This window comes from Streptomyces sp. NPDC002884, assembly GCF_040295245.1.
Lineage (GTDB): Bacteria > Actinomycetota > Actinomycetes > Streptomycetales > Streptomycetaceae > Streptomyces.
Map to the genome: position 1 here is coordinate 1 of NZ_JBEOVB010000047.1, position 43,289 is coordinate 43,289.

Consider the following 43,289-nt stretch of genomic DNA (forward strand, 5'->3'; position numbering starts at 1 on the left):
GTGGCGTCCGCCTCAGCGGACGCCACCGCACACCATCGCGGCGTCCTCGCTCCGGCACCGCGGTCGCCGTGGCAGACAGCGGGGGCGACCCACGGCTTCCTGGCAGCACGCCCACGATGCGCATGGCATGACGTGGATCACATCGGCCGCCTGTCACGTCCGGGGCGGGTTGCTTGTCCCATGGGCGTCACCGACACAGAAGCCGGTGCCCGACCTTGGGAGATGCGATGAACAACGGACACCACATCGTCGTCCTCGGCGCCGGTTACACGGGCCTGTTCAGCGCCATCCGGCTGGCCCACCGCACCCGCCGGACCGACGTCAGGATCACCCTGGTCAACCCGTCGAGCCGGTTCGTCGAGCGGCTGCGGATGCACCAGATCGCCGCCGGTCAGGAGCTGGCCGACCACCAGATCCCCGACCTGCTCGCCGGAACCGGCGTCACGTTCGTCCAGGGCACCGCCACCGCCATCGCGCCCGACGCCCGGCAGATCACCGTCGACGGCGCCGTGACCCTCGGATACGACACGCTCGTCTACGCGCTGGGCAGCTCGACCGACACCGGCACGGTCCCCGGCGCCGACACCCATGCCTTCACGCTCAACAACCCGGAGATCGCCGGTCGGTTTGCCGCGCGCCTCACCGAGGTGGCCGCGTCCGGCGGCACGGTCACCGTCTGCGGCGGCGGCCTGACCGGCATCGAGGCGGCCACCGAGATCGCCGAGAGCCATCCCGGCCTGAACGTCACGCTGATCAGCCGGGACGAGCCCGGCGGCATGATGGGTCCCAAGGCCCGCACCTACCTCCACGGCGCGCTGCACCGCCTCGGCGTCACGCTCACGACCGGCTCCCGCGTCACCAAGGTGCTGCCCGACGCCGTCGAACTGGCCGACGGCCGGCTCGTCCGCTCCGACGCCTGCCTGTGGACCACCGGTGTCAAGGTGTCGCCGCTCGCCGCCGACGCCGGTATCGCCACCGACGACCGCGGCCTCGTCCTGGTCGACCCCACCCTGCGTTCGGTTTCCCACCCGGAGATCCACGCCATCGGAGACGCCGCCGCCGTACGTCTGGCCTGGGGACAGATCCACGGCACCTGCCAGAGCGGACTGCCCACCGCCCAGTACACCGCCGACACCGTCGCGCGACTCGTGCGCGGCAGGACCGTCAAGCCGTTCCGCTTCGGCTACTTCCACCAGCCGGTCAGCCTCGGCCGCCGTGACGCCGTCATCCAGTTCACCAAGGCCGACGAGACCCCCCGCCGCATGCACCTCACCGGCCGGAGCGCCGTCGCGTACAAGGAGACGGTCAGCGGCAGCCCGCTCACGACCTACCGGTTCAGCAAGCGCATGAACGTCACCACCGTCATCTCCAAGGGCGGCCGCGCCACCCGCAGGCCCGCGGCATGACGGGCGCCTCGGCTGCCGGCGCCCTGATCTCGGACCTTGCCGCCCCGCCACGGCGCTGGCAGCATGAACCGATGGTCGACGCCAGGGACGAACAGGACCCGTACATCGAACACCGCAGGCTCCTGTTCGCCACCGCCTACCGCATGCTGGGCAGCGTCACCGACGCCGAGGACATCCTCCAGGACACCTGGCTGAGCTGGAACGCCGTGGACCGCGACACGATCCGCCACCCCAAGGCCTACCTGGTGCGCACGGTCACCAACCTCTCGCTGAACCGGCTCACCTCCGCACAGGCGACCCGCGAGACCTACGTCGGGCCGTGGCTCCCCGAGCCCCTGCTGACCTCCCCCGACATCGCCGCGGAGACCGAACTGGCCGACAGCGTCTCCACCGCGATGCTGGTCGTCCTGGAAACGCTCAGCCCCGTCGAACGCGCCGTCTTCCTGCTCCGCGAGGTCTTCGGCTACTCGCACGCCGAGATCGCCGAGACCCTCGGACGTCCCGAGCCGACGGTCCGCCAGATCGCCCACCGCGCACGCGAGCATGTCCAGGCCCGCCGCCCCCGCTTCGACGCCGACCGGACCCGGCGCCGGCAGGTCACCACCCGCTTCATGGAGGCCTGTGCGGGCGGCGACCTGAACGCCGTCATGGAGCTGCTAGCCCCTGAGGTCACCGCCTGGTCCGACGGCGGCGGCAAGGTCACCGCCGCCCGCCGCCCCCTCCACGGCACTGATCACGTCGCGCGCTGGATCGTGGGTTTCCTGGCCAAGCCCGAACTGACCGCCCTGACGATGGAGGCGGCCGTCATCAACGGCGAGCTCGGTGTCCTGACCGTCCTCGGCGGACACACGGTCGGCGCCTTCTCGTTCGACCTCGTCGACGGCCGCATCCAGAACCTGCGCTTCCAGGCCAACCCCGAGAAGCTCAGCGGCCTGACCCCCGACAACAGCCTGACGCTGTCGCGAAGCGTTCCGTCCTGAAGCGTCACCGGCGGCACCCTCGAGGTCCGCCACGAGGCTATCGTCCTCGTCGCCGCCAACAGCGAGCGTTTGTGCCGTACTTACTGGTCCGACGACAACTCGAACACCCGCACTCGCCGGCCGCCGACGGGATTGACGGTCTCACGGACCGGATGCATCCCCAGTTTGGTCATGATCCGTTCGGAGGCGGCGTTGCCCACTTGAGTGATGCTGACGATCCGCTCCAGCCCCCGCTCTTCGAACCCGAACCGTACAGCGGCCGCAGCGGCCTCGGTGGCCAGGCCCTGACCCCAGTGGGAACGTCCCAGCCGCCAGCCGACCTCGACCGCCGGCAGTACCTCCGGCAAGTAGTCGGGCACCGACAGGCCGGTGAACCCGGCCAGCTCGCCGGTGGACCGGATCTCCACGGCGAACAGGCCGAAGCCCTGTGCGTCCCACTCGCTCTCCCATGCCTGGATCCCGCAGCGGGTCTGCTGTTCATCACGGACGCTGCCGTCACGGATCCACCGCATGACCTCGGGGTCGGCGTTGATGGCAGCCATGGGTGCAACGTCTTCCTCGCGCCAGCGACGCAGGACCAAACGGGGAGTCTCGAGCGTGACCATCCAGTCATTCTGGATCAGGAAACAGGCTCTCCGCCATCCTCACCAGGCACTGACGGGACAGGACAGCCCCGAGGCCGCAGCTGTCCGCAACCACGGTTTCGGGACAGCCCACAGCGTGTCTGTCGTCCGTGGCGCCATCCCACGTTTCGGTGAAGTCGGGGTGGAACAGGTCGATTTGGGGCACGATTCTGGGATGTCTCGGGGGAATCCAGGGCGCCGCGCGAGCATCGCGTCCGTCTGCGTCAGCGGCGTCATGTTCCTCATGTCGCTGGTCTGGGCTGTCAGCAACCTCAGGGGGCACAACTCGGCACCCGACACCTCGGCTGTCCTGGGGCTTCCGCTCAGCCTGGTGAGTCTCTTCGTCTCCCTTGTCAGCCTGTACGTCTCTCTCCGGGCGCTGGACCATCCCGCGGTCACCCTGGCCAACGCACGAGCGGCCTCCGAGACCCTCGCCAAAGAGATCGAGACGACGGAGAACAGACAGCTGGCCATCCTGGTGGGCAACGTCAACGGCGCACGCGTCAACCTGCGCTACTCCCTGCGCGACACCGGGCAGTCGGCAGCCACGACGGCCACGGAGGGACAGCTGTACGCCGACGAGGGGTCGGACACGACGATCATGGACATCGTCTCCTTCTATCGGAGCGTGCCGCACGGCCGGCTGGTCATCGTGGGCCCACCCGGTGCGGGGAAGACGGTTCTGGCGATGGAACTCGCCCTGAAACTGATCAAGTCCAGGACGGACCTCACCACCCGTGTCCCCCTGCGGCTTTCGCTCGCCGAGTGGGACCTGACGACCATGCCTCGGCTCGAGGACTTCATCGTCGCCCGAATCGTCTCCACCTTCGGCTGGTCGCGGGCGCTGGCCACGGATCTGTTCAAGTTCGGCCTCGTCCTTCCGGTCCTCGACGGCCTGGACGAGATGGATCCGCCTTTGAGAGACAGCGAAGGCACCCTCCGGGACGCCGCCGGTGTCCCCTGCCCTGACCCGAACGCCACGCGGGCCCTTGCCGCTCTGGAAGCACTCGACACGTACGCCCGGGACAGGCCCCCCGGACCACTGATCCTCACCTGCCGCGACACCCACTACGACGCGCTCCCGGCCGGGGCAAAACTACGTGACGTCGCCCTCGTGCTCGTCGACGGCGTCGCAAGGAGGCAGGCGGCGGCCTACCTGGACGCGCGCAGCACGCTGACGGCCGATGACTGGGAGCAGTTGCTCGGGACCTTGGCGCTGCGGTCGGCCGAACTGGAGCAGGCGCTGTCGACGCCGTGGCGGCTGTCACTGGTCGCCGCCGCCTACCGCGACCGGGGGAACCCGGCCGAACTGCTGACCCTGCCCTCCCCGGAAGCCGTGGAGCAGCATCTGCTGGCCCGCTACATTCCAGCGGCCACGGCGAGCAACGCCCGTGACGACGGCTGGTACGACGCGGTCAAGGTGCACCGCTGGCTGCACCACCTGGCCATGTCGCTCACCGGTCCGCGTCCGGGAAGTCGGCCCGACGCGCGGTCGGAGCCCGGGTCGGATCTGGTTCTTCACCGACTGTGGCCGTTGGGCGGAAGGACACGTGTACCGCTCGTCGATGGTGTGCTGACCTTCGTCGCCCTTGTCACGCTGTGGTCACCCGCCATGGGTGTGGCGCCTATCCCTGGTGCGCCGAACATCCTGGTCATCGGTCTGGCCGGGCTCCTCGGGGTCGTGAACGCTGTTGCCGAGATCCGGGAACCTCGGCCTTTGAGCCTGCCCACCCGTCGGCGGCGCCTCAGTCTGCGTCCACTGGAGGGGATCATGACCGCCTTCGACGAGGTGCGGCGGAGCGGCGCTCCGGAGGGTCTGACACGACTCGTCCCCAGGTTCGCCTTCGGATACATGGTGTTCTCCCTCCTCACGCACGTGTTCCACGTCGTGGAGTTCCCCTCCCGCACTCCTGCGGTTCTCCGGATGAACTTCCTGGACATGGAAGCCAACCCCGTGTTCCGCTTCATCACCACGACGGTGTTCGGCTTCGCGTTCGGTGCTCTCATCGGGTATCTCCTGGTGCTCCTCGTGTTCCTCGCCTTCCATGTGGCAGCCCTGCCTGCCGCGTTCGTCCGTGGTGTCACCGCCGCGATCACCGATCCCACGACCCGCCCCCGCCCGCCCGGCGCCGACATCCGGGACGACGTGCAGTCCGCTGTGGGCGTGGCCGTCGTGACAGCGGCCGCGGCCGAGGCCGCTGTCACGGTCGTCAGTGGTTGGCATGCCGCCCCCGGCGTCGGCTGGCTCGCCTTCACCGTGACCCTGCTGGCCCTCGGGCCCAACGCGTGGCGTCGCCATCTGGCGTTCCGACTGTGCACGTCGGGGGGCCGACGACTCCCGCTCAGGCTGCGGTCCTTCCTCGACTGGGCCAGCACGGCGGGACTGCTGCGACCGTCCGGCATCGCCTATCAGTTCCGCCATCAGGAGCTCCAGCAGTGGATTGCCGCCGGCCCCACGGCCCCGGACCCGAACGCGGCGCCGCAGCCCGTGGCCCAGCCGGATGCGAGCCACGGCTGAAGAGACGGCGCCGGACTTGGCAGGTTGTCAGCGCCGCCCGTGCGCTGGCCATCGAGGTTCGATCGCCCGTGGGACGGCGCTCGGCTTCTCCCACACACAGCAAGCGCCCCTGAGTGCGAGGCCGGGCGCCCCTCTCCCACAGGCTCATCGGGGCGGCTCGTATGCCCGATCGGACAGGAAACCGCTCGCTCTCAGCACCGGTCCGCACCCGTCCCTGGGCGCGGCGGCAGCGGCGCAGGTCCTTGCGGCGAGCGTTGTCGCCCCACTGCCGCCAGCCCCTTCTGTGCCCGCACGCGGTGGGTCTCGTCGAGCACAGGGTCTTCGCCAAGCCGGGTGAAGAGGCGGGCGACGCGGTCCCGCATCCCGTCCATTCGGGAGAGGGTCTCGACCGCCCGCAGTCGGTAGGCGCCGGGCAGGGCTGGATCCTCGGCAAGCCGCACGAGGGCCTGGACACTGCGCTGCTGCGACCTGTCCACCTCGGTCAGACTCCTGGCCGCGTGCACACGGTGAGTGGGGGCAAGCGCGGGGTCCTCGGCAAGCCGGGCGAGTGCCTGGACACTGCGGTCCTGCGTCCCGTCCACCCCGGCCAGCTTCACAGCCGCCTGCACACGGTAGGTCCCGGGCAGGAGGAGGTCTTCGGCGAGCCGGGTGAAGAGCCGGGCCGCGCGGTCACGCATCCCGTCCATGACCGCAAGAGCCTCGACCGCCTGCACACGGAAGGCACCGGACACAGCCGCATCTTCGGCGAGCCGGGTGAAGAGCCGGGCCGCACGGTCACGCATCCCGTCCATGACCGCAAGAGCCTCGACCGCCTGCACACGGAAGGCACCGGACACAGCCGCGTCCTCGGCAAGGGCAAGCAGCCGGCCGACACCCTCCTCATGGGATGCGTCTCTCCACGTCAGGTTCTCCGCTGCCTGCACCCGGTGACAGTCCTCGAGGGCGGGATCTTCGGCGAGCCGGATCATCACCTGCGCCGCGCGGTCGGGCATCCCGGCCAACCGGTCGGCCGCTGTCATCCGGTAGGTCCCCTCGAGGGCAGGATCTTCCGTAAGCCGCGTCAGAACCTGCACCGCGCAGTCCGACATCCCCTCCATCCCCGCCAACCGGTCAGCCGCTCCCAACCGGTGGGCCCCCACAAGGGCAGGATCATCTGCGAGTCGCGTCAGAACCTGCACCGCACGGTCCGACATCCCCTCCATCCCCGCCAACCGGTCAGCGGCACGCAACCGGCAGGCCCCGTCAAGGGCAGAATCGTCCGTAAGCCGCGTCAGAACCTGCACCGCACGGTCCGACATCCCTTCCATCCCCGCCAACCGGTCAGCCGCTCCCAACCGGTGGGCTCCTTCGATAGCGGGGTCGTCGGCAAGCAGGGTCATCACCTGCACCGCACGGTCCGACATCCCCTCCATCCCCGCCAACCGGTCCGCCGCTCCCAACCGGTAGGTCCCCTCGAGGGCGGGGTCTTCCGCAAGCCGGGACATCACCTGCACCGCACGGTCCGAATGCCCCTCGATTTCCGCCAACCGGTCGGCGGCTCTCAGCCGTTCGGCGCCGTCCCGGAGCACTCCCCCGGCAAGCCGGGCTATGAGCCGGGCTGCGCTGTCCCGCGTCGCATGCAGCCCGGCAAGGCCGACGGCCGCGTCCACGCGATGGCGGTCGGGGAAGTCCGGGCTCTCTGCAAGCCGGGTGAGAAGGCCCAGACCGTGGTCCTGTAACGCCTCAAGCCCGGCCAGGCACTTGGCCGCCTCCACACGGTCTTCACCGTCGAGGCTCTCGTTTTTGGTGAAGCGGGTGAGATAGACGGCGGTGATCTTCGTGGGGAGGTTCGTTCTCAACTGCACCTGGGTTGTGAGGAAGTCACAGCCCCCCTCCCCCAGCATCAGGAACGTCTCCAGTCTGTCGACGGTCTCGGCGGGGATACCTCCGGGAGAGGCCAGGAGCGCGTCAAGAAGGAAGCCCAGACGGGACGCCTCACCGGCTGGTGGCCGTTGGCGCTTCTTGCCGGGTGGGAACAACTCGTCGAGGAGTCTGGCGCAGGCGGCCTTGTCGCGCGTGGCGTATCGGGCTGCGTGATACTCGAGGAAGGTCTGGTGCAGGAAGTGAAAGTCGTCCGGGCCCTCGGTCAGTAGGCCGGTGGGCCGCAGGAGATCGCCCAGGAAAGCCCGCCAGAGATGCTTGTCGAGACGTTGCGGGCGGTTGACGTGCAGGTGCTTGGAGAGCACTTTGGTCGTTCGTCCAGCGTTGCCGGTGATGCGGGCGTGCGCCAGAAAGTCGATGGCCTCCGGCAGGTACTCGCGCACCTGTTGTGCCGCCCGCTCGGCGGCCAGGTTGTCCCGAGGGATTTGATGGCGGTCCTTCAAGCGGCGGATCACCTCGTCGTGGGTGGCCCTGATGTTCTTGTGCGCGTTCAGTTCGTACAGCAATTCCACGCATGCCCGGTACGCTCCGGTTCGCCCGCGTGGCAGAGGACGGTCGGGGTCGGCTCGGTAGAGCCTGCACAGCAGGAACGCAATCAGGGGTGTCCGGGCCAGCACATCCAAGTGGGAGCGCCGGAGGCCGGTCATGAATGCGCGGCTGTGCCGGGCAGGGTCGTCCAGGTCGCGGAACCAGCTTGTCGCGTACCGGTGGAGATCTTCGGGTGAGAACGGTTGGAGTTCGAAGCGCCGTACCTCCTCGCCGAGAGTGTCGAGTTCCTGTGCGGGCAGTGGCCGGGTGGCTACGACGAACCGGTAAGGCGCTGAGGTGTCTGCCGCGGTTGCGGCGAGCAACTGCACGATGGCGCGGCGGCTGGCGGTGTCAGGGATCTCGTCGAGACCGTCGACCAGCACCAGCCAGGTCGTCCGGGGGTGAGGAGCGTGACGGAAGAAGTCGGGTGTGAGGTCGTCCAGGAGACCGAAGCGGCGCAGTTCGGCGGTGGCCGCCTTGGCCATCGCGGCAGGCACCGTGTCAGCGCTGCTCAGAACCTCTGCGTTGACCAGGACGGGCACCGATGCACTCGGGTGGCCTTCGGACCAGCGTTCGGCGGACGAGGCTCGATGCGTGCGCAAGAGCGTGGACTTCCCGCTTCCCGCAGGCGCCAGCAGGACGCACATCCGCCCGGCACGGGTGAAGATGTTCTCCGCCGGCACCGCCGCCTCGTGAAGCGTTTCCCGATCTGCGGACGTCTGCAAGCGTGTCTGCTGACGCACATACACGTCGGCCAGGCCGGGCAGTCGGGCGTCGCCCCACACGTCGGGATAAGGGTGTTCTCCGGCAGTTCTGCGTACGGCCGCCAGATAGCCGTCTGTCAGTCGGGACTGCGCAGCCGTCCGGGGCTCAGGGATGGGCCGGGAGTCTTTGGCCTGCTGCCACCGGATCTGCCAGAGTTCCTTCGTGCTCGTCCACCGCGCCGCTGCCTTCCCGCGGGCGGCCGGCCCTTCGACGGTTTCCGGCCGGGGCAGCCCGGACCACTCCAGCAATACCTCGACGAGCGCCCACAGGGTCTCGAAGTCCCGGGCCGGGGTGCCCTCTTCGAACCAGCCGCCGACCGTGGTGGTCGACAGCTCCGGAAGGCTCTTGCTCCTGCGACGCTCGTTGGCCTGGTCGATCGCTCCACTGCGGTCCCTGCCCCGCAGCGCGTCGGTTTCCAGCTTGCGCAGTCTGTCGCGCAGCACCTGCCGCTCGGCGCCCAGCTTCGTCCTCGTGCCCACCGCATGCTCTCCCGCTGCTCCCCGGATCCGGCCGGGCCGCCGGACGGCCGTCGCATCACTGCGCTGACCTGGTCTTTTTGCGTGCTTGTCCGGCCGATCCGGCAAACCTTCATCGGCTCGGACCGGTGACGTTCGATGAGTGCGACGCGGTCCACGGTCGGCCGCGCGGATGAAAGGACCGACATGGACGTCATCGCCTGGGCCCTGGTACCGGTGGCCGGCACATGTGTTGCGGCCGCCGCGGCCGTGGTTATCGTAGTGGTCGCGTTGCGGGGCACCGCCGCGCGAGAACGCGCCACGGTGCTGAAGGCCATCGCCGATGTGATCCGAGCGATACGCGGTTCCCGGTCATGACAAGCCTGGGGCCCGCCGCCCGGCGTGAGGAGAGCGCGGCTGCCCTCTCGGCCCGCCCCCACGACAAGAGCTGCCCGGTCCAGGAGGAGCGAACCAGGACGGGAGATCCGAACCGTATTTCGCCTGCTTGGTCACTGAGTCTCAGCTCCCTGTCGAGCACTTGTCCCATGCCGACCGGCTGGTCCTCGCGTCGCCACCGCTGCACGAACACACATGGTGTCGAACAATTCGGGTTGATGCAGCCTGAAGTTCCAAATCTCCCGTGATAACACGACTGCGGGACACACGGATCAGTGGGGGACCGCGGCGCGCGACTGCGCCGCTTCGCCTGGCGCTCGTGTGCCGGTCGCTCTACAGCTCCGGAGGCAGGATGAGTGGTGCGGAGTCCACGGTGCCCCGGGGGATCCAGCGCATCCCCTCCCACGCTCGTGCGGTGGGGACGTCGACGGCGTAACGACCTTCGATGAGGACCGCAGGCTTGTTGAAGATCGCCCCGCGTGCTTCACCGCTCTGCCCTGTCAGCCAGTTCAGGTCGGCGTCCTCGAGCATGAGGTATTGCCTCTTGCCCGCGTCCCTCGCGTACCAGTTGGACTGGCTGTGGCCTGCTTGCACGATGGGCAGGTCGGGATTGGCCAGCGCATAGCGCCCGCGCATCGATCGCCCGGATTTGCTGACAAAGTCGGCGGACTGCCATTTCCCCTCGTCCGTGAGGAGGAAGTCGAGCACGGACGGCTTTCCGCTGTCTCGCTGGGCGAGTATCTGTTTGCGCGTCGCCTCCATGAAGGAAGGCTTCGAGGAGTAGTGCGGAAGTACATCAGGTTTGAGGACGGCTCTCCGGAACGGCGTTGCCGGCGAGCCTGTCCCGGCGACAGCACCCGTCTTGGGGCGGGTCGTGGCGTGTTGCGCCTCGCTCAAGCCGGGCTGTGTCCGGACCGTATCGAGGGCTCGCGCGTCTGCGCTCAGGTGCCGTTCGGTCGAGCCGACGGCATCCAGCGCGACAACGTCCTTGGGCAGGGAGCGCCCGTCGACCATGCCCCGAGGGGACGTCGGTTCGGGAACGGCTGCAACGGCTCGTGTTGCCGCACCTCCGCGTCGGCCCAGCGCCGCGATCGCACCTGGGAGGGCCGCCGCGGCAGCGAGGGTTGCCACTCCTTGGAAGGCGACGTCCAGGTAGCTGCCGCCGGCGGACAGTTTGCCGTCGTCCGGCGCGAAGGCCGAGGCGTAGCCTGCCTGGTCCTGCTCCACCTCGCGCAGGAACGACACCGCGGTGCCGACGACACCGAGCACGATGTCCAGAGCGGCTCCGATCAGCCGGCCCACGGGCCCCGCGAGGTCGAGGACGCACACGGCGTTGGCAGCCGTCTCCAGAGCCCGGTCCATGAAGGACCGGCCTTTCAGTACGGCCCAGGCAAGGGCGAATTCGACTGCTCCGGGATGTACCGCCAGGCCACTCTGGGCGACACCTGACGCGATGGCCGGTGGCAGCCGCCAGATCGCGAGGGGGTCGGCTTCGATGTGTCCGATGACAGCGGGTATCGCTTCCAGCGACTGCTGGAGCCGGGCCAGGGCATGAGCGCGGCCTTCGGCCGTCGATCGGGTATAGGCCTTGAGGATCGCCACGCCTGACGGATGAGCCATGAGTCGGCGCAGGTCCGGGTCGCCCCCGATCAGAACGGCTCGGGTGTACCGCACCCGTTCGAACCGGTCCACGGCGTTGCCGCCTGCTGAGCCCCCGGAGCCGCTCAGTGCCGCCGCCTCGTCGGGATGGGCCACTCTGCCCGATGCCGAGTCGATCCGCTGGCTCATCGAATACCGGACGGCCGCACAGGCCGCGCGCCTCAGTCGCTCGCTGTCGGTGTCGACGACTTGGACGAGGCCCCGCACAAGCGGTTCTTGTCGGTTCAGGAGTGCGGTGACGTACTGCACCGCCGCTGGACGGACCCTTTCGAGGAACGTGGATGTCAAAGCCACGTACAGACGCCGCGCCTCGTGGGCGGAGAGCCTGATACCCGTCATCTCGTGGTGGACTGCCCCCACGGCCTGGTCCCGAAGAGGCGAGACCCCCTCGGTGTCCACCCAGTGTTCGGGGGCCCTGCCGCCGGAAGTCGCTCTCCGGTACACGGCTCCCAGGAATCCTGCGGCCACGAAGGCCGAACGGTCGTCCTCCTGGCGGGCGGGCGTCGTCCGGGCGGTTGCCGCCGCGGCTTTCCGTCCGGCGGCGGCTCCCTTCGAGGTCTTGCTCGCGGAGTCCGCCATGGGCAGTTCCCCCTCCGCTGACGCCGTCAGGCGGTGTCCGTTTGGATGGTCACGGGTGCCGCTACGCCCTCCACCACGATCTTCCGATCGACGTCGGGGTCTTCGTCGTTGCCACGCAGGCTGCGTGCGGCCAGCCGGATGTTCTCGAGTTCGGTGCGCCGTACGTCCGATTGGACTCGTTTGACGTCGAGGGCGCGATGGATCAGCTTGAAGTCCTCCAGGAGGGGGTGGGTCCCCACCAGCGCCTCGATGTACAGCGAGGCGGTCGGCACGACGACCAGGTCGTCGTCCTTGCGGGCGGAGGCCAGCCGCTCCACCAGCAGTTGCTTGATCTGTTCGCGGTGTCGGCCGAACGCCTCCTCATCGGTGCGGTGCAGGCAGGCCGCGCGTTCCCGCAGTTCGTCGACGGTGTAGGTGTTCGCCTCGTCCGGATCACAGATGCGCAGGTCGTCGCCGACTTCGAGGTAGTCCTGCATCATGCGCAGCGTGAAGTAGTTGTTCTCCTTCAGGGCGAAGACCGAGTAGTTGCCCCGGTACGCGAGCACGGTGTCCAGGTCGGCCACCTCCACCAGCTTCTTCGTGCTGACGGTGACCTCCGGGACCGGCAGGTGCACCAGTGCGGTGTCGTGGCCGAGCAGCGCGCCGAGGGCACCGCGGTCCCGGCGCAGCGTCACTCGCCGGTCCTCGGTGTGCGCGGTGACCACGGGCACGTCGATGTTGTAGAGCCGGAAGAAGCGCTGGTCAGGCGGTTCCAGATCCCAGACGGCCTGCATGTAGTACAGGATGTTGTTCTTCACATGCATGCGCAGGCGGTCGATCTGGGCGACCTTGTCGTAGTGCTCGGTGACGGCTGCCGTCAGCCGGTCCACCGCCGCTTGCAGGGCGGAGACGGCAACTTCCAACTGGGAAGTGAGGCGGGCGCGTTCGCGGTCGGCGCGGTCCCTCGTCTCCTTGGCGTAGTCGACGATGGTCTCGGCGGCGTCCACCGCTCCGGTGTCGCTGTCACCAGTGATGCCGAGTGGATCGAAAATCTTGAGGATGCCGTCGAGCAGGCCTTCCTGACGGGTGCTCGACGCGAGATTCTGGGCAGCCGCCAGAACGTCGCGCTCGTTCGCGGCGAGGATCTGGTCCTGCGTGCGCAGCTGTTGGCGCAGGGTTTCGACGAGCTTCTTCTGAGCGACGGCGGTGTCCTCCAGGATTCGGATCTTGGCCTCGGCTCCGACGAAGCTCTCCGTCAGATAGCTCAGCGCCGGCCGAAAGGAGTCGTCGAGGACGACCCGGCGCAGGATCCAGTCGTGCTGTACGAGCCAGGCGTCATCGATCTCGTGCGGTGCAGGCACCTCGTTGGCGACGAGGACGACCGGAGTCAGGCCGTGGAGTCGCTCACTGATCCTGTAGGTGCGCTGAAGCTCGTAGAACAGGTAGGTGACCGTCAGCTCGTCGTTGGGATTCTGGATCTCGTGGAAGGCGGTCTCCTCCTGCTCCGAGCTGTCGCTGGTCTCCACCTCGATGCGGTGCTGCTCCTTGTACTCCTGCGCACTCTTCAGCACGCTCTCCCTGAACTCCCGCTTCACCCGCTCCGACTGCTTGCCCTGCTCGCCGCCGGCGCTCTGTGTGGACTCGACGGTGAAGCCCTCCCCGCCCAGCGCCTCCCGTGCTGTCAGGTTGAAGTTGGACTTCTCGTGCGCCCGGTCAACGATCTCGCTGCTCACCCTGGACGTGTCGGCGGCGTCGGTGCGGCGCGAGGTGAGGTTGTCCTCCAGTTCCTTGACCGCCCGGCTCTTCTTGGCCACCCGACGGGTCGTGTAGCGGCGTATCTCCTTGGGAGCCAGCGGAACGGTGGAGACAAGGTCGCCGACCTGGTAGTTCTGCGGGGTCCAGGTCTGGCGGTAGGTCGCGATGAATCCGAAGTTCACCGAATCACGGGCGAAGACATCGAAGGCGTACGGCTCGGCGAGCATCTTGTCGAGTCGGCTCAGCAGCCTGTGCAGGCGGCTTGTCGGATCGATGGCGGGAACGTCGCTCTGCGCCGCCTGCGGCTCGGCCTGCGTGGCACCTCCCGGGTCGAACAGACGTCGAGCCAGGTCTCCCAGCCCGAAGAAGTCGAAGATGGTTCCCTCCGGGACCGCGGGTGAGGAGCGCAGGTCCGTGGGAAGGTCGTCCTGAACCGTCCGGCCGAGCCCCCGGATGCGCTCCATCAGAGCGATGAGGTCGTCCAGTGTGCTGATGGTGGCGTCGTCGACGTCGACGCCTGAGAAGCCGTTGAGCTTCACGTACTCCTGATAGAGCTCCTCTCCCAACTGACGCAGCCGGCCGTCGAACACCTCCGTCCACACGTGCGGGAAGGCGATCTGAAGGGTGCGGAAGTCGTGGTAGGCCGTGACGTCGGACGGCCCGTCCCGCAGTTCGAACGTCTCCACCGCCTCGTTGCGAGTGGCCTGGTCGGACCGCTGGGGGACGTTGAACAGCAGCGGGCCCTCGGGTGGGCCGACTGTGCCCATCTGCCGGGCGACCTGATCGGAGACGAGATCGTCGGCCGCGTCGCCGACGGTGTGATCCCGTTCGCCGTCACCGCTCGGGCCGGCGGCGGACGGCGGGACATCGTGCCTTGCCGCCCCACCCTCGGATTCCTCGATGCACGCGAGGATCCGCTCGGCTTCGGCCGCGGCTTCGGTGACCGCGAGACAGGACGTACGGTCTGCTGCCGCCCCCGTACCGGGCCGCCCTGCGATGTACTCGTACAGCTGAGTCAGACCGACCGTACCGAGCGTGTCACCGGACTCGTCCGCGTTCAGAAGGGCACGAAGTTCGTCGGAGAGCGCCAGCCGGATGGCGGAGCCGGGTGACGGTGACTCGCGCAACTCGTCCAGGCGGTCGGTCACCGTCCTCTCGAGTACACGTGAAAGGTCGTCCCTCGGCGACAGGTAGGTGATCCGGCCCCGTTCGGAACTGGAAAGGCGGCTCGGGCTGAAGGAGTCGAACGCCGTGCGCGCACGCCGCACGACGTGATCCGACGTGGAGGACCGTGTCCTCAGCTGATCCGCGAGGGTCTCCCGTACGACATTGTCCGTATGGAAGATCTCCCTGATGACCCGGTCACGAGAGTCCTGTGCGCCATCGGCGCTCTCCACCATGCCCGACTCGGCGGGGTCCTGCTGCGGGGCGGCCGACCCCTCAGCGGCCTCCACGAGAACGGCCTTTCGATCCGGTGAGCCCCGAGAGCCTGAAGCGCCTCGAAAGCCCGAGCAGAGCGTCGGCCGTGCATGCCCTTGCTGTTTCCTCGTTCCGGAACATGGCCGTAGTCCCCCAGTCACGCACGCGTCGACTCTTACCGGTCCGGGCCCCAGCCTGACCCGGCATCCAGCGTCGCCTCACTCCGGTAACAGGTCAACACCCGGCAAAACGGACCATCCGTGCGACTGCTCCGCCGGTACTGACTCCGCCGTAGGGCAGTTGGTCACGGCGGAGCGAGGGCAGGGAATCAACGGCCGCGCGGACATTCCAGCTCCGCCGCACAGACACTCGAGCCGCCCGGCCACGCAGGCCCGGCCCGACATGGGCGGATCCGCGACGCCCGCCGGCGGGGGCTGTCATATGGCCCGAGTGAGCAGCCCGTTCGAGTCAGATCGCCCTGGGAGCCCCCGTCGACGCCGTCGTGCCACCGTCCACCGGGATCACCGCTCCGGTGATGTACCCGGCGTCGGGGCTGGTGAGGAAGAGGGCGGCGCGCGCGATGTCCTCCGGCTGGGCGACCCGGTCGAGCGCCAGACGGTCCTGGAGCCGTGCCGAGAAGTCCGGGTCGTCGAGCCGTTCCTGGGTGAGGCGGGTGGCCGTGAAGGCCGGCGCGATCGCGTTGACCCGTATCCCGTCCCGCCCCAGGTCCAGCGCCAGGCTCTGGACGAACGCGTTCACTGCGGCCTTGGTGGCGTTGTACGCGAACTGCTTCCAGTCGCCGCGCATTCCGGAGACCGAGGAGACCGCGAGGAAGTTGCCGCGGGTGGCCCGTAGATGGGGCACCACGAGATGCGCCAGCCGGATGACCGAGTCCAGGTTCACCGACCGCAGGCGCTCCCAGGCAGCGTCGTCGAAGGTGTCGATGACACTCGGTTCGCACGTGCCGGCGTTCGCGACGACCACATCGATGCGGCCGAAGCGTTCCAGGACCGCGGCCACGGCCGTGGCGAGCCGGTCGGGATCGGTCACGTCGGCTTCGAGCACCTGGTGGCGGTCGGGACCGAAGTCGGCCACGGCCTCCCGCAGCAGCTCCGGCCTGCGGCCGAGGACGGCGACCTGTGCTCCCTGTTCCAGGTACGCACGCGCCGTCGCCCGGCCGATTCCGGTGCCCGCTCCGGTGACGAGCACCACCTGTCCCCGGTAGGGGTAGTGCGCCCAGGCGATCACGCCTGGAGCGACTTCTGGAGAGCGGCGTCGGCCGACTTGAGGACCTCCGCGGCCACGGCGACGCCTTCGACCCGGCCCAGTTCGGTGTCCTCGTGCTCGATGTTGACCAGCATGTCCGGGTCGACCTCGTGCAGGGCCCGCAGGAACTCCGTCCAGTACGCGACGTCGTGGCCCTTGCCGAGGGCCACGAAGTCCCAGGCGGACTCCTTCGGCCACTCGTTGGCCCACTCGTCGCCACCGAGGTTGACGCGCGGCTCCTCGGGCGACAGGCGGCGGAAGCTGTTGTCGAGGACGCCGTTGAGCGCAGCGTGCTCCGGGTTGATCCGGACGTCCTTGGCGGCGGCGTGGAAGACCAGCTCACCGAGGTGCCGTACCACCTGGACCGGGTCCATCCGCTGCCAGAACAGGTGGGAGGCGTCCAGCTCGACACCTACGTGCGTGGCGCCGGTGAGGTCGACGAGCTGGTGCACGGTGGCGGAGTTGAACACGATGTTCTGCGGGTGCAGTTCCAGCGCGACCTTGACGTCGTGGTCGCGGGCGAGGCGGTCGGTCTCACGCCAGAAGTCCGCGGTGATCTTCCACTGGTGGTCCAGGACGTCGAGCGCGGCGGAGTTCCAGGCGTTGACGATCCAGTTGGGACGGGTCGCGCCGGCCTCTCCCCCGGGCAGACCGGACATGGTCACCAGGCGGTGCTGGCCCAGGCGCTCGGCGAGCCGGACGGACCGCCGGATGTCCTCGGCGTGCTTCTCGCCGATCACGGCGTCGGGGTGCAGCGGGTTGCCGTTGGCGTTGAGACCGGCGATGGAGACGCCGGTCCCCTCGAAGAGGCCGAGGAAGTCGTCCCGTGCGCTGTCGCTGACGAGGATGTCGTCGAAGGTCGGCACGTGCACGGCGGGCAGGAAGCCGCCCGTGTTCAGCTCGATGCCGGTCAGGCCCAGGTCGGCGATGACTTTGATCGCCTCGGGCAGCGGACGGTCGTGCAGGATCGCGTTGTAGAGTCCCAGCTTCATTCGAGTGCTTCTCTCAGTCTTGGTCGGGCGGGGAGAGGGCGAGGAGGGGATGGGGTGGGGAGGAGGCGGGGAGGCGGCGGGGCGGGAAAGCGGTCCGGAGGGCCTCCACCGCGCGGGGCGTCCCCGTCTGCGTCCCCGCGCGTCTGCGACCCCGTGGGTCCGCGTCTGCGTCTGCGTCTGCGGTGTCAGCGGGCCTGCGGTGTCAGCGGGCGGTGAGCGCCCCGGTGCCGAAGTGCCTGTCGATGAGCGCGGTCGCCTTCTCCCGTTGGCGGACGCTGATCTCCTCGGCGTACTCCTCCCAGCCGAAGACGCAGGAGGAGATCACACCGTCGAAGCCGACGGCGGCGAGCGCCGCGAAGACGGCGTCGAAGTCGACTTCGCCCTTGCCGATCTCGCTGTGCTGGTGCACGCGGACGGTGGAGCCGGGCGGGTTCACGATGTAGCGCAGGCCGCCGGACGCGGTGTGGTCGAGGGTGTCCGCGAGGTGCACGTAGGTGACCTTGTCGCCGGCGGCGGCGATGATGCCGGCCGGGTCGTTGCCCTGGTGGAACGTGTGCGGTGTGCAGTACAGGAAGGAGATCCAGTCACGGTTGAGCCCGCGGACCATCTCGACGGCCGCGTGTCCGTCCTCGATGAAGTCGTCGGGGTGCGGCTCCAGGACGAGTTTGATGCCCTCGCGCTCGAAGTCGGGGATGAGTTCCTCCATGGAGCGCAGGAACTGGCTCTCGGCGAACTCGGCTGCTTCCGGGCGGCCGTTGAACTCGGAGTTCATGGTGTCCACACCGAGGTCGGCCGTGATCTGGATGGCCCGACGCCAGGCGCGTACGGCGGCCTGGCGCTCCTCCTCCCCCGGGCCCGACCAGCGCAGGACCGGCAGGACGGAGGCGATGCCGACCCCCGCGTCGGCGGCTCGCTTGCGCAGCGCGGCCACGGTGGCGTCATCGGCACGCGGATGGCGGAAGAACGGGATGAAATCGCCCTTGGGGGACAGTTCCATCCAGGAGTAGCCGGCTCGGGCGACCACATCGGGCAGGTCGAGCACCGAGTGGGTGCCGTGGAACATCTGGGGATCCAGAGCGAGCTTCATGAGGAACTCCGGGGAGAGTACGGGTCGGTGCGGGTGGCGCCCCCGGACCCGCGCGGCGATCCGCGGGCCCGGGGGGCGGGAGGGGACGCGATGTCCGGCGGCGGGGACGACGACGGGACCGGCCACGCCGCGCGAGGCTGCTCGGCCTTCGCCGCCGTCCGTCGTCAGTCGTCAGTCGTCCGCTCAGGCGACGGGCGGCACCGCGACGACGGCGCCGCCGTTGCGCGAGGAGTCCACGACGGCCTGGATGATCTCCATGGTGCGCAGCGCGTCGGCGAAGGTGGCGCAGGCAGGCAGCGCGTCGGCGGAACCGGCGACCTGGTCGAGGAACGCCCGTGCCTGGTAAGTGAAGTTGTCGGCGTTGCTGGCGCCGACACCGGGGGCCTCCATCGGTACACCGCCCGCGAAGTACGGCATCTGCGGACCGGCGATGATCTGACGGGCACCGCGGGTACGGGCGTCGGGCTGGGCGTCGTCGAAGAGGTACTCGGCGGGCCGGTGCTGGTCGAAGGCGGCCCTGCCGCCCACGCCCAGGACGTCGAAGGCGAGTCCGTTGGGCAGGCCGAATCCGGTCCGGGTCATCGAGAACGTACCGACGAGACCGGACTCGAAGCGGGCGGTGAAGGACGCGGTGTCCTCGTTCTCGACCTCACCGAACTCGTCGGAGACGGGCGCGGCGTTGTGGCCGACGACCGCACCGAGCGGCAGCGGACGCTTGGTGATCTGCGTGGACAGGGAAGCGCCGGAGACGGAGACGATGGGGCCGGCCACGTACTCGGCGGCGTCGATGATGTGCGAGCCGACGTCACCGAGCGCACCGGAACCCGCTCCGCCCTTGAAGCGCCAGCTCAGCGGGCCGTGGGGGTCGGTGGCGTAGTCGCACCAGTAGCGGCCGCTGAAGAGCGTGAGGTCGCCCAGTTCGCCACGCTCGACGTGCCGGCGGATGGCCGCGATGCCCGGGGAGCGGCGGAAGGTGTAGCCGACCGCGGTGACGAGGTCGGTGTCCCGCTCCAGCTCGGCCATCGCTCGGGCGTCCTCCAGGGAACCGGCCAGCGGCTTCTCGCACAGGACGTGCTTGCCCGCGGCGACCAGGGCCTCGGCTATCGGGCGGTGCAGGGCATTGCCGACGACGATGCTGACGGCGTCGATGGTCGGGTCCTCGGCGACCGCCTCCCAGCTGGGCAGCGCCTTCTCGAACCCGTAGCGGCGGGCGGCGTCCTCGCCGAGTGCCGTGTTGGCGTCGGCGACAGCGGCCAGGCGCACGGGGGGCAGACCGGCGCCGAAGACGGTGTTCACGTTGCGGTAGCCGGCGGCGTGGCTGCGGCCCGCCATGCCCGCGCCGATGACGGCGACGGAGATCGGCTTCTGGGACGAAGTCATGAGCGTTCCTCAGGGTGTTGGAGGGGGCGGTCAGACGGCGGACCGGGCGCGGAAGGCGTTCTCGATGGCTTCCATCGAGCGTCCGCGGGTCTCCGGGATCATGCGGGCGTGGAGGACGAAAGACGCGACGGTGTCCGGGCGGACGGCCGCGATCCCCCTGTCGGGGTCAGCTCGAGGTGGGGAAGTCGAAACCGGCGGTCCGGTCGTGCTGGGGCTGGGGCCAGCGGGTGGTGACGACCTTGGGCCGGGTGTAGAAGCGGATGCCTTCGGGACCGTGGATGGGGTGGTCGCCGATGAGGGAGTCCTTCCAACCGCCGAAGGAGTAGTAGGACATCGGGACCGGCACCGGGACGTTGATGCCGATCATTCCGACCTTGACGCCCCGCTGGAAGCGGCGGGCGGCCTCGCCTGAAGCGGTGAAGAGGGCGGTGCCGTTGCCGTAGGGGTTGGCGTTGATGAGGCCGATGGCGTCGTCGAGGCTGTCGGTGCGGATGATCGCGAGGACGGGGCCGAACAGTTCCTCCCGGTAGGCGTCCATCTCGGTGGTGACGTGGTCGAGGAGGGAGGGGCCGGTGAAGAAGCCCTCCTCGTGTCCGTCGACCTTCACTCCGCGGCCGTCGACGACGACGGTGGCGCCCTGCGTACGGGCGGTGGTGACGGCGTTCTCGACGCGTTCCCGCGCGGCCTCGGTGATGAGGGGGCCCATGTCGGTGCCGGGGCGGTCGCCGGGGCCGACGTTGACCTCGTGTGCCTTGCGTTCGAGGATCCCGACGAGTCGGTCGGCTGCGTCGCCGACGGCGACGGTGACGGAGACGGCCATGCAGCGTTCGCCGGCGGAGCCGTAGGCACCGGCGGTGATGTGGTTGGCGGCGAATTCGAGGTCGGCGTCGGGGAGGACGACGGCGTGGTTCTTGGCGCCGCCGAGGGCCTGGACCCGCTTGCCGTGCGAAGTGGCCTGCTCGTGGACGTACTTGGCGATGGGGGTGGAGCCGACGAAGGAGACGGCTTCGATGCCGGGGTGGGTGAGGAGGGCGTCGACGGCTTCCTTGCCGCCGTGCACGACGTTGAACACGCCGTCGGGCAGCCCCGCGCGCCGGTACAGCTCGGCGACGAAGTTCGCGGCGGACGGGTCGCGCTCGCTCGGCTTGAGGATGAAGGTGTTGCCGGTGGCGATGGCGACGGGGTGCATCCAAAGGGGCACCATGGCGGGGAAGTTGAACGGCGTGATGCCGGCGACGACACCCAGCGGCTGGCGGAAGTCGTGGACGTCGACTCCGCGGGAGACCTGGTCGGAGTGGGAGCCCTTCAGCACGTCGCCGAGGCCGCAGACGAACTCGACGACTTCCCGGCCGCGGGTGATCTCGCCGCGTGCGTCGTCGACGGTCTTGCCGTGCTCGGCGGAGATGATCCGGCCGAGCTCCTCCTCGTGCTCGACGAGGAGCTGTCGGAAGTTGAACATCACCTGGGTGCGCTGGGTGAGGGACGACTCCGACCAGGCCTCGAAAGCGGTCGCGGCGGCGGTGACGGCCGCGTCGACGACATCGGCGCCGCCGAGGGCGACCCGGGCCTGCTCGGCGCCGGTGGCGGGGTTGAACACGGGCTGGGTCCGGGTGCCGGCAACGGCGGTGCCGTTGATCCAGTGGGGGATGAGATTCACCGGAGGTGTCCTTAGAGGTAGTGGCGCTGTGCCTGCTTGTGGGCGGCGTAGGTGCCGTGGGCGGCCTGGGTGGTGTCAAGAGCGGAGACCTCGCTGACGGGGACGTCCCACCAGCCGTGTCCGGGCGGGTTGGGGCCGTACAGGTCGGTCTCGACGTGGACGACGGTCGTCCGGCTTGCCGCCTGGGCCTTGTCCATCGCCGCCCGGAACTCGTCGACGGTGGTGGCGTGCAGGACGTCGGCGCCGAGGGAGGAGGCGTTCGCGGCGAGGTCGACGGGCAGGACGTCGCCGTCGAGGAGGCCTGAATCTCCGTCGCGGTAGCGGTACTTGGTGCCGAAGCGCTGCGAGCCGAGCGACTCCGACAGGGCGCCGATGGAGGCGAAGCCGTGGTTCTGGACCAGGACGACGATGACCTTCAGGCCTTCGGAGATCATGGTGACGATCTCCTGGGCCATCATCAGATAGGAGCCGTCACCGACGAGGACGACGACCTCACGGGTCGGGTCGGCCATCTTGGCGCCGAGTCCCGCGGCGACCTCGTAGCCCATGCAGGAGTAGGCGTACTCGACGTGGTAGGCCTTGGGATCCCGGGCCCGCCACAGCTGCTGGAGATCGCCGGGCATGGATCCGGCGGCGTTGATGACCACGGCACGGTCGTCGAGGACGTCGTTGAGCGCGCCGAGGATCTCCGTCTGGGCGGGCAGGTCACCGGTGTTGCGGTCCGGGGCGAAGCACGCGTCCTCGATCTCCCGGTTGCGGGTGATCAGTTGACGCGTGAGCTGCCGGTACTCCGGCGCGACCTCCCAGTCCGTGAGTGCGGCGGCGAGGGCTTGGACGCCGAGGCGTGCGTCCGCGACGAGGGGTTCGGCGGAGTGTTTGACGGCGTCCAGGCGGGCGACGTTGAGGTTGACGAAGGTGACGTCCGGGTTGGCGAAAACGGTGTGGCTGGCGGTGGTGAAGTCGCTGTAGCGCGTACCGATACCGAGGACGACGTCGGCTTCCCGGGCGAGTTCGTCGGCGGCGTAGGAGCCGGTGGAGCCGATGCCTCCGACGGCGCAGGGATGATCCCAGGGGACGGCGCCCTTGCCGGCGTGGGTGTCGGCGACGGGTATGCCGGTGCCCTCGGAGAAGGCGCGGAGCACGGTCTCCGCGCCGGAGTAGACGACTCCGCCGCCCGCGACGATCAGGGGCTTCTTCGCCTGGCGCAGGAGGGCGACCGCGCGTTCGACGGCGGCTGCCTCGGGCACCGGGCGGCCCACGTGCCAGACCCGGCGCCGGAAGAACGCGACCGGCCAGTCGTACGCCTCGGCCTGCACGTCCTGCGGCAGCGCGAGCGTGACGGCACCCGTCTCGACGGGGTCGGTCAGTACCCGCATCGCCGCCAGCGCGGCCGGGATCAGCTGTTCGGGCCGCTGGACGCGGTCGAAGTACTTCGACACGGCCCGGAAGGTGTCGTTGACGGTGACGTCCCCGCCGCGGGTGTCCTCCAGCTGCTGGAGGACGGGGTCGGCGGCCCGGGTGGCGAACATGTCAGAAGGCAGCAGCAGGACCGGGATGCGGTTGGTCGTGGCCAGCGCCGCACCGGTGATCATGTTCGTCGAGCCGGGGCCGGTGGAGGCGGTACAGGCGAAGGTCGCCAGCCGGTCGCGCATCTTGGCGTAGGCGACCGACGCGTGCACCATGCCCTGCTCGTTGCGGGCCAGGTAGTAGGGCAGGTCGGCCTCGCCCGTGACGGACGCCTGGAGGAGCGCCTGCCCGATGCCGGCTACGTTTCCGTGGCCGAAGATCCCCCACATACCGGGGATCAGCCGCTGCTCCTGGCCGTCGCGCTCGCTGTACTGGGCGGCCAGGAACCGCACCAGGGCCTGCGCGGTGGTCAGTCGTATCGTGCTCATCAGTTCTCTCCGAAGGGCAGGCGGTCGTCCACGTCCTGCGCATCCCAGGTGGCGCGGACCCAGCCGTGAGCCGGGTCGTCACAGATCAGCCAGGCGCGGTCCTGGCCCGGACCCGCCATCACGTTGAGGTAGTACAGGTCGTAGCCCGGCGCGGCGACCGAGGGCCCGTGCCAGCCGTGCGGGATCAGAACCGTGTCACCGGAGCGGACCTCGGCGAGGACGTCGATCGGTCGGTCCGGGGCGCCGTAGACGCGCTGGTAGGCGAAGGCGTTCTCGCCGCCGGAGACCTGGAAGTAGTAGATCTCCTCCAGCTCCGACTCGACCGGGTCGCCGTCGGCGTCCGTGCGGGCCTCGTCGTGCTTGTGCGGCGGGTAGGAGGACCAGTTACCGCCGGGTGTGAGGACCTCGCACACGAGCAGCTGCTCGGCCTCGAAGGTGCCCGGCAGGCAGTAGTTGTTGACCTGCCGCGAACACGCGCCCGCTCCCCGCAGTTCGACCGGGACGTCCTCCTTGCGCCCGTACCGGGCGGGGAGGCCACCGCGCTCGGTACGGGCGGAGGGCAGCGCGAACGTTCCGCCCGACGCGCTGCTGATCAGGGCCTCCGACCCGCCGGGGAGATAGGCGAAGTCGGTTGCCGAGGCGAACACGCCGGTCCGGCCTTCGAGTTCGAAGGCCCTGCCGTCCGTGGTGACGGTGCAGGAACCCGTCAGCGGCAGGACCAGGAACTCGGAATCACCGGTGTCCAGCGCGTGCGCCTCACCCGGGCTCAGGGTCAGGACCCTGAGCCCGGAGTATCCCCAGCCCGCCGACTCGGGCGTGACCAGGACGTCGTAGGAACCGTCGGCCGAAGTGCCCTTCGACAGGTGGTACTTGCTCGTATCGCTCACAGCAGGCTCACCGCCTTGTCGACCGCGCCGGCGACGTCGCCGTTCGACGGGTAGAGCAGGGAGCGGCCGACGACCAGGCCCTGCGCGGTGGGCTGCTCGAGCGCCCTGCCCCAGGAGGCGAAGGCCGCCTCCGCGTCCTTGACCTCGCCGCCCAGCAGCAGCGCGGGCAGGGTCGAGGAGGCCAGGACCCGCTCCATCCCGTCCACGACCGGCAGCTTCAGCCAGGTGTAGGCGGTGCGGCGGCCGAGCCCGGAGGCGATGGTGATCGACTTGATGACCGCGTCGGTGGACAGGTCGTTGCGGATCCGGCCGTCCTGCCAGGCCGAGAGGAACGGCTCGACCATCGCGATCAGCCGGCGGTCGTTCAGCTCGTCGACGGCGTGTGCCGTCGCGGCCAGGGCGGACGGGGTGTCCGGGTCGTCGAGGGCGATACGCGTGAGCATCTTGCCGCCGTCGAAACCCATCCGCGCGATGGTCTCGGCGTCGTACCCGGTGAACCGGTCGTCGATCTCGAACACCGAGCCCGCCAGCCCCGCCCGGTTCATCGAGCCGAACACCGATTTGCCGTCCAGGACACCGAGCAGCAGCAGGTCCTCCAGGATGTCGGCCGTCGCCAGCACCCCGGTCACCCCGGGGCGCTCCAGCGCGGTGCACATCCGGTCCAGCAGCTCGAAGCGGTCGGCCATGGCGCCGGGGTCACCGCCCACCGCGTTCGCACCGCGCGCGGGATGGTCGGCGGCAACGATCATCGCCCTGCCGTGCTCACCGAGCAGCGAAGTCGCCTTCACCCGCCGGGCGGCCGCGGCTTCGATGGCACCTGGATCGTTGACCCGGGCGGACACGATCCTGCGCACGTTCTCGGACAGCACGTCGTCACGCCTTTCGTTCGGAAGGAGCGAGGGCGGAGTGGCGGAGTTTCGCCTCCACCTCGGTCTCCGTGGGCATCGCGTCGGAACAGGAGAGCCGGCTCGCGACGATGGCGCCCGCGGCGTTGGCGAAGGACACGGTGCGCCGGGTGTCCCAGCCGGACAGCAGCCCGTGACAGAGCGCGCCGCCGAAGGCGTCACCCGCACCGAGTCCGTTGACCACGTCCACCGGTACGGGCGGGATCTCTGCCGCCGTGCCGTTCCGGTCCATCGCCAGGACGCCCTTGGGGCCCTGCTTGACCACCGCCAGCTCCACGCCCGCGGCCAGCAGTGCCTTCGCCGCGGCGTAGGGCTCACGCTCGCCGGTGGCCACCTCGCACTCGTCGAGGTTGCCGACGGCGACGGTGGTGTGTCGCAGCGCTTGCTCATAGAACGCGCGGGCCTCCCCCGGGGCGGACCAGAACATCGGCCGCCAGTCCAGGTCGAACACCGTCGGACCTGCCTTCGCCCGGTGTGCGAGGGCCGCCAGGGTGGCCGAGCGGCTCGGCTCCTCGCTCAGTCCGGTGCCGGTGATCCAGAAGATCCGGGCGTCGCGGACCTCTGTCAGATCCAGGTCGTCCGGCCGGATGTCCAGGTCCGGCGCCTTGGGAAGCCGGTAGAAGTAGAGCGGGAAGTCGTCCGGCGGAAAGATCTCGCAGAACGTCACCGGCGTCGGCGCGATCTCCGACGTGCCCACGAACCGGTCGTCGACGCCGAAGCCCAGGAGTGCCTGGCGGACGAACGTGCCGAACGGGTCCGCTCCCGTCTTGGTGATCACAGCCGCCGATCGGCCGTAGCGAGCCGCGGCTACGGCGACGTTCGTCGGACTGCCGCCCAGGTACTTGCCGAACGACGTGACCTCGGCCAGCCCCACGCCTGTCTGGAGCGGATACACATCCACTCCGACCCGGCCGATCGTCAGTACTTCGAAGGGCATGTGCAGGGGTCCTTACACGAGAGGAGTCGGCGCCTGAACGGAGCCCGATTGACGGCTCAAGGCATTTAGAGCGCTTTAAAAGCGGCTTGCGCACTACGATGCAGCCATCCAAATGTCATGTCAATAGGTCGTTAAGCCGCTGTTTCATCAGCGGCACGGCAACGCTTCCTCACCCGCGAGGCATCGCCCGGCGCCAGCCCGGAGGCGAGGTCTCGGAGCCGGACCTCAGGCTTCGGGCGTTGAAGTCCGGCGCGGAGGCTGGGCGTCTGCGCCAGGGCCGGCGTCCATGCCGGGACCGGCGTCCGTACCGGGGCCGGCGTCCGTGCCGAGGCCCGCGTCCATGCCGAGGCCCGCGTCCATGCCGAGACCGGGCGTCAGTGAGAAGCGCACGAGGTCAGGAGCGGAGGCACAGCGCGACAACCAGGTCGCCCCATCGCTCGCTCGGCCCCACTCGGCCCCACTCGGCCTCGCTCGGCCCCGCTCGACCTCGCTCGGTCCATGAGGCCGCGGCGCGGCACAACGCGCCACCCACCCCGTCCCGCAAAAGCGGCGCGACCTTCCATGCCGCGCGATGCATCTCGGTCCCGGCCGGACCGGGGCGGGTCAGTTTCCCACGCGCTCCCCACCGGGCGCAGGCCACAGCCTCGACCTTGCTGCACCCTCAGGGCATCCGGAACGCGCGCAGCGCCTGCCCCCCTGCACCACATCGCGGGACGCGACCCGCTGCGCCGTCAGTTGCGTACTCCGGAGGCCTCGGCCGTGGACCCGCGGACCATCAGGCGCGGCGCCAGGATCACTTCGCGTGCCGTCGTACGGCCCTGATCGAGGCGCTCCACAGCCGCCTCCACGGCGCAGCGGGCCTGCTCAGCGGGACTCTGACTGACCGTGGTCAGGTCGAAGCAACTCAGCTGGGAAATGGCGGCGTTGTCGTAGCCCGCGACGGAGACGTCCCGGGGGACGGAGACACCGAGGCGGGCGAGTTCGGTGAGCACGCCGACCGCACAAGGGTCGTTGTAGGCCAGAACGGCCGTGGGCAGTACCTCCTGCTCCACCAAACGGCGGGCCGCCGCCTCGCCCGACTTCTCCGTCGTGTCCCCCGGGACGATCTGGACGTGATCACCGAGCCCGTGTCGAAGCATCGCCTGGCGATACCCGCGCCTGCGATCCGTGGCGATGACCCCCTTGCCGCCGTCGATGTGCGTGATGCGACGGTGCCCCAGAGCAACCACATGATCGACGAGGGCGCCGACTCCATCGGTGTCCGCCGCGCGTACGACGTCCAGTGGATCGCCGGCGATGCGCCGACCGACCACCACCATCGGCAGACGTCCGTCCAGGACGCGCAACTCGTCGACCGGGGTGATCGGGCCGAGCAGGATCAGTGCCTCGCTGCCGAACGAGAGCAGGGTCTGGAGCGCGGCCCGCTCGTCACGGCGTGGAGTGACGGTGCTGAGGACCAGGTCGTAGCCCGCCTCCTCCGCCTCGGTGTGCAGGTGTTCGACCAGCTCGGCATGGAAGGGGCTGTGGATGTCGATCATGACTCCGAGCAGTCGGCTCCGCCTGCTCGCCAGCACTTGGGCGTTGCGGTCCGGCTGGTAGCCCAGCTGCGCCGCGGCCGCCAGGACGCGCTCACGCGTCTGGGCGCTGGGGCCCGGAACTCCGCGCAGCACCAGTGACACCGACGCGGTCGACAGTCCTACCCGGTCGGCGACGTCCTGGAGCCTCGGCCGTGCGCCGTGCGCGCGGCCGCCGGCGGAGGTTTCCGAGCTTTCCATGGGCGCCCTCACCGAGAAGTTGTTCCGCATGTCTTGACATGCTGTTGGTCAGGTCACATAGTACCTTTCATTAAAGCGCTTTAAAGAGTTTCGCTGAACCGACACCCCCCGCTCCGGCGCCCGTACCGGTCGCGAACCGGCTGACGGAACGACGAATTCACACGCGTCAGCGAACCGGATGCGCGACATCGAGCCATCGCGCGTCCTTCTCGTCCCTCATCCCGGGACCCATCACCCAGTGCACCCATCCAGCCGCATCGGCTCACCCCGCTCAGCTGATGGACGACTCCGTCAGCGGTACGAAGAGGTACTGAACAGATATGAGCCGCACCTCCCTCCCCCGCCCCCGCAGACTCATGACCGCCGTGGCCGTGGCCGCAGCGGGCGCACTGACCGTCGCCGGCTGCTCCAGCAGCTCCGGCGGCAAGCAGGCCGACGAGAGTGCGGGCGGCGTCTCCGCGGGCAAGGCCGACACCCCTCGCATGACCATCGCGATGGTCACCCACGCACCCTCCGGGGACACGTTCTGGGACACCATCCGCAAGGGCGCCGAGGCCGCCGCCGCCAAGGACAACGTCAAGCTGATCTACTCCAACGACGAGACCGCCGGGGACCAGGCCAATCTCGTGCAGAACGCGATCGACCAGAAGGTCGACGGCATCGCCGTGACCCTCGCCAAGCCGGACGCCCTCAAGGACGTGGTGGCCAAGGCGGAGAAGGCCGGCATCCCGGTCGTCGGCCTCAACGCGGGGCTCGGAGTCTGGCAGGAGCAGGGCCTGCTGTCGTTCTTCGGCCAGGACGAGTCCGTCTCGGGACGGGCGCTCGGCACCAAGATCGACGGGACCGGGGCCAAGCACGCCCTCTGTGTCATCCAGGCCCAGGGCGACGTCAACCTCGAGGAACGCTGCGCCGGTGTGAAGAAGACCTTCGGCGGCACGACCGACATCCTCTATGTCAACGGCACGGACATGCCGTCGGTGAAGTCGACGATCACCGCGAAGCTCAAGACCGACTCGTCCATCGACGAAGTGGTCACGCTCGGCGCTCCCATCGCCCTGACCGCCGTCCAGGCCGTGTCCGAGTCCGGCTCCAAGGCGAAGATCGCGACCTTCGACCTCAACAAGGACCTGGTCTCCGCGATCGAGAAGGGCACGATCGAGTTCGCCGTCGACCAGCAGCCCTACCTGCAGGGCTATCTCGCCGTCGACTCGCTGTGGCTGTACAAGAACAACGGCAACTACAGCGGTGGCGGCGAGGCGCCGGTGCTGACGGGCCCGGCCTTCGTCGACAAGTCCAACGTCGACGCGGTCGCCGCGTTCGCCGCGAAGGGCACCCGGTGATGAGCGTGACCCAGCAGGCTGCGCCGGCGGTGACCTCACCGCCGGCCTCCGGCCCGAAGCAGACGGACGGCCGGACCGCACAGCGCCCCCTGCTCCTGCGTCTGCTGGCCCGCCCCGACGTGGGCGTGATCCTCGGCGCCGGCGCGGTGTACGTGTTCTTCCTGGCATCCGCACCGCCGGTGCGCGAGGCCGGTTCGATGGCCAACATCCTCTACCAGTCGTCGACCATCGGAATCATGGCCCTTCCCGTGGCCCTGCTGATGATCGGAGGCGAGTTCGACCTCTCCGCCGGCGTCGCCGTGATCACCTCGGCTCTCACCGCGGCCATGCTCACCTACCAACTGAGCATGAACATCTGGGTCGGTGTCGTCGCCGCACTGGCGGTATCCCTGGGGACAGGCCTCCTCAACGGCTGGCTTCTGGTGAAGACCGGGCTGCCCAGCTTCCTGGTCACCCTGGGCACCTTCCTGATCCTGCAGGGTGTCAACCTCGCGGTCACCAAGCTGGTCACCACCAACGTGGCCACCGACGACATCAGCGACATGGACGGCTTCGGCCAGGCCAAGAAGGTATTCGCCTCGTCCTTCGAGATCGGCGGCGTCCAGGTCAAGATCACCATTGTCTGGTGGCTGGTCTTCGCGGCCCTGGCCACCTGGGTGCTGCTGCGCACCAAGTACGGCAACTGGATCTTCGCGGTCGGCGGCAACAAGGAGTCCGCGCGGGCCGTGGGCGTCCCGGTGACGTTCACGAAGATCTCTCTGTTCATGCTGGTCGGCTTCGGCGCCTGGTTCGTCGGGATGCACCAGCTGTTCACCTTCAACACCGTCCAGTCCGGCGAAGGAGTCGGCCAGGAACTGATCTACATCTCCGCGGCCGTCATCGGCGGCTGTCTCCTCACCGGCGGCGCCGGATCCGCTGTCGGCCCGGTCTTCGGTGCCTTCATGTTCGGCATGGTCCAGCAGGGCATCGTCTACGCCGGCTGGAACCCCGACTGGTTCAAGGCCTTCCTCGGCGTCATGCTCCTCGGCGCCACGCTCATCAATCTGTGGGTCAGCCGCACGGCGACCCGGAGGTGACCCACCCCATGACCATCACCCATCAGACCGGCCTCGACGATGCCACCGCCCCCGGCGTGCCCGGCGACACGAACGAGGCGGTCGTCGAACTGCGGGCCACCGGCAAGTCCTACGGCAACATCCGCGCCCTGCACGGAGTGAGCCTCGAAGTGCACCCCGGCCGAGTGACCTGCGTCCTCGGCGACAACGGCGCTGGCAAGTCCACCCTCATCAAGATCGTCTCGGGGCTGCACCAGCACACCGAGGGCGAGTTCCTCGTCGACGGCCGTCCCGTGCGCTTCTCCACCCCGCGCGAGGCACTCGACAACGGCATCGCCACCGTCTACCAGGACCTCGCGACGGTCCCGCTGATGCCGGTGTGGCGGAACTTCTTCCTCGGCTCCGAACTCACCAAGGGCCCCTGGCCGGTACGCCGTCTCGACATCGAGAAGATGAAGAAGACCGCCGACGCGGAACTGCGCAACATGGGCATCGTCCTCGACGACCTCGAACAGCCCATCGGGACGCTCTCCGGCGGCCAGCGCCAGTGCGTGGCCATCGCCCGCGCCGTCCACTTCGGCGCCCGCGTCCTCATCCTCGACGAACCCACCGCGGCCCTCGGCGTCAAACAGTCCGGCGTGGTCCTGAAGTACATCGCCGCCGCCCGCGACCGCGGCCTCGGCGTCATCTTCATCACCCACAACCCCCACCACGCCTACATGGTCGGCGACCACTTCAGCGTCCTGCGCCTCGGCACCATGGAGCTCTCCGCCTCCCGCGACCAGGTCGGCCTCGAAGAACTCACCAACCACATGGCCGGCGGCACCGAACTCGCGGCTCTCAAGCACGAGTTGTCCCAGGTTCACGGAGTCGACACCGAGAAACTCCCGGAGACCGCCCAGCACGGAACCTCCTAGCCTGCGGACAACGGTCACGAAGGCGGATCCCGCATGGAGACGACGGCCACGACGCGAAGGCACAGGAAGCCCTGCCTGAGGACCGACGCCCCTGCTGCCATTCGACCCCGCCGACAAATCCATCCCCGATGAACAGTGGCCGAGGCCGGCTGCGTGCCAGTACTTCAGGGCGCGCACGCGGCCGGCCTCAGGGGAAACATCTCACCATCCCATCTCGAAAGCCTCCCCCGGGTACGACGTTCTCGACGACGGCCAACGGGCCCCGCGGCCGAGCACGAGATCTGCCCTCGACCGAAAGCCACCGCTTCGGCGGTCATTGCGCTACCCAGGGCGGGAACGTCCGCGGCCAAGGCACGTCGATGATCGCCCGCACAACCCCTTCTGCAACAAACAGGAACGATCGGTCAGGAGCAGTCGTATGTGAGGTGGCTGGTCGTGGTGCGGTCGAGGGGGGTGAGGATGTGGAGTTCGGCCTGGGCCGCGTAGTGGCCCTTGCCCTGGAAGGTCCACAGCAGGTGCAGACGTGCCTGCCGCTGGCCCCGGACCACTACTTCCCGCAGGACGCCCGAGGTGGTGCCGTCGCTTCGGGTCCAGCGGTAGGAGAGCGTGCCCGGACGGCCGTTCGTGGTGACGAGGCCGACGATGTCCGCGGTGCCGTCGCACCCCAGAACCGTAGGCCGGGCCGTGACCTCCACCGAGCGCACCGCTACCGACGGCCCGAGACGCTGCCAGGCGAGGAACGCGATCACCAGGACCAGCACCAGGGCCGGCAGGGCGTGTCTGCGCAGACGCCGGCGCGAGGGCGCGGCAGGCGTCGGCACGGCGGGCAGCGTCCTGTGGGTGCGTTGCGCGACGGCGGCGGTCACGCCGGGGCCGAAACGCAGCACGGTGCCTTCGACACGATCCGGTGGCGTCGCCGTCGGTGTCGGTGTCGGTGTCGGTGTCGGTGTCGGTGTCGGTGTCGGTGTCGGCAGGATCTCCGTGGTGGGCGGGCCGACGAGAGTGGCTTCCGGCTCGGGCCTCTGGATCCAGTGACTGGCCAGCACGGTGGCGCTGTACTCGGCGTCGGCGCAGCCGTGTTCGTCGATCGGGGCGGGCTCGTCGGCGGGAGCCAGGCTCACGGTGACGGCGGGCTCGTCGGCCGGGGTGAGCACACGGGTGGGCTCGTTGTCCTCGGCGGACGCGGGGGCGCGGTCGTTCGGAGAGGTCATCGGATCTCACACTGCCTGGTCAGAAGCTGCTGCGAGGCGCCGCCGTCGGCGGAGGCCGGAGTGGTCGTGACCCGCACCGCCCAGTAGCAGCCTTGGTTCTGGAAGGCGTGGTCGACGGTGAGGGTGTACTGGGTGGCGCCGCTGCGTTCGAAGGTCTGGGACGCGCCGTCCGCAGTGCCGAGCCCTCTCCCGGTGTCGCTCGTGAACCACGAGACGGTGACGGAGAGCGGCCCGGTGCCGTCCGTGACGATGCCGATGGTCGCCGTGGCGGTCGTCGAACCCGTCTGGCGAAAGCTCGTCACCGCGACGTCCTTGACGGCGGGAGCAGACGGCGCGGACACGGTCGGGGACGCCGTCGTCGGCGTCGGCTCGGTGGTCGGCTCGCCGGGCGTGGTCGTTTCCCCGGCCGGAGCCGTGGTCGTGGACGCCGAGGGCTCGCCGGTACCGGCGGTCGCCGTGCCCGAGGCCGACGGGGTGGGGGAAGCGGTGGACGTCGGGGACGGGGAGGAGGAGGCCGAGGGCGACGCGGCCGGAGCGGTGGGCTCTGCGGAGTCCGCGGCGGGTTGGGCGCTGGTCGTGGCCAGGGCCTGTACCGCCTGCTGTGGAGCCGCTCCCGGGCTGGGCTGGAGGCCGTACGCCAGAAGGACGCCCACAACCAAGGCCGCGCCGGACACGAGCATCCCCGCCCGGCCGGGCAGCCACGACTGCACCCGGCCGAGGCCCGGTTGCCGGCTCAGGACCGTGCGGGCGGTATCCGTGGTGGTCCGTGGGGCACTGCGGGCCGAGGGCAGCAGCAGCGGCAGCAGTGCCACCACCGCGGCGAGCCGGCCGCGGCCGCGTTCCTCCCAGTCGGGCCCGTAGGCGGCGCCGGCGGCCGCTTCCAGTTCCGCGACGAACTCCTCGGCGTGTCCCGGACGTTCCAGCGGGTCCTTGGCGAGGCCGCGCCGCACCAGCTCCCGCACCGCCTCGGGGACCTCGTCGACGGGGATGGGCGCGTCGACATGCTGCAGGGCGAGTTCGGCGAGGTTGTCACCCGAGTAGGGCCGGTGACTCGTCAGGCACTCGAAGAACGTGGCCGTGGCCGCGTACACGTCGGCGGCGGGAGAGGCGGGTGCGCCGGTCCACTGCTCCGGGGCCATGTAGGAGGGGGTCCCCGCCGCGCCGGCGCTGGCACCGACGTCCGCCGCGATCCCGAAGTCGACGAGCCTGGACGAACCGTCCGGCTTGACCAGGACGTTGTCCGGCTTGTAGTCGCGGTGGACGACGCCGACCCGGTGCGCGTCGGCCAGACCGAGCAGCGATCCCTTGAGGACCACGAGCGCGGCCTCGGGGTCGAACGGGGCAGCCCTGGACAGCAGGGTCCGCAACGAGACACCTTCCACCAGCTCCATCACGATGGCGGCGCCGTCCGGGCTCTCCACGTATTCGTACAGCCCCGCGACGTACGGGCTCTCCAGTCCGCCGAGGAGCCGCGCCTCCGCCCTGAACTCGTGCACGAATCCCGGCCTGGTGCGCAGCGACTCGCTGAGGTACTTGACCGCGACCGGTACGCCGGTCTCCTCGTGCACGGCCAGCACGACGCGCCCGCTGGCCCCTGCCCCGAGTTCCAGCGACTCGGTGTATCCGGGCACTGCCCATGCGTCCATTTCAACCCCCAAGGCGGCCGTACAGCCGGTCTCCCGCCCATCCGGGACGTCGAGCCACGCGTTAGGAGACACATTTTCGGCCACTGCGGTTGCGGTAGGGCAGCCAAGGGTGCGCAGCCCGGCGCGGTTCATGTCCCGGTCGACGCCCGCCAGGCGGTCCGCGTCGACGGGCAGCTCCCCGTTCGACCGCCGGACCAACCCGTCCAGACGGATGGGCAGATGGGGAGATCCGAAGGGGAAGCTCAGACAGCGCTCGCGCAGAACCGCGGGACATGAGGTGCGTGCGGCGCCTCACCGGTCGCCGCACGGCGCGGGTAGGATCGTCACGGGCCGTGCCACCGACCCGAGTCGGTGTTCAGCGCGTGGGAGTCAGTTCTGCCGGCTGCTGCGGCTGCTCCTCCACGTGCGCCTCAGGACCGCCGAACCATGCCACCGCGACCGCGCCTGCCACCGCCAGGGCGAAGCCGAGCATCGCCATCCAGGCGAGACCGGCCCGTGAGGCGTCGCCGAGCCACAGCACGCCGATGGCGCCGGGCAACACGGTCTCGCCGACGACCAGGGCCGCCGTCGCCCCGTTGACCGAACCGATCTGCAGGGCGACGGTGTGCAGATACATCCCACCCACGCCGGCCGTCACGATCGCGTACAGGGCGGGATCCGTCAGCACGGTGGCCGGATCGAAGGGGGTGACGCCGTTCAGGACACGGACGCCCACGCCGAGGGCGCCGAAACCCAGTCCGGACAGCAGTCCGGCAAGGATCGCGGCGCGGGGACCGAGGAGGCGTACCGCGAGCGTGCCGCCCACCATCAGAGCGAGCGAGATCGCCAGGAGCCACCAGTGCGCGGCGACCGGGATGCCGTGTCCACTGCCCTCCTCCCCCGCCGCCGTCGCGAGCAGAACGAGCGCCGCGCAGACCACGCCGATGGACGTCCACTCGGCACGAGTCAGCCGGATACGGAGGAGCCTGACGCTCAGGACGGCGGTGATGATCAGGTTGGCGCTGATCACGGTCTGCGAGAGGAACAGGGGCAGTAGTCGAGCAGCCAGTGCACCCAGTGCGAAGCCCACGAAGTCCAGGACGGTACCGACGACGAACTCCCAGGTCATCGCGGCCTTCGCGGTGGAGGCGAGGCTGGGCCCCCCGTACTGGGTGCTGGCAGTGGTGGCCGCACCGCTCCGCGCGGACCTGCGGGACCCGACGGCTTGCAGGACTGAGCCTGTGCCGTAACAGACGGATGCCGCGACGGCGGTCAGCAAGCCGATCAACACGAGGTGCTCCGTTCCTGATGGGCACCGACTCAGCGCCATCTCGGTTGACGAGACGGCTTATGGCCATGGAGCGTTGCCTCGCTGATCAACGCGAGGTGAACCATGACTTAGGAGCGGTGGGGGTGGGCTTCGTAGTCGCGGGCAGGCGGCGGTGGTCATCAGCCAGCCCAACGTCTCTCGACGGCCTACCATGTCGGCAGGACGCCAAATCCCCTGGTGGCGGGTCCGCGGGGTGGTAGCCGCCGTCGACCCAGGTCTTGCGGACTACGGGGAGTCCACAGACACGGTCCAGCCCATGTCGTGACTCTCATCGGCGGCTGCCAGAACTGCGGGGAGGATCCGTTCCCAGAATGCCGTCCACGGCCCACCTGATCAGTCGCTTGTGAGCGGTCTGGAACGAGCCGAGCTCGTCCGGCAGGTCGAGCCAAGGCGGGCAGGTGCGGTACTTCCACGCGATGGCCTCGAAGGTGCGGCGGTGATCGGCCCATCGCCGACCGCGCACCGGACCCACATCGCATCAGTCATAGCTAACCGGACAGACACATCTGATCAACTGACCGACCCATCAAAGAGACACGACCTAATCGGATGGCGGGTCATCGAGCCGAGGCGTTGATCAAGGGCTGGCGCAACCCCTCTGGCCGTCCGAGGTCCGAGGTCGCCGTCCATGATCCAAGCCCCGTCTCGGACGAGTTCACGTTGGACGGCGGCCCACTGATCGAGAGGTGTCGCTTCGAGGCCAGGTCGCGAGAAGTGCTTGTCCAACTCGATGACGGGAAGCCCGGTGATGGCGCCCAGGCGGGCCGCGAGCGTTGACTTCCCTGAACCACCGCGCCCCAGGATCACGACTCGTTTCATGTCCGCCATGGTTCCAGGCCAGTTCCGGGACGCGTACTCGTTAACGTGTGCAGGCGACTGGTGTCATGCTGCAGTGGCCTCAGGGCGTTCGACGAGGTGACCGTTCTCAAATCGGGCGCCGGCACGGACCAGGGCGACGAGGTGGGATGCGTTCACCGCCCGCCACCGCTGCTGGGCGGACTCGACGAGCTTGAAGACCATGGCCAGGGCGGCGGTGCGGGAGCCGGCCCCGCGGGTGACCTTGGTCCGCAGCCGGACGGTGGCGAACGTCGACTCGATCGGATTCGTGGTCCGCAGGTGGATCCAGTGCTCGGCCGGGAAGTTGAAGAGCGCCAGCAGTTCCTCTTCTGCAATCCAAACGCCTAGATCTCGGTTTGTGTCTTGATTGGTCACCCGTTTACGGAGGGAGAATGGCCTGTCGTAAACGGTGATGTGGGGTACAGAAGCTTCTTGAAATCATCCTGCTGGCAAGGGACTGGTCGCCTACGCTGCTTGTCGGGCTTTACCCGTCGGATGCCGTAACGCGGGGAGCCGCAGCACCGGTGATGGTGGGGCGGCCCGCCGAACAAGTCTGAACCGGCCTGGTCTCTCGGGCGTCCGTACCAGGACCCGATGTTGATCTGTGGAGCTGCCGCGTCATGAGCACACCCATACCGCCCGACTGGTCGCACTGCGGGCACGGCGCGGACCCGGCCACCGACCCGATCGGCTGCCGCGGCATTCACGTGCCCGGCCACACTGCCTGCCTGGCCCATCTGCCGGATGCCGACCGCACCAGCTACCTGACAAGCCTGGCTCCCGGCGCTGACATCGATCACCGAGGCACCCCTTTCACCGAACCTTTGCTGGAGGCCCTCCTCAACGCAGTCCGCGACCCCACCACCGCCAAACCCCACCTCGGCACCGCCAGGTTCGACAGGGTGCAGTTCTCCGGCGGCGCCTGGTTCCACGAGGCGCAGTTCTCCAGCTCCGCCTTCTTCGGTTGGGCTCAGTTCTCCGGCGCCGCCGGGTTCGACAGGGTGCAGTTCTCCGATGACGCCCAGTTCGGTGGGGCCCAGTTCTCCAGCGCCGCCTTCTTCGGTGAGGCGCAGTTCTCCAGCTCCGCCGACTTCACCGGGGCGCAGTTCTCTGGGGCCGCCGGGTTTAGCAGGGCGCAGTTCTCCGGCGCGGCCAAGTTCGGGGAAGCGCAGTTCTCCAGCTTCGCCTGGTTCGGGGAGGCGCGTTTCTCCCATACTGCCTGGTTCGGCGGGACGCGGTTCTCCGGCAACGCCGACTTAGGTAGGGCACGGTTTGAGGGGGTGTCGGTGGTGGGTCCGTTGGTATGTGGGGGGCGAGTGGATTTGTCGATGGCCGTGTTCGGGCTGCCGGTGACGTTGGAGATAGCGGCCCGGGAGCTGGTGTGTGAGCGGACCCGGTGGGAGTCGACGGCGACCGTGCGGGTGCGGTACGCGGCTGTAGACCTTCGACACGCGGTCCTGTCCGCACCGGTCGCGGTCATCGCTCATCCCGCTCCCTTCACCGGCGGCTTAACCGGCACCGTGGTCATTGGGGAGGACCTACTGACGGGTTCCGGCAGGGTCCGGGTCGTTTCGGTGCAGGGAGTGGATGCCGCGCATCTGGTGCTGACGGACACCGACCTGACCGGCTGTCTGTTCTCCGAGGCCTTCCACCTCGACCAGATCCGTCTGGAAGGCCGCACCACCTTCGCTCCCCCGCCCGCCGGCTGGCACCGCCGCGGTCTCCGGCCGGTGCGCTTCACCCGCCGGCGCACCCTCGCCGAGGAACACCACTGGCGCGCCCACACCGCCCTCCAGCCAGCCCTCGCCGCGGGCGAAGACCCCCAGCCTCATCTGTGGCGCCCCGGCCTCCACCACACCGATCCCGCTCGTGTCCCTCATCCGGAGGATGTTGCCGCGCTGTACCGGCAACTGCGCAAGGCGTTCGAGGACGGCAAGAACGAACCTGGTGCCGCTGACTTCTACTACGGCGAATGCGAGATGCGCCGTCACGACCTGACCGGCACCCCGAAGAGCGAGCGCCGTCTGCTGTGGGGGTACTGGCTGCTGTCCGGCTACGGCCTGCGTGCCTCCCGCGCTTTCGCCTGGCTGCTTGCTGCGATGTCGTTGACCGTGCTGTGCCTGATGGCTGCCGGCTTGCCCACCCATGACCCCGACCCCGCCACCACCGGAACCCTGAGCGGCAGCAGGATCAGCCTCGACACCAGCACCCCCGACCCCGCCCTGCACGGCGGATGGTCACAGCGCATGACCTGGCCCCGTACCGAGAAGGCCACCCGTGTGGCGATCAACTCGGTGGTCTTCCGCTCCGGCGGGCAGAACCTCACCAACGCCGGCACCTACATCGAAATGGCCTCCCGCCTCCTGGAGCCCACCCTCCTCGCACTCTGCCTCCTCGCCATCCGCGGCCGCATCAAACGATGACCGGAAACGCGAATCCCGAAAACGGGTACGACCGAACCACTACCCACGACGCGCGGGGGCAGGGGCCTGCGCACCCGCCACGTGTGTGCACGCGGCTGTGTGCCTGTCTGATTACATACAGCACACCACCGGAAGCGTGCAGTGCATTTGACGGCATTTCGGTGCAAGCTCTCACGGAGCTATTTCCATCTTGATCAGGCGGCGAGTTCGAGGGCGACCACGATCAGACGGCGGAGGTTATTTCAGTATCCTGACGATCCTCCAAAGCAAGCAGGATCGGAAGGTACATCCCTTCCGGTCCTGCTTTTCTAAACAATTAGTCAGTCCGGTCACACAACAGAGTCCGGAAGATCGGGATCCTGAGTGTCGACGATCAATTCTCCGAGTTGCATCATATATTCAAGCCCCATCGGGCGGCCCTCGATGCGCAGAAGGTATTGACTGTCGGAGAATTTGAATACTTCGCGGCGTGTCACTTTCCTGGCCGCTCCATCGTATGAGTTCAACACTTCTCGAAACCTTGAGCGCGCTTCTTCGTCGCCGCCCTCAAATCTTGCCACGATTCGCAAGGTGGGGGGATAGGCGATATCAAACAGGGTGGCCGTCATTATCCACTTCGTCATGAAAATATTTCCTCTTTTGGCTCTGATGGATGAGATACGGATGCGGCACGCACAATGGACGAATACTGCGAGACCCTACGAGCAGCTGCAGCAAGCAGGGCGGTTCGTTGAGCAACTACGCGGCCCCATGAAGCCGCTTCCGATCTGACGGGAGGCTGGGCGGGCGACCCCGACAGCGGACATGAAGAAAGCTCCCGGTAGACGGGTTCACGACCAAGATCACCAACCCGTGAGGAGCTTTCGCGTGCTTGTCTACCCGTCCGGCATTGATCTATCCAACCGCACCCTGGGCCACGTCTCCGGTCTCCTCGCAGGCCACCGCCGTCAAATCGGCTCCCGGTGGCATCGCCTGACCTGTGGCCTGCAGGCCACAGGTCGTCCCGGCACACCTGCGCTGCGGCGACACCTACGCCCGTCTCGCAGCAGGCTTTCGTGTCGGGATCGCGACGGTCCACCGGTACATACGCAAAGCCGTCGACCTCCTGGCCTCTCGGGCCCCCTCGCTGGAACAGGCCATGCCGACCATGCAGAAGAAGGCGTACGTAATCCTGACGGCACGGTGTTGCCGATCGACCGCATCGCTGCCGACCAGCCGTACTACTCCGGGACGCACTGCCCGGGCCGTGCACGATCTGACCGCGGCCCGGACCCACGGCATTCCCGCCGCACTCGCCGCCGACGACATCAAGTGTTGGGCGGACAAGGCGTATCAGGGCGCAGGTCTTGCTGTCCGCATCCCGTTCCGCGGCAAGACTCTGTGCGGCTGGCAGCGGCGCCCCAACCGCGATCACGCCAAGATCCGCAGCCTTGGCGAACGCGCCATGGCCACCCTCAAATCCTGGCGGCTCCTGCGGAAGCTCCGCTGCAGCAACCACCCGGATCAGTGCCGTCATCCGAACCGTCGTCGCCCTCGAACTCGCCACCTGATCATGATGTAAATAGCTCACGGACTCGCGATCGCCCGGCCGGTGGTCACCGAGGTGCCGTCGTAGGGGATCTCGGCGGGCAGTCGCCACGGCTTGTCCTCGGTCAGCGGGACCGGCATACGGTCGATCAGCCCGCCCGTCCGCTTCACCGTCCACACGTCCAACGCCCGGTGATCGGCCACAGGGTCCCCGCTGAGCACCCCGTGGACGTCAGCCGGCAGGCCTGCCTCCGAAGCACCCGCCCACCGCGCGGTCAACCCGTTCACCGCGCAAACCGTTGCCCTCGCGACTCTCATGCCACCCCCATCGCCAACACTCTCACGACGCGCTCTGTCGGACGTCAGTTCAGTGTCGCCGCCACCCGACCCAGAAGCACGGCGCTCGTGCCGCTGCCTCGGCCAGCCGGCCCAGGGCACGCAGTGTCGGATCCGGTCGCGGCGCGGCTGCGGGTGAGCCACACCCTCACGGTCACGGAAACCGGGCTTCAGTTCCTGCGCCCGAATCGCCGAAGCCGAGACGGAAGGCTGGCTCGGCGAGGTCGAGGGCCTCCAGGTCAGCCTGGCTGGCGCCGAACCCAAGCTCGCCCATATCGACGACCGCACCGTCCACCTCGGCATGCCCGACCTCAGCCGGATCGCCGGCCGAACGACAACCACGATCGGGACACCGGCATCGACCAAGCGGCTGGGTGATCGATCGGAGGCCCGACTGGTCTGACCGGTCGCCGTCGGGCGGCATAGGGGAAAGCCAGTGGCAGACAGCGTTACCACCAGGCGATAGTCGCTGGATGGATCGATCGGACGAGCCCATGGACAGCCTCGCGCTAAGCGCAGAGGAGTACGACGCAGTGCAGGCTGCCGTCACCGCGGTCGCACCCACTTGGGCAGGCGGACAACGGGTCACCCTCAATGCGCTGTTCAATCGTTGGAAGGACCTGACCGACGAGGCGGAGGAGGGCTACTCGTGGTGCGCTCCCGAGCTCAGCAACGACATCTGGTGCCGCGGCGTCCTGGCGAAGATCTGGCCGATGCTCCCAACACGCGTCCAGGAGATCAGACGGCTGGAGATTGACGGCATCGACAAGCGGTATCGCCGCGCCACGATTCCGTGGCCCGGGCATGCTGAGGACGAAGCCGAATGGTGGATCTGGCGGGTTCCCCGGCGTCTGGAGGTCGAGGCGTCGGAGCAACGTGGAGAAGGCTGGCCGCTGGGTTGGGAAATGATGCCGTTCCCCAGGCCGGATTCCGTGGAGGTCATCTCTTGAGATTGATCCAGCCTGTCCAGAGCCCCACCAACTTGAGTAGTTCAGAGAAGCCTGTGTCAGGTGCCCCATGCTCCGGCTGGACCTGGCCCAGGAGCCCCGGCTGCTGGAGATCGAGACCGACACCCGCCAGTGCCTGGGAGAGGCCCAGCGGATGCAGTGGCTCGGCGAGGTCGCCGGCCTGCAGGAGAGCCTGCGGCACTTCGCCGACAAGAAACCGCAGGCCGAACGTCTGCGAGCCCAGGTCGGCCGAGGTGAGGACGGGGTCGCTGCCTTGGTTAGGTCCTCACGCCTCCGCGATGATCTGGGCCTTGAGCCGGTCATATTCGGCGACCGCGTCCGGCAGGTGATCGAAGAAGTCCTCCCAGAAACCGGGTCGCTGCCACTCCTGAGGCGCCAAGGTCAGCCTGCCGTCGTTCAGTGCGGTGACCCAACAGGTCGGCATCCGATCGGACACGATCTCGAACATGGCCGCGTCCCACAGTCCAGGGGAGTCGATCTCGTCTCGCCTCGCACTGCGGTCAGGAAGGCGGAACAGGACGTGGGGCCGGGCGGCGGACACTTCGAGGACCGGGTACTCCTCTCCGATCCGCGCGCCTGGATGCTCGCTCACTGCCGTCGAGGTCCCGGGCTGGATGATTTTGACGCATCGGACGATCACCGCTGCAGCCTATGCAGTTCGCCGCCCCGCCGACTCCCGGCCTGCGGACGACGCCGGGTTCAGCACAACGGGGACCGGTGCCGCCCGGTGAAGTGCGGGTCAGCCAGCAACACCACACGGTCCGTCTCGACATCGAAGCCGAGCACCGGGTGCCCGAGGTCAGTCTCCGGCGCGAGCACTACAGATTTGTCCAAGGAACGTCCGATCGCCCGCAGGAAGCCGCACAACACGTTCAGTTGCACCTGGCCCTGGAGCTCCCGAAGGTCCACGTCGAAGTCAATCGAGTCGGCCGCATAGGGGCGAAAGATTGCCATTACTCCCGGTACTGGCCAGATGCTCAACATCACACCGGCCTCAACGCCCCGAGCCAACATCACCTCGGCCCGCGGAAGCCGCACCACGGCACCGTCTTCGGAGTACTCGCACGCCCAACCCCGCGAGCGCACCAAGTCGAGCACCGCCTGCCAGTCATCGACGGAGGTGCCATCGATACTCACGTCTGGCAGCGGGCCCATCAAATCGGGGTCGAAGAAGTTCTTGACGTCATCCCACAGCAGGTCAGGCACCAAGCCATGGTGCCCTCTCACCCGGTGGGCCGCAGCAGATTTCGTCGGACCCGTCGAAGCTCACGGCGGTCACACTCCATCAGAGAATCCGAAGCACACCGCGAATTCCGAAGTGCAGAGAACGGTGTCGGCTTCCTGCGGCTAAGGGCAATGCCGTTGTTTTAGGGCTCCGCGGGTTGGGGTCGTTGGATGCGGACTGCTTGGGTGCTGGCGCGGGTGGGCTGGGGCCAGCCGTGGTGGTCGGCCCGTTTGAGCCGGTAGTTGGACATCTTGCGGGTGACGACGCGGGGCTGGCTGCGCAGGCGTCTGGGCGACAGGAGGCGTTCGAGCAGGTCGTGCTGGAGCAGGACGAGGGCTCTGACCAGCAGCTCAGAGGGAAAAGCTGCCCGGCGTGACGGTCACGCTGCGCCGGGCAGAGCGCAGGGTTTCGGTGAAAGAGACCCGGTCGGGATCCAGGCCGCGGGTGGCGGCGGTTCTCACCATCAGCTCGCGCAGCGCGTGGTGGACCAGCAGGTGCGCCCAGATCTGCTGCAGGACGCCGTCGGGCGTCTTGCTGGTGAGCACGGTGCGGGCTCCGCGTTGATGGGTCTTGAGCTCGGCAAAGACGGCCTCCGCCTCCCAGCGTTCCTGGTAGAGCGCGGCCAGCTGGCTCCCGTCAGCCTCCGCAGCGGTCGGACGAGGCCGCCTCCGACAGCGTCGCGCCAGCCCTGAGAGCGGTCATTGACCCTGTTCAGAGCCTTCATTGCGGCTG

32 protein-coding genes and 3 pseudogenes are annotated in these 43,289 nt (G+C 68.8%); 10 read left to right on the forward strand and 25 right to left on the reverse strand.

The annotated features are described in order from the left end of the window. Positions 1–227: 227 nt before the first annotated feature. Both ABT070_RS42175 and ABT070_RS42180 read left to right on the forward strand, forming a co-directional pair. On the forward strand, positions 228–1,406 hold the full coding sequence (locus ABT070_RS42175) for an NAD(P)/FAD-dependent oxidoreductase (RefSeq protein WP_351768268.1): 1,179 nt from the start codon (positions 228–230) through the stop codon (positions 1,404–1,406). A gap of 71 nt (positions 1,407–1,477) precedes the next feature. Beyond that, positions 1,478–2,386: an RNA polymerase sigma-70 factor gene (locus ABT070_RS42180; RefSeq protein ID WP_351768269.1), complete on the forward strand. Its 909-nt coding sequence runs from the start codon at positions 1,478–1,480 to the stop codon at positions 2,384–2,386. Positions 2,387–2,466: 80 nt separating this feature from the next. On the opposite strand, the gene ABT070_RS42185 is transcribed toward ABT070_RS42180, so the two are convergent. Then, positions 2,467–2,991: a GNAT family N-acetyltransferase gene (locus ABT070_RS42185; RefSeq protein ID WP_351768271.1), complete on the reverse strand. Its 525-nt coding sequence runs from the start codon at positions 2,989–2,991 to the stop codon at positions 2,467–2,469. 193 nt (positions 2,992–3,184) lie between these two features. On the opposite strand from ABT070_RS42185, the gene ABT070_RS42190 reads away from it, so the two are divergent. Then, the gene (locus ABT070_RS42190) at positions 3,185–5,527 is read left to right on the forward strand and encodes an NACHT domain-containing protein (RefSeq protein ID WP_351768273.1); all 2,343 of its coding nucleotides are present in this window, start codon (positions 3,185–3,187) and stop codon (positions 5,525–5,527) included. A 191-nt stretch (positions 5,528–5,718) separates the two neighbouring features. On the opposite strand, the gene ABT070_RS42195 is transcribed toward ABT070_RS42190, so the two are convergent. Beyond that, positions 5,719–9,219: an NACHT domain-containing protein gene (locus tag ABT070_RS42195; protein ID WP_351768275.1), complete on the reverse strand. Its 3,501-nt coding sequence runs from the start codon at positions 9,217–9,219 to the stop codon at positions 5,719–5,721. Between the two features lie 183 nt (positions 9,220–9,402). Here ABT070_RS42195 and ABT070_RS42200 point away from each other — a divergent pair, with 183 nt between their 5' ends. Next, positions 9,403–9,573 (forward strand): hypothetical protein, encoded by a 171-nt coding sequence (locus ABT070_RS42200; RefSeq protein ID WP_351768277.1) that lies wholly within the window; start codon positions 9,403–9,405, stop codon positions 9,571–9,573. Between the two features lie 351 nt (positions 9,574–9,924). Here the strand turns inward: ABT070_RS42200 and ABT070_RS42205 are convergent, their stop codons facing one another. The 12 genes from ABT070_RS42205 to ABT070_RS42260 all read right to left on the reverse strand — a co-directional run bounded on the left by ABT070_RS42205 (position 9,925) and on the right by ABT070_RS42260 (position 27,763). Continuing rightward, a complete protein-coding gene (locus tag ABT070_RS42205; RefSeq protein ID WP_351768279.1) occupies positions 9,925–11,829 on the reverse strand; it encodes a polymorphic toxin type 5 domain-containing protein in 1,905 nt (634 codons plus the stop codon). 26 nt (positions 11,830–11,855) lie between these two features. Beyond that, a complete protein-coding gene (locus ABT070_RS42210) occupies positions 11,856–14,711 on the reverse strand; it encodes a hypothetical protein (RefSeq protein WP_351768281.1) in 2,856 nt (951 codons plus the stop codon). 739 nt (positions 14,712–15,450) lie between these two features. Beyond that, a complete protein-coding gene (budC, locus tag ABT070_RS42215; protein WP_351768283.1) occupies positions 15,451–16,230 on the reverse strand; it encodes a meso-2,3-butanediol dehydrogenase in 780 nt (259 codons plus the stop codon). Next, a complete protein-coding gene (locus ABT070_RS42220; protein WP_351768285.1) occupies positions 16,227–17,240 on the reverse strand; it encodes a sugar phosphate isomerase/epimerase family protein in 1,014 nt (337 codons plus the stop codon). Before ABT070_RS42220 ends, budC begins: the two co-directional genes overlap by 4 nt. A 202-nt stretch (positions 17,241–17,442) precedes the next feature. After that, positions 17,443–18,327, reverse strand: a complete 885-nt coding sequence (locus ABT070_RS42225) for a sugar phosphate isomerase/epimerase family protein (RefSeq protein WP_351768287.1) — start codon at positions 18,325–18,327, stop codon at positions 17,443–17,445. A 183-nt stretch (positions 18,328–18,510) separates the two neighbouring features. Further along, a complete protein-coding gene (locus ABT070_RS42230; RefSeq protein WP_351768288.1) occupies positions 18,511–19,707 on the reverse strand; it encodes a Gfo/Idh/MocA family protein in 1,197 nt (398 codons plus the stop codon). Positions 19,708–19,873: 166 nt separating this feature from the next. Continuing rightward, positions 19,874–21,364, reverse strand: a complete 1,491-nt coding sequence (locus ABT070_RS42235) for a CoA-acylating methylmalonate-semialdehyde dehydrogenase (RefSeq protein ID WP_351768290.1) — start codon at positions 21,362–21,364, stop codon at positions 19,874–19,876. Positions 21,365–21,375: 11 nt separating this feature from the next. Then, positions 21,376–23,259: a 3D-(3,5/4)-trihydroxycyclohexane-1,2-dione acylhydrolase (decyclizing) gene (iolD, locus tag ABT070_RS42240; protein WP_351768292.1), complete on the reverse strand. Its 1,884-nt coding sequence runs from the start codon at positions 23,257–23,259 to the stop codon at positions 21,376–21,378. Continuing rightward, positions 23,259–24,146: a 5-deoxy-glucuronate isomerase gene (gene iolB / locus ABT070_RS42245; protein WP_351768293.1), complete on the reverse strand. Its 888-nt coding sequence runs from the start codon at positions 24,144–24,146 to the stop codon at positions 23,259–23,261. The genes iolD and iolB overlap by 1 nt, the downstream gene beginning before the upstream one ends. Next, positions 24,143–25,012, reverse strand: coding sequence for a Cgl0159 family (beta/alpha)8-fold protein (locus tag ABT070_RS42250; RefSeq protein ID WP_451102866.1), 870 nt, complete (start codon positions 25,010–25,012; stop codon positions 24,143–24,145). The genes iolB and ABT070_RS42250 overlap by 4 nt, the downstream gene beginning before the upstream one ends. A gap of 7 nt (positions 25,013–25,019) precedes the next feature. Further along, on the reverse strand, positions 25,020–25,988 hold the full coding sequence (iolC, locus tag ABT070_RS42255; protein WP_351768296.1) for a 5-dehydro-2-deoxygluconokinase: 969 nt from the start codon (positions 25,986–25,988) through the stop codon (positions 25,020–25,022). 731 nt (positions 25,989–26,719) lie between these two features. Then, positions 26,720–27,763: a LacI family DNA-binding transcriptional regulator gene (locus ABT070_RS42260; RefSeq protein WP_351768297.1), complete on the reverse strand. Its 1,044-nt coding sequence runs from the start codon at positions 27,761–27,763 to the stop codon at positions 26,720–26,722. Positions 27,764–28,083: 320 nt separating this feature from the next. On the opposite strand from ABT070_RS42260, the gene ABT070_RS42265 reads away from it, so the two are divergent. The 3 genes from ABT070_RS42265 to ABT070_RS42275 are packed head-to-tail and all read left to right on the forward strand — an operon-like array spanning position 28,084 to position 31,075. After that, a complete protein-coding gene (locus ABT070_RS42265; RefSeq protein WP_351768299.1) occupies positions 28,084–29,103 on the forward strand; it encodes a sugar ABC transporter substrate-binding protein in 1,020 nt (339 codons plus the stop codon). Then, positions 29,103–30,179: an ABC transporter permease gene (locus ABT070_RS42270; RefSeq protein WP_351768300.1), complete on the forward strand. Its 1,077-nt coding sequence runs from the start codon at positions 29,103–29,105 to the stop codon at positions 30,177–30,179. The genes ABT070_RS42265 and ABT070_RS42270 overlap by 1 nt, the downstream gene beginning before the upstream one ends. A gap of 8 nt (positions 30,180–30,187) precedes the next feature. After that, positions 30,188–31,075 carry an ATP-binding cassette domain-containing protein gene (locus ABT070_RS42275; RefSeq protein ID WP_351768301.1) on the forward strand — a complete coding sequence of 296 codons (888 nt, stop codon included), beginning with the start codon at positions 30,188–30,190 and terminating at the stop codon, positions 31,073–31,075. 404 nt (positions 31,076–31,479) lie between these two features. On the opposite strand, the gene ABT070_RS42280 is transcribed toward ABT070_RS42275, so the two are convergent. The 5 genes and pseudogenes from ABT070_RS42280 to ABT070_RS42300 form a co-directional block, all read right to left on the reverse strand. Then, complete coding sequence (locus tag ABT070_RS42280; protein WP_351768302.1) at positions 31,480–32,286, reverse strand: hypothetical protein; 807 nt, start codon at positions 32,284–32,286, stop codon at positions 31,480–31,482. Beyond that, a complete protein-coding gene (locus tag ABT070_RS42285; protein ID WP_351768303.1) occupies positions 32,283–33,932 on the reverse strand; it encodes a serine/threonine-protein kinase in 1,650 nt (549 codons plus the stop codon). Before ABT070_RS42285 ends, ABT070_RS42280 begins: the two co-directional genes overlap by 4 nt. Positions 33,933–34,287: 355 nt before the next feature. Beyond that, the gene (locus tag ABT070_RS42290) at positions 34,288–35,202 is read right to left on the reverse strand and encodes a hypothetical protein (protein ID WP_351768304.1); all 915 of its coding nucleotides are present in this window, start codon (positions 35,200–35,202) and stop codon (positions 34,288–34,290) included. 270 nt (positions 35,203–35,472) lie between these two features. Beyond that, positions 35,473–35,745 (reverse strand): annotated as a pseudogene (locus ABT070_RS42295) (transposase); the annotation flags it as partial. Between the two features lie 378 nt (positions 35,746–36,123). Then, positions 36,124–36,405, reverse strand: a pseudogene (locus ABT070_RS42300) (transposase); the annotation flags it as partial. Positions 36,406–36,698: 293 nt separating this feature from the next. Between ABT070_RS42300 and ABT070_RS42305 the strand changes: the two are divergent. Next, on the forward strand, positions 36,699–38,501 hold the full coding sequence (locus ABT070_RS42305; RefSeq protein WP_351768305.1) for a pentapeptide repeat-containing protein: 1,803 nt from the start codon (positions 36,699–36,701) through the stop codon (positions 38,499–38,501). A 329-nt stretch (positions 38,502–38,830) separates the two neighbouring features. Here the strand turns inward: ABT070_RS42305 and ABT070_RS42310 are convergent, their stop codons facing one another. Continuing rightward, positions 38,831–39,124, reverse strand: coding sequence for a hypothetical protein (locus tag ABT070_RS42310; protein WP_351768306.1), 294 nt, complete (start codon positions 39,122–39,124; stop codon positions 38,831–38,833). A 244-nt stretch (positions 39,125–39,368) separates the two neighbouring features. Between ABT070_RS42310 and ABT070_RS42315 the strand changes: the two are divergent. Further along, positions 39,369–40,051: pseudogene (locus tag ABT070_RS42315) on the forward strand (transposase family protein). A 16-nt stretch (positions 40,052–40,067) separates the two neighbouring features. On the opposite strand, the gene ABT070_RS42320 reads toward ABT070_RS42315, so the two are convergent. Further along, positions 40,068–40,316, reverse strand: a complete 249-nt coding sequence (locus ABT070_RS42320; protein ID WP_351768307.1) for a hypothetical protein — start codon at positions 40,314–40,316, stop codon at positions 40,068–40,070. 202 nt (positions 40,317–40,518) lie between these two features. Then, entirely contained in the window at positions 40,519–40,788 is a 270-nt protein-coding gene (locus ABT070_RS42325; protein ID WP_351768308.1) for a hypothetical protein, read from the reverse strand. Between the two features lie 49 nt (positions 40,789–40,837). On the opposite strand from ABT070_RS42325, the gene ABT070_RS42330 reads away from it, so the two are divergent. Then, positions 40,838–41,314 (forward strand): hypothetical protein, encoded by a 477-nt coding sequence (locus ABT070_RS42330; RefSeq protein ID WP_351768309.1) that lies wholly within the window; start codon positions 40,838–40,840, stop codon positions 41,312–41,314. Between the two features lie 283 nt (positions 41,315–41,597). On the opposite strand, the gene ABT070_RS42335 is transcribed toward ABT070_RS42330, so the two are convergent. From ABT070_RS42335 to ABT070_RS42345, 3 genes are all read right to left on the reverse strand, one after another. Beyond that, positions 41,598–41,780 carry a hypothetical protein gene (locus tag ABT070_RS42335; RefSeq protein WP_351768310.1) on the reverse strand — a complete coding sequence of 61 codons (183 nt, stop codon included), beginning with the start codon at positions 41,778–41,780 and terminating at the stop codon, positions 41,598–41,600. A gap of 251 nt (positions 41,781–42,031) precedes the next feature. After that, entirely contained in the window at positions 42,032–42,538 is a 507-nt protein-coding gene (locus ABT070_RS42340) for a hypothetical protein (RefSeq protein WP_351768311.1), read from the reverse strand. Between the two features lie 369 nt (positions 42,539–42,907). Beyond that, the gene (locus ABT070_RS42345; protein WP_351768312.1) at positions 42,908–43,243 is read right to left on the reverse strand and encodes a transposase; all 336 of its coding nucleotides are present in this window, start codon (positions 43,241–43,243) and stop codon (positions 42,908–42,910) included. Positions 43,244–43,289: the final 46 nt, after the last annotated feature.

Excerpts from the sequence above, each read along its gene's own strand:
- ABT070_RS42200 (WP_351768277.1), top strand. The coding sequence starts at position 9,403 with ATGGACGTCATCGCCTGGGCCCTGGTACCGGTGGCCGGCACATGTGTT.
- ABT070_RS42185 (WP_351768271.1), bottom strand. The coding sequence starts at position 2,991 with ATGGTCACGCTCGAGACTCCCCGTTTGGTCCTGCGTCGCTGGCGCGAG.
- ABT070_RS42225 (WP_351768287.1), bottom strand. The coding sequence starts at position 18,327 with ATGAAGCTCGCTCTGGATCCCCAGATGTTCCACGGCACCCACTCGGTG.
- ABT070_RS42305 (WP_351768305.1), top strand. The coding sequence starts at position 36,699 with ATGAGCACACCCATACCGCCCGACTGGTCGCACTGCGGGCACGGCGCG.
- ABT070_RS42205 (WP_351768279.1), bottom strand. The coding sequence starts at position 11,829 with ATGGCGGACTCCGCGAGCAAGACCTCGAAGGGAGCCGCCGCCGGACGG.
- ABT070_RS42220 (WP_351768285.1), bottom strand. The coding sequence starts at position 17,240 with ATGAAGCTGGGACTCTACAACGCGATCCTGCACGACCGTCCGCTGCCC.
- ABT070_RS42190 (WP_351768273.1), top strand. The coding sequence starts at position 3,185 with ATGTCTCGGGGGAATCCAGGGCGCCGCGCGAGCATCGCGTCCGTCTGC.
- ABT070_RS42265 (WP_351768299.1), top strand. The coding sequence starts at position 28,084 with ATGAGCCGCACCTCCCTCCCCCGCCCCCGCAGACTCATGACCGCCGTG.
- iolC (WP_351768296.1), bottom strand. The coding sequence starts at position 25,988 with ATGCCCTTCGAAGTACTGACGATCGGCCGGGTCGGAGTGGATGTGTAT.
- ABT070_RS42310 (WP_351768306.1), bottom strand. The coding sequence starts at position 39,124 with ATGACGAAGTGGATAATGACGGCCACCCTGTTTGATATCGCCTATCCC.
- ABT070_RS42260 (WP_351768297.1), bottom strand. The coding sequence starts at position 27,763 with ATGGAAAGCTCGGAAACCTCCGCCGGCGGCCGCGCGCACGGCGCACGG.
- iolD (WP_351768292.1), bottom strand. The coding sequence starts at position 23,259 with ATGAGCACGATACGACTGACCACCGCGCAGGCCCTGGTGCGGTTCCTG.
- ABT070_RS42330 (WP_351768309.1), top strand. The coding sequence starts at position 40,838 with ATGGATCGATCGGACGAGCCCATGGACAGCCTCGCGCTAAGCGCAGAG.
- ABT070_RS42335 (WP_351768310.1), bottom strand. The coding sequence starts at position 41,780 with ATGTTCGAGATCGTGTCCGATCGGATGCCGACCTGTTGGGTCACCGCA.
- ABT070_RS42180 (WP_351768269.1), top strand. The coding sequence starts at position 1,478 with ATGGTCGACGCCAGGGACGAACAGGACCCGTACATCGAACACCGCAGG.
- ABT070_RS42280 (WP_351768302.1), bottom strand. The coding sequence starts at position 32,286 with ATGACCTCTCCGAACGACCGCGCCCCCGCGTCCGCCGAGGACAACGAG.
- ABT070_RS42270 (WP_351768300.1), top strand. The coding sequence starts at position 29,103 with ATGAGCGTGACCCAGCAGGCTGCGCCGGCGGTGACCTCACCGCCGGCC.
- ABT070_RS42325 (WP_351768308.1), bottom strand. The coding sequence starts at position 40,788 with ATGCCGCCCGACGGCGACCGGTCAGACCAGTCGGGCCTCCGATCGATC.
- ABT070_RS42230 (WP_351768288.1), bottom strand. The coding sequence starts at position 19,707 with ATGACTTCGTCCCAGAAGCCGATCTCCGTCGCCGTCATCGGCGCGGGC.
- ABT070_RS42275 (WP_351768301.1), top strand. The coding sequence starts at position 30,188 with ATGACCATCACCCATCAGACCGGCCTCGACGATGCCACCGCCCCCGGC.
- ABT070_RS42285 (WP_351768303.1), bottom strand. The coding sequence starts at position 33,932 with ATGGACGCATGGGCAGTGCCCGGATACACCGAGTCGCTGGAACTCGGG.
- ABT070_RS42175 (WP_351768268.1), top strand. The coding sequence starts at position 228 with ATGAACAACGGACACCACATCGTCGTCCTCGGCGCCGGTTACACGGGC.